Annotated in this window: 28 protein-coding genes and 1 pseudogene; 11 read left to right on the forward strand and 18 right to left on the reverse strand. The window is 33.8% G+C overall.

Annotation, left to right across the window (positions count from 1 at the left end; genetic code table 11):
- Positions 1–1,134 precede the first annotated feature (1,134 nt).
- Together ACP6PL_RS27305 and ACP6PL_RS27310 are read left to right on the forward strand one after the other, a co-directional pair.
- Positions 1,135–3,201 carry a sensor histidine kinase gene (locus ACP6PL_RS27305; RefSeq protein WP_426548487.1) on the forward strand — a complete coding sequence of 689 codons (2,067 nt, stop codon included), beginning with the start codon at positions 1,135–1,137 and terminating at the stop codon, positions 3,199–3,201.
- A 223-nt stretch (positions 3,202–3,424) separates the two neighbouring features.
- Positions 3,425–4,708: a tetratricopeptide repeat protein gene (locus tag ACP6PL_RS27310; RefSeq protein ID WP_426548488.1), complete on the forward strand. Its 1,284-nt coding sequence runs from the start codon at positions 3,425–3,427 to the stop codon at positions 4,706–4,708.
- Between the two features lie 184 nt (positions 4,709–4,892).
- On the opposite strand, the gene ACP6PL_RS27315 is transcribed toward ACP6PL_RS27310, so the two are convergent.
- From ACP6PL_RS27315 to ACP6PL_RS27340, 6 genes are all read right to left on the reverse strand, one after another.
- Positions 4,893–5,285, reverse strand: a complete 393-nt coding sequence (locus ACP6PL_RS27315; protein ID WP_426548512.1) for an NAD(P)H-binding protein — start codon at positions 5,283–5,285, stop codon at positions 4,893–4,895.
- A gap of 34 nt (positions 5,286–5,319) precedes the next feature.
- Positions 5,320–11,559 (reverse strand): tetratricopeptide repeat protein, encoded by a 6,240-nt coding sequence (locus ACP6PL_RS27320; RefSeq protein ID WP_426548489.1) that lies wholly within the window; start codon positions 11,557–11,559, stop codon positions 5,320–5,322.
- 43 nt (positions 11,560–11,602) lie between these two features.
- Positions 11,603–12,724, reverse strand: coding sequence for a calcium-binding protein (locus ACP6PL_RS27325; RefSeq protein ID WP_426548490.1), 1,122 nt, complete (start codon positions 12,722–12,724; stop codon positions 11,603–11,605).
- A gap of 451 nt (positions 12,725–13,175) precedes the next feature.
- Positions 13,176–13,382 (reverse strand): tetratricopeptide repeat protein, encoded by a 207-nt coding sequence (locus ACP6PL_RS27330; protein ID WP_426548513.1) that lies wholly within the window; start codon positions 13,380–13,382, stop codon positions 13,176–13,178.
- A gap of 120 nt (positions 13,383–13,502) precedes the next feature.
- On the reverse strand, positions 13,503–13,673 hold the full coding sequence (locus ACP6PL_RS27335; protein WP_426548491.1) for a hypothetical protein: 171 nt from the start codon (positions 13,671–13,673) through the stop codon (positions 13,503–13,505).
- 24 nt (positions 13,674–13,697) lie between these two features.
- Positions 13,698–14,726 carry a calcium-binding protein gene (locus ACP6PL_RS27340; RefSeq protein WP_426548492.1) on the reverse strand — a complete coding sequence of 343 codons (1,029 nt, stop codon included), beginning with the start codon at positions 14,724–14,726 and terminating at the stop codon, positions 13,698–13,700.
- Between the two features lie 1,538 nt (positions 14,727–16,264).
- Here ACP6PL_RS27340 and ACP6PL_RS27345 point away from each other — a divergent pair.
- Positions 16,265–16,831 carry a DUF1802 family protein gene (locus tag ACP6PL_RS27345; RefSeq protein ID WP_426548493.1) on the forward strand — a complete coding sequence of 189 codons (567 nt, stop codon included), beginning with the start codon at positions 16,265–16,267 and terminating at the stop codon, positions 16,829–16,831.
- A 436-nt stretch (positions 16,832–17,267) separates the two neighbouring features.
- On the opposite strand, the gene ACP6PL_RS27350 is transcribed toward ACP6PL_RS27345, so the two are convergent.
- Both ACP6PL_RS27350 and ACP6PL_RS27355 read right to left on the reverse strand, forming a co-directional pair.
- Positions 17,268–17,702 carry a hypothetical protein gene (locus ACP6PL_RS27350; RefSeq protein ID WP_426548494.1) on the reverse strand — a complete coding sequence of 145 codons (435 nt, stop codon included), beginning with the start codon at positions 17,700–17,702 and terminating at the stop codon, positions 17,268–17,270.
- 3 nt (positions 17,703–17,705) lie between these two features.
- Positions 17,706–19,133, reverse strand: coding sequence for an SLC13 family permease (locus ACP6PL_RS27355; protein ID WP_426548495.1), 1,428 nt, complete (start codon positions 19,131–19,133; stop codon positions 17,706–17,708).
- Between the two features lie 318 nt (positions 19,134–19,451).
- Here ACP6PL_RS27355 and cysC point away from each other — a divergent pair, with 318 nt between their 5' ends.
- Positions 19,452–20,033 carry an adenylyl-sulfate kinase gene (cysC, locus tag ACP6PL_RS27360; RefSeq protein WP_426548496.1) on the forward strand — a complete coding sequence of 194 codons (582 nt, stop codon included), beginning with the start codon at positions 19,452–19,454 and terminating at the stop codon, positions 20,031–20,033.
- 507 nt (positions 20,034–20,540) lie between these two features.
- Here cysC and ACP6PL_RS27365 read toward each other — a convergent pair.
- Together ACP6PL_RS27365 and ACP6PL_RS27370 are read right to left on the reverse strand one after the other, a co-directional pair.
- Positions 20,541–21,713, reverse strand: a complete 1,173-nt coding sequence (locus ACP6PL_RS27365; protein WP_426548497.1) for a phytanoyl-CoA dioxygenase family protein — start codon at positions 21,711–21,713, stop codon at positions 20,541–20,543.
- A gap of 417 nt (positions 21,714–22,130) precedes the next feature.
- Complete coding sequence (locus ACP6PL_RS27370; RefSeq protein ID WP_426548498.1) at positions 22,131–23,249, reverse strand: RuBisCO accumulation factor 1; 1,119 nt, start codon at positions 23,247–23,249, stop codon at positions 22,131–22,133.
- A 795-nt stretch (positions 23,250–24,044) separates the two neighbouring features.
- Here ACP6PL_RS27370 and ACP6PL_RS27375 point away from each other — a divergent pair.
- The 5 genes and pseudogenes from ACP6PL_RS27375 to ACP6PL_RS27395 all read left to right on the forward strand — a co-directional run bounded on the left by ACP6PL_RS27375 (position 24,045) and on the right by ACP6PL_RS27395 (position 29,913).
- A complete protein-coding gene (locus tag ACP6PL_RS27375) occupies positions 24,045–24,983 on the forward strand; it encodes a response regulator (RefSeq protein WP_426548499.1) in 939 nt (312 codons plus the stop codon).
- Between the two features lie 29 nt (positions 24,984–25,012).
- Entirely contained in the window at positions 25,013–25,714 is a 702-nt protein-coding gene (ubiE, locus tag ACP6PL_RS27380; protein ID WP_426548500.1) for a bifunctional demethylmenaquinone methyltransferase/2-methoxy-6-polyprenyl-1,4-benzoquinol methylase UbiE, read from the forward strand.
- A 621-nt stretch (positions 25,715–26,335) separates the two neighbouring features.
- Positions 26,336–27,562, forward strand: coding sequence for a DUF445 domain-containing protein (locus tag ACP6PL_RS27385; RefSeq protein ID WP_426548501.1), 1,227 nt, complete (start codon positions 26,336–26,338; stop codon positions 27,560–27,562).
- Between the two features lie 489 nt (positions 27,563–28,051).
- A pseudogene (locus ACP6PL_RS27390) lies at positions 28,052–29,113 on the forward strand (IS630 family transposase).
- 536 nt (positions 29,114–29,649) lie between these two features.
- A complete protein-coding gene (locus ACP6PL_RS27395; protein ID WP_426548502.1) occupies positions 29,650–29,913 on the forward strand; it encodes a DUF3493 domain-containing protein in 264 nt (87 codons plus the stop codon).
- 469 nt (positions 29,914–30,382) lie between these two features.
- Here the strand turns inward: ACP6PL_RS27395 and ACP6PL_RS27400 are convergent, their stop codons facing one another.
- From ACP6PL_RS27400 to ACP6PL_RS27430, 7 genes are all read right to left on the reverse strand, one after another.
- The gene (locus ACP6PL_RS27400) at positions 30,383–30,613 is read right to left on the reverse strand and encodes a hypothetical protein (RefSeq protein ID WP_426548503.1); all 231 of its coding nucleotides are present in this window, start codon (positions 30,611–30,613) and stop codon (positions 30,383–30,385) included.
- Between the two features lie 664 nt (positions 30,614–31,277).
- Positions 31,278–34,412, reverse strand: coding sequence for a translation initiation factor IF-2 (gene infB, locus ACP6PL_RS27405; RefSeq protein ID WP_426548504.1), 3,135 nt, complete (start codon positions 34,410–34,412; stop codon positions 31,278–31,280).
- A 1,207-nt stretch (positions 34,413–35,619) separates the two neighbouring features.
- On the reverse strand, positions 35,620–35,868 hold the full coding sequence (locus tag ACP6PL_RS27410; RefSeq protein ID WP_426548505.1) for a YlxR family protein: 249 nt from the start codon (positions 35,866–35,868) through the stop codon (positions 35,620–35,622).
- Positions 35,869–36,697: 829 nt separating this feature from the next.
- Complete coding sequence (gene nusA / locus ACP6PL_RS27415) at positions 36,698–38,020, reverse strand: transcription termination factor NusA (protein ID WP_426548506.1); 1,323 nt, start codon at positions 38,018–38,020, stop codon at positions 36,698–36,700.
- Between the two features lie 882 nt (positions 38,021–38,902).
- The gene (gene rimP / locus ACP6PL_RS27420; protein ID WP_426548507.1) at positions 38,903–39,364 is read right to left on the reverse strand and encodes a ribosome maturation factor RimP; all 462 of its coding nucleotides are present in this window, start codon (positions 39,362–39,364) and stop codon (positions 38,903–38,905) included.
- Positions 39,365–40,451: 1,087 nt separating this feature from the next.
- Entirely contained in the window at positions 40,452–41,879 is a 1,428-nt protein-coding gene (locus tag ACP6PL_RS27425) for a hypothetical protein (protein WP_426548508.1), read from the reverse strand.
- A 953-nt stretch (positions 41,880–42,832) separates the two neighbouring features.
- Positions 42,833–44,221: a malic enzyme-like NAD(P)-binding protein gene (locus tag ACP6PL_RS27430; protein WP_426548509.1), complete on the reverse strand. Its 1,389-nt coding sequence runs from the start codon at positions 44,219–44,221 to the stop codon at positions 42,833–42,835.
- A gap of 1,226 nt (positions 44,222–45,447) precedes the next feature.
- Between ACP6PL_RS27430 and ACP6PL_RS27435 the strand changes: the two genes are divergently transcribed.
- The gene (locus ACP6PL_RS27435) at positions 45,448–46,581 is read left to right on the forward strand and encodes a DUF2330 domain-containing protein (RefSeq protein ID WP_426548510.1); all 1,134 of its coding nucleotides are present in this window, start codon (positions 45,448–45,450) and stop codon (positions 46,579–46,581) included.
- Between the two features lie 32 nt (positions 46,582–46,613).
- Here the strand turns inward: ACP6PL_RS27435 and ACP6PL_RS27440 are convergent, their stop codons facing one another.
- Entirely contained in the window at positions 46,614–47,015 is a 402-nt protein-coding gene (locus ACP6PL_RS27440) for a hypothetical protein (RefSeq protein WP_426548511.1), read from the reverse strand.
- Between the two features lie 614 nt (positions 47,016–47,629).
- On the opposite strand from ACP6PL_RS27440, the gene argS reads away from it, so the two are divergent.
- On the forward strand, positions 47,630–49,387 hold the full coding sequence (gene argS, locus ACP6PL_RS27445; RefSeq protein WP_426548514.1) for an arginine--tRNA ligase: 1,758 nt from the start codon (positions 47,630–47,632) through the stop codon (positions 49,385–49,387).
- The last annotated feature ends 255 nt before the right edge of the window (positions 49,388–49,642 follow it).

Here is a 49,642-nt window from a genome sequence, read left to right on the forward strand (position 1 = left end):
TAGTTAATCTAGGAGTCAGGAGTCAGGAGTCAGGAGTCAGGAGTCAGGAGGAAAGGGAATTTAGAAACATTTGCTCTTGAATGAAGATGAAAATTTTTTTTATACCGAATTAAGCGGATTTGATATAAATAAGGATCTGCGATCGCCACTCAGTTTTCATCAGCGAAGAGCTTTATTCATCATTAGTTTTCACTTTTTCCAGTTTAACTAATATAATAGTAATATCATGTCCGGATAATTAGTTATAAAAAAACTTTCTCCTTTTTCTTCTGTTGTTCTTCTTTCTTCGCTTCTGACTCCTGAGTCCTGACTCCTGACTCCTCCGTAGTTATTTATTTATCACTGTTCAACCGGACATGATATAAGGTTTTGGCTAAATACAATAAATTTAGATTGAACCTTATGAAGGATAAGGTATTTCTCATAATTGGATTTTGATGCTAAAAATTAACGATCAATTTCACATTTTTGCAGAATAGTTATCAGATAATGATAATTCAGAAAAATTATATGAATTATTGATTAAATAATTCATATAACCACCTATAAGATTAGGTTTAAATGTTAAAATTGGTAATTTTCAGTAATAAAAATTACCTTACTTTTATGTCATCCTAGAGTGCAGAATCAAGAATTATAATTAGAGGTGAAAGATGAACCTAAAAATCCCTATCCCGATCTAACTCTTAGATGATAAAAAAATATTAAAAAAGTTGTCAAAACGGAATATTATTTCCCTGTTTATATCACTTTTTTTATCAGTTGTTGAAGTTGTTAGTTATGGATAATTATAAAAATAAAGAAGCTGCATTGCTAATGAAACTTAAATATCAAGATTGTGGTATTTTTGAATATTCGATTTTTTACCGATAAACTGATTAGTCTGAGAATTTAAGAGGAACAAGCTACACAGAAGTTGGTAGCTGATTTGGTATTATATCCTGGATCTAGGCCCATTAACTTAAAAGTTTCCGCAGTATTTGATAGAGAAAATTAAGTAGCGAATGCCCACGGAACAAGAGAAAGAACAAGGCAGTAAGGGAAAATTTTCTGGAAAATAGCAAACGGCTGTCATAGAATGGGATATGGAGTATCATTAATATCTATTTATCTCTTTGATCAGCTAATAAAAAAATGATAGGCATTAAAAACCAAGTAATTATAAATAAAAAGGTATTTAATAGACGTTTATTTCCTTTAATTGAATTAGTGAAAAGTATTCATTTAAACCCTTATTCAAATCTGCCTTTAAGAGAAAAAATTAGTTTGCCGTTTCTTTTAGTATTCCTTGTAATATGGATTCCAGGAACCTTGGGTATTGGTTATTTCTTTACTCGACATACTGAAAGAAAGGAGATACAACAAGTAAAAGATGTTGGATCATTGATTTTACGAGAATTCCAACAAGAAATCACGAAAATGGAGTTAGATGCTCAATTACTGGTGGAGGCAACAACAATTAAAAGAGCGTTACAATCAAAAAATAAAACAGAAATTTTACAACAATTATTACCTTTAAGAATAAATTTATCTCTAGATTTAATGCAGGTTGTAGACAAAAATGGTAATCAATTAGTAGATTTGCGAAGCTCAACACTGTACCAGAAAAAAATCCCTAACCAAACAGCAATTTCACAAGTAATTAATGGGGTAAATTTCTCTAACATCATTGCAGCAGAAAAACCAGCACCTTCTATATTAATAGGAACTGCGCCAATTAAATCTAATCGAGGAATTATTGGCGGTATTATTGTTGGCAAAGCTGTCAGCGATAAATTACTTCAAGAACTAGCTAGAGGAATAAGTGAAGATATTATCGCTTTGCAAAAGGGAGAAATAATTGCTTCTAGTTTCCCACAAGCTTACACTTTTTCTTATGAAAAAATTCAAGAATTATCTCAGAAAAATTTAAAAAAAATCAAAGTTGACAATCAATTCTACATTACTAAAACTATAACTATAACTATATTAGGATCAGATGCTACTGAATTAGAATTAGTTATCCTCTCTTCTATAACAGATTTAGAAGTAACAAAAAGAAATTTTTGGATTTTGATTAGTTCATTGTCTTTAGTAGGATCCGTAATAGCTATTCTAGTGGGTTACTTAGTGTCAAATTTAATTGCAAGTCGAGTTAGTATAATGACTAACGCTACAGAAAAGTTAGCAAGTGGTGACTTAAAAATTAGACTTCCTGTTATCTATAACGATGAAGTAGATAGGTTAGCTAAAGGATTTAATTCAATGGCAGAACAGCTCGAAGTACGGGAGCGAAAAATTCAACATCAAATGCAGCAGTTAGAAGAAACTTTAGAAAAGTTATTGACTACTGAAGGAATTTTAGCAAAACTTTCGAGCAATCAAGCTCAATTAGTTCAGACAGAAAAAATGTCAAGTTTAGGACGCATGGTAGCAGGAATTGCACACGAACTTAATAATCCTGTGAGTTTTATTTATGGAAATGTTGACCACGCTCTTCAATACTTTGATGACTTATTGGAACTGATTAATGTTTATCGCCAGGAATATCCTCAACCCACACCTTTAGTTAATGATATTCTCTCAGAAATAGAAATAGAATTTTTGGAAGAAGACATACATAATTTATTAAATTCAATGAAATCTGGTGCTGATAGAATTACTAATATAGTTAGGAGTTTGCGGACTTTTTCCAGATTAGATGAATCAGGGAAAAAGTCAGTGGATATTAATCAAAATATTGAGTCTAGTCTCTCAGTTTTACAGCATCGTTGTTATTATTCTAAGAAGATAGGAAATCAAAGTGAAAGGCAAATTCAGATTATCAAAGAATATGGAAATTTACCCCCAGTTGTTTGTAATGCTGGCAAGTTGAATCAGGTATTTTTCAACATTATTGAAAATGCTATAGATGCTTTAGAAACTTCAATAGCTAAGGGAGAAAAAATTAAGAATCCCCAAATTTTGATTAAGACTGAAGCGACAGATAGTAATTCAGTAAAAATTAAAATTGCTGATAATGGTTGTGGAATGACAGAGAAACTTAAAACAAGGATATTTGATCCTTTTATGACTACTAAATCCGTCGGTTCAGGGACTGGTTTAGGATTGTCTATTAGCTACTCAATTGTGGTGGATGAGCATCACGGACAGTTGAGTTGTATTTCTGCTCCAGGAGAGGGAGCGGAGTTTTTAATTGAGATTCCTATTCAGGGAATTTAAAATTCAAAATTAAGGGAATAGGGGATAGAAAAAAATATTGTATAGTAGTATGAAATGATTTGTGAAAAAGCTGTAGGGGTTTGCTCTCAAAATCCGATTTTGGCTTGGGTTTGGAGACTAAACCCCTAGGATTATACGAATTTTTTTTTATAACAGTTAATTTTAACTGAAAATATTTTATAGAATAAAAGTACTAGGATTTTCATAAAATAACTTTAGTGCAATGGAAAAGGAAATATATAGTCAAGCAGTCGCTAAATCTCGTGCTGGAAAATATCAAGAGGCAATTCAAGATTTTAGCCGAGTTATAGAAATTAATCCTAACTTTGCTGAAGCTTATTATGGCAGAGGTTTGGCAAAGTTTGATTTAGGAAATAGAGAAGAAGCAATTGCAGATTATACTCAAGCTTTGGCAATTAATCCTAATTATATAGATGCTTATTTAGGTCGTGGTATTGCTAGGTTAATAGTAGGGGATATTTCGGGAACTATTACAGATACTAATCAGATAATTGCGATTAATACTAACTATGCTCCAGCATATAAATTGTTAGGTAATGCTTACCAGAAACAAGATAATCAAGCAGATGCAATTGCTAGTTTTAAGCGTGGTGCAGAATTGTATTTAGAAGAGAAGGATGCTGTTAATTGTCGGAAATGTTTGGATAATATTAAACAGTTGCAAAATGTAGCCTCTACTTCTATCAAACCTGACAGTAATATTCAGTGGGAAAAAGGTGATAGTAAAACATTTTTAACTCGAATGCTGAGAAGGTTTGAAAAAGGCGATCGCCAGGGAGCAATAGCAGATTTAAACTGGGCATTAAAAGTAGATGCTTCAGATTCCCAAGCTTATTGTTGTCGAGGAATTCTTCGTTATAAACAAGGGGATAATTTAGGTGCAATATCAGATTTTAATCAAGCTTTGCAATTTAACGATCTAGATATTTTAGCTTATCGAAATCGGGGTATGATTCGCAGTCAAATGGGGGATTTTAAAGGAGCGATCGCTGATTTTGATGCAGCTTTAAAAATCGAACCGAATAATTCATTTATTTATGTCACTAGAGGGAATGCTTATCGGGATATGGGTGGATATCAAGAGGCATTAAAAGATTATGAACAAGCATTAAAAATTAATCCTAATGAAGCAAAAGCTTTTTATCACCGAGGCATCATTTATTCTCGTTTAGAAGAAATCACAAAAGCTATAGATGATTATCAGAATGCTGCTAAATTATTTGGGGATGCTGAAGACTGGAAGAATTATCAAAAAACTTTGGATAATTTGAAGAAAATTCAGACATCTGTCCCGAGTCAAAATCAGAATATTGATGAAGATGCTAAGTATAAGAAACTAGAACAACAACTGTTAAGAATGGTTGGCGGATATTGGGAAATGGCAGAAAGATTAATTGCAAAAGTCAAAGAAAAATATCCTGGTAGAGATAGAATTTGGTATTTAGAAAAAGTTATATCTGATTGGCAGCAACAACAGGATAGTTGATTTATTAATTAATAATGGATAATGGATAATTATTTTTGTTTTACTTTTTGGCTGTCATCGACATGAAATACTACATCAAAAGCGTTTTGCTGGCGCAAAGCTTTCCGGAACGCAATATTCATTATCAATTTCATGGGAGCATCTTGCTCCCACTGTTGCCTTGAGAAATATTAACCTTCAAAGCTTAAGTTCTGTTACCATAAGTCATATTGCGATCGATAGCTGAGAAAACTTGATTTCTAGCGGTTTCAGATGTCAAACATTCACAGACTAACTGAGCTACATCTGCTCGATGAATACTTCCCGCAATTTTATAGTCTGTAGTTAAAAAACCATTACCTGTAGCTGCTTCCGACTTTAAACCACCGGGACGAATAATAGTATAAGTTAGTCCACTGTTAATCAAATGTTGCTCGGCTTTTTCCTTCTCCAACAAAACCGGACCAAGAGTTTCTAATGCTTGAGGTGGTAAAGCGACTGCACTTTCACCACTACCGATAGAGGAAATAAGGATAAATTGTTGTACCTGAGCTTTGACAGCAATATCAATCAGATGAGAAATCTTAAAGTTGGAAATGTTTTTCCAACTCTTCCCTACTCCCTAAACCTAATTAATTTCCTGTTAATTCAATGGCGCGTTGATAAGCTGCTACAGACTCATCAAGTTGACCTATTTCCTGCAAAGCATTTCCTAATAAATGATAAACTTCTGCCATATCTATACGATCTAGATTTTCCTCAAGGTGAGGAAAAGTTGCTTGAGTTTTATTAGTATCTAATTCAATGACTTGCTGATAACAAGCGATCGCCTCTTGCCATTCTTCTTTTTCTGCTAAAGCTTTACCTAAACCATAGTAAGACTCTATAGATTCAGAATTTAATTCTACTACTTGTCGATAATATTTAACTGCTTCATCCCAGTTTTTTTGAGAGCTAAATATTTCCCCTAAACTATAGTGAGCTTCCCATAATTTAGGATCTAATTTAATAGCTTGCTCAAAACAAGTTATTCCTTGATGTGTTTTACCTTCTGCTATTAAACCCTGACCTAAAGTACAAAACTCTTGGGGAGTTGTCCAACTGGGATGTTGAATGAGAGCATTATAGGATAACTCTGCAGCTTCATCAACCTTTCCTTGAGCAAGCAATACTTCAACTAAACTACGATAACCATCTTTTAAGTCTGGCGCGAGTTTAATTGCTTTTTGGTAAGCAGTTATAGCTTCTGACTGTCGCTGCTGTTGAACATATAATTCTCCTAAACTGAGATAAACTTCGGCAACATCTGACTTTACTTCTATGGATTTTTCATAAGCAGCGATCGCTTTGTCTATTTCATTCATTCCTACCCAAGCTTTACCCATTATTTGATAAGCTACAGCATTATGTTTAATTGAAATTATCTCGTCACAAGTAGCGATCGCCTCATAAAATTTACTGTTGACTAAATTTGCCTCTGCTTGTTTAATTAAGTCTCCTTGATTAACTTGAGGCGACTTCTCTTTTTCTTTTTTGTCTAAAGATGACTGTAAAATATCTTCAGGATTAATATGTTGGGGTTTACTACCGTTAACTTTTACCTGTTTCTCTACTATATTATTACCAACTTCTTTAGCTTTTTGCTCGTAAATTATAGCTTCATCTAACTTACCCTGACGTTTCAAAGTCGTAGCCAAATTCTGATAAGCAGCAGCATAATTTGGGTTTAATTTGATTGCCCGTTGATAACAGGATATAGCCTTAGTTAATTGACCTTGACGACAAAGGGTATTACCTAGATTTAGATATTGCTCAGGAGCGATCTTTTCTGGTTCCAATATATAAGCTTGATACCAACAGTCTGCTGCTTCTGCTTGTTTATCTACCTGATACCATGCTTTGGCTAAGTTGCGATATGCTCCAGCAAAATCTGGTTTAAGAGCGATCGCTTTCTGATAACAAGGTATTGCCTGCTCCCATGATTCTTCTTGTGCATACAGACTCCCCAGGTTAGAATGAATTGAAGCATCCTGACTATCAAGAGATATGGCTTTTAAGTAATTTTGCTTGGCTTCCTCGTGTTGACTAGCACTACCCATTTTTTGCTGGATATTACCTAATATTTTGTAAGCTATTGCTAGCTCTGGTTTAACTGCTATTGCTTCTTGACATTCGGCGATCGCTTGTTCATATAATCCTTCTTGGTTATAAGCTATGGCCTTTTGAACATAAAAATCTGCTAGAGCTATTTCTGATGCTAGAGCGATCTCTGATGCTTTAGTATCAACAGGGTGACCATTTACCTGTATAGTTGTTTGCTCAGTGTCTTCTATATGGTCATTAGGGTATAAATTCTGTCTTTGACCAATTTGTTGTTGTGTTCTTTTTTCCTGGCTTTTTCCATTAGTATTGCTTACATTTTTTTCATCATAAAATAGTAAGTCTTCAATAGAACATTCTGTTGTATCTTTTATATTAAAACCTATTTCTGTTTTCAAAGGAAAAGAATTATTTTCACCCTCTAGTCTGGGCATCTTTCGAGATGATTGTAAATCTTTTCTTAATAATTGATCATTCGTATTAAAAACAGAGGTTACTTGGCCAATTATCTTATTTAAAAATCCATCAAAATGTTTTAATGTTTCTTGAAAAATACCAGATTTTGTTACTAATTTAGGAGTATTCTGGTTAACTTGATGATTATTTATTTCTGCATCATATTTATCTGCTATACTATCCTTCAGACTATAAATATGAGAATTTAAATAGTCATTATTTGTATAAGTTTTAGATTGTGAATTTGAGTTATGAACATGAGATTGAAGTTTTAAAGCTTCCCCTAAATTTTGATATGCTACTGTTAAATTGGGATTAATTTTTATGGCATTGCAGTAGCATGATATTGCTCGATCTACCATATTCATTTGCAGCATACTATTTCCCAGAATGAAGTGTTCTTCTGCTGTTGCTGTTTCTGGTTCTAGAGAATAAGCTCGCTGCCAAAATTCAGATGCTTCTGTATGTTTACCAACATTAGTTAATGCTGTTGCTAAATAACGGTGAACATCTGCCATATTTGGGTTTATTTCCAAGGCTTTTTGATAACATTTTATTGCTTCTTGCCACTGTTGCTGTTGTCCGTACAAACTACCTAAATCTCGATAAATTTCTGGGTCTTTTGGTGCAATAGATATAGCTTTTGTATACCACTGCCAAGCTTCTGCTGGTTTGTCTTGGTTTTGCAATATTTTGCCTAATTGTTTATAAGCTTCTACAGTATCTTTATTTACAAGTGGCTTGATTAATTTATTGTTGTTTCCCGGGGATATTTCTTGATTTTTATTTTCCTTTTTATGACGATTTATTCTAGCTGATTCAATTGGAATTACTGGATTTACAGGATATAAATTAGCTGATTTTTTTGCTGATTTATGATTAAGATTTGATGGGTTTATTATGCCTAATTGAATCGCTTTTCGATAACAAATATTTGACTCTTCAAAATCCCCGGTTTTAGATAATGCTTCTGCAAGATTTTGATATGCTACTGCGGAATTCAGATTTAACTTTAGGGCGCTACGATAACAAGATATAGCTTCTGTTAATTGCTTTTGCTGTAGAAGAGTATTTCCTAAATTTATATATTCTGGCTCTGTAATTTTTTGAGGTTCTAAACAGTAAACTTTATATTGATAATTTGCTGCTTCAGAAACCTTGCCTAATTTTTGATATGCTTTGACTATATTACGGTAAGCTGGAATTAAATCTGATTTTAGATAAATTGCTTTTTGATAATAGTCAATTGCTTCTTGCCATTGTTGCTTTTTGGCATAGAGAGTACCAATATTAACATGAGCCTCAGCAAAATCTGGTTGAATTTTAATAGCTCGGAAATACCAGTCAAAGGCTGCTTCTATCTGCCCTTGATTTTGGAGAATAATACCCATTGTTTTGTAAGCTGGGGCAAAATCTGGTTGATTTTTAATAGCTTGTTCGCAAGCTGCTTTAGCTTCGTCTAATTTCTTTTGGTCTAAATAGAATAAAGCTTTTTTGTGGAAGTGAGCAGACGCTTCTGCTAAGTTAATATTGGATAGCATTTTATCACTTACTGCAGTTCTAGTTGTATTCTCTCCTGCATATTTTTCGGAGAAGGCGGCGGGGTAATCAATTTCGGTATTCGAGGGTTTTTTCTCAAAAATAATCATATCTTGAGAAATTTCTTCATTATTGGGAAATCTTAATTTTTTCAGGGAATCTATTTTGATTATACTTGCCTGGGATAACATTTTTTCAAGTTTACTAAAGTTAATAATAATATCTTCGGTGAGAGGATTGGGATACATGATTTGGCGGATGGGATAATAGGAATATTCTTCTCCCATCAAGTAGTAATACTTTAATCCTAGTTGTTGGCTGATGACCCAGTAATAATGTCTGATATAATTAGGAGACATAAATTCAATCACGGTAGTTCCTGGTTTACAAAACATAATATTTGTTAACCCACTACCATGAGGAGAAACTATGACTTTAGCATTGGCAAATAATGTTACTTGTTCTAAAAAAGAAAGAGTTTCTAGTTCGATGGTGATAAAGCCGTATTGACTTAATAAATCAACTACTGTTTCTTCATTAATAACTTTTCTATATTTAGCTTTATTCCTAGTGATGTAAATTCTTTCAGGATAAGCATAATCTACTTGATTATTTAGAATTTTTCCTGATGCTAAACCATCTTTTAACCAACCACAATTTGACTTATTTAAGAATGTTTGACGGTGAAATTCTAGAGCAAATCTTTCTAGCCAACCTAAGTGACCAGAAAAAGATGGAACTATTAATTTTTTAGCTTGAATATAAGGATGGCGATCGCTTTCTATAATTTTCTCTTCTGGAATTCCTAAAATCCGGAGAGTTTCTTTTTGAAATGGTTGTTGAATACTATTAATTAAAAACCAATCTATTTGCTCCAAATTTATATCATTACGTCTTAATATCTCGATCCGGGGCAATATATCTACCATCCAATGAAAATAAACGTTTCCTGATAATCCTGAGAAAACTGCTACTGTACCGTTTATTTGCTCTAAAGGTGGTAATTTTTCTGTAGTAAAAAACTGATGGTTGTTGATATCGTATTTTTCACATCCTGGTAATTGACCAGGATATTCGCGCGATACTTCAGCTAATAATTGATTATTTTCATTAATAATGGCAATAGCATTACAAACCATCCAATAATTTTTTTGCGGAACTATCCATGCTCTACCATTTTCTACTTCTATAACAAATTTTGGTGTTTCTGGAAAATCAACAGATGAAATATTTGTAGATGTTGGTATTTCTGTTATTGAAAAAGTATGAATACCATTTCCTAAATGAATTGGTTGAAGTTGTTTAAATATCCGTTTGAGACAAGATTTACAGTTTAATCCCTGACATTCACTTTCAGAAATTTTCTCGTTTCTAGCTGCTAATTTCTTAGGCAGTGCAGGAGTTATATCTTGATGATTAGGTGTCAGGAAAGAAAGAATATTTTTTCCACCGAAATTGGCTGTATTATGCTGAAAAACTTCATTGTTTAAACGGTGTATAAATTTGCTTGGGATTAAATTTCCAAGCAAATTATCCCTATACTCTAGTTCAAAAGTTGTGGATAAATCTTTTTCCTCTAACTCTATATTTAATATTCTTTTGATACCGTCTGCATTTAAAATATGCGGCAAATTATTTCTTGCTTCTAAAACTTTTTCTAATGCTTGGTTAATCAAGTAGTTGTCAGGTAGAACAGTCAACCCCAGACGGTAAATTATAATAGCAGCATTAAAACGTTTTTGTTTGACTAAACTGTCGCCTAATTTTATATACAAATCAATATTAAACGGCTGAAATCCTAATCCTTTTTTGTAATAATTCTCAGCTTGTGAATATTCGCCATACTCAAAGAATACATTTCCTAAAGATAAGTAGATTAAAGTTAAATTTTTTCTGACTCCTGCTAAATCTGATTTTTGTAGTGTTATGAGAAATTGAGTACAAGCTATTTTTGCTTTTTCGAGCGCATCTGACTCTATTAATAAATCTGTTTGTTTACAGTAACTTTCCACAAAAGGATTATTATTAATCACCTTTTGTAAATAGGGTATTGCTGCTTCAATTTTCTCTAATTCTAAGAAAGAAAAGCCACAGTCACTGTAGGCAGAAATATTTTCTGGTTGTTGTTTAATTACTTCCTGAAAATAAACAAGAGCTTCTGAATGTAAACCTTGTTTTTGATAAGCTTTACCCAGATTATGAAGAGCTACTATTAATTGAGGTTGTATTGCCAAAGCTTGCTGATAATTCGCAATTGCTTTTTCTACTTTTCCCAGTTCTAAAAATGCTTTGCCCAGATTATTGTAGAGATTGGCATCATCTGGTTTTTTAGTAATTGCTTGCTGAAGAATTTCGATAGCTTCCTTATACCTACCTTCCTGAACTAAAATACTGCTCCAGTTACGATAAGCCTGAATTGAAATCAAAATATTTGCAGAGCTAGTTTGAGATAAGTTAATAACTTTTTGATAACTATAAATTGCTTTATCTAGTAAACCTTGTTGGTGTAAAACAATGGCAAAATTATAGTGAGTTTGAATATGATTAGAATTAATAATTATCTCTTGCTGATAATGAGTAAAGGCTGCTGGTAAATTTCCCTGATGGTGAAAAATTATGCCCAAATTATAGTGAACTAATGGGAGACGTGGTGCTAAAGTTAACGCTTCCTGGTATAAAGATATAGCAACTTCTAATTTTCCCTGTTTTTGATATAAAAATCCCCTTGAAGCTTTTTCTTTAGCTAACTTTAATATTTCTGGAGATTGGTTGTTCATAATTTTTGTAGTAGCGCATAGTAATAAGTTTTAAGCCTTGATTTTAGATAGTTTCAAAATCATCTAGATTAATATCTAAGTTACTATCTAATTGCATGAATCTTATAGCATTGCCCTCTGCATCCATATAATACATTAAACCTTGGTCTGAATCATAAACTACGTCAGCATTTCCAGCAATACTAGGATTGTTAGGATCGAAATTAGTAATAATAGCCAACCAAAATTCATCTTGGTTCAAATCACCAGGACTACTTAATTGATTAAAGCTATTAGCATCAAGTAGTATTTTGTCTTCTCCTGGAGTAAAATCAGTAAGAGTATCTACCCCTGAGTCTGTAGCAACGAAATTGTTGAGAGTATCAATACCTAATACTTGAGTTTCATTCTCGAAAAACTCAAACCGGAAGATATCTTCTCCCTCGCCACCTTCTAGGAAGTCGTTGCCTTGGCCTCCCACAATTAAATCGTTTCCGCTACCTCCTAAAACCGTGTCATTTCCACTACCTCCTGAAACCGTATCATTGCCTCTATCTCCAGAAACTAAGTCATTACCTTCTTCACCAGAAACTAAGTCATTGTCTTTACCACCGTAGAGTGTATCATCACCAATACCACCTATAACATTGTCGAATCCACGATCGCCTCGAACAAAGTCGTTTCCGTCTTCACCTCTAACTAAATCATTGTCTTTACCACCATAGATAGTGTCATCTTCAGTACCACCTCTAATAGTGTCAGAACCTCGGTTACCGAATAATAAGTCATTTCCCTGGCTCCCATAGATCCAATCTTCGTCTCTTCCCCCGAAGATAATATCACTACCTTCTCGACCATAGAGAGTATCAGAGTCTGTGTTACCATGAAGTTCATCATTATCCTCACCACCATCAACTAAATCATTACCTTTTCCTGCAAAGACAGTATCATTATTCAATCCAGCAATAATAGTATCCGCACGTTGCAATCCTAAAATATAGTCATTTCCTTCTCGTCCTTGTATATAGTCTGTGCTAGGCGTGCCTATAATTGTGTCGTCACCGGAAGTCCCATCTTGTACCACTGAGCCTAGAATTTGACTCGGATCAGTTGGTGGTTGAGGGATAAAAGGCTCTCCCTCAAAATCTGGAATAATTAAGTCGTTATCAGGTATAACCTGTGACATGGTAATTATTTATCTTGGTCTAGTTAATACTAAGTGTGAGTTTCAATGAAGAAGATAAATAACAATATTTTTCTCAAACATAACCTTACTAACATAAGCTTTACCAAGATTATAACACCCTAGTGGACCGACACAGCTAAAGTGGTGCATTAAAAAATGGTGGGATGGGATGATGGGGTGATTATGAAAAAAGCGCTTTGCACAGTTTTAGCTGAAACAGTCCACTAGTATGAATTAAGGCCATAATGCCCAGGCTTGCTGATAATTCCCAATCGCTTTTTCTACTTTTCCCAGTTATAAAAATGCTTTGCCCAGATTATTGTAGAGATTAGCATCATCTGGTTTCTTGCTCATGGCTTCCTTATATTTACCTTTCTGAACTAAAATACTGTTCCAGTGACGATAAACCTGAATTGAAATTAAAATATTTGCAGCGCTAATTTTGGATAAGTTAATAACTTTTTGATAAATATAAATTGCCTGCTCTAGTAGACCTTAGTTGTTGCAAAATAATGGCAAGATTATAGTGAGATAGAATATTATGAGGATCAAGAGTTATATCTTGCTGATAATGAGTAAAAGCTGCTGGTAAATTTCCCTGATGGTAAAAAATTATGCCTAAGTTATATCGTGTGCCCCCTCCGGGGGAGCTACGAATTGCGGATAATCACTTATAATAAAGTATATGGTTTGTAGTAGGGCTTCAGCCCAAACTGTAGATAGGGCTGAAGCCCTACTACGAACTGTAATTATAATAACTATTTAACCGAACATAATATTATAGCAAAGAAATGGTAAATTTAGTACTAAAGTTAATGCTTCCTGATATTAAAGATATAGCTGTTTCAGATTTTCCCTGTTTTTGATATAAAAATACTCTTGATGCTTTTTCTTCAGGTAAGTTCAAAATTTCTGGAGATTCGTTTTCATAATTTAAGTGGTAGTGCATAGTAATAAGTTTTGAACTTTGAGTTTATATTGTTTCAAAGTCATCAGGACCAATATTTAGGTTAGGATCTAATTGTATAAATTCTATCGCATTACCATTTTCATCAATATAGTACATTAAACCTTGGTCTGAGTCGTAGACTAGATTTGCATCTGGGTTCTGGGCAAACTCAGCAAGAGTACTAAATTCATCGGGATCGAAATTACCATCAATACCAATTAACTGATCGAAGCTATTAGCATCAAGTTGTATTTTGTCTTCTCCAGGAGTAAAGTCAGTGAGAGTATCAACTCCAGAATCTCCAGGAACAAAATTATTGAGGGTATCGAAGCCAAATTCCTGAGTGCCATCGGAAGTAAATGTCTCATCCTCAAAAAATTCAAAACGGAAGATATCCGCTCCCTCACCTCCGGTGAGGGTATCGTTACCTTTGCCACCTAACAAGATGTCGTTACCCAAACCACCTTCAATTAAATCATCCCCTTTTCCTCCAAAAACTGTATCATCACCGCTACCTCCTCTAACCGTATCATTACCACGGTTTCCATGAACTAGATCGTTACCTTCTTCTCCATCAACTAAGTCATTACCCTCCCCTTCTTCTCCATCACCATAGAGAGTATCATCTCCACTACCACCTCTAACATTATCCGACCCTCTTTCTCCAAGAACTAGGTCGTCTCCTTCCTCACCTCTAACCAAATCATTACCCTTTCCTCCATGTATAGTATCATTCCCCTCCCCACCTCTAAGCGTATCAGAGCCTTGGTTACCGAGTAGAGAATCATTTCCCTCTTCCCCACTAATCCAATCATTATCATCATTTCCATAGGCAGTATCGTTACCTTGGCCGCTAAAGATAGTGTCTACTCCATCTTCGGCTTCAATCCTATTATCTGTATTAGAACTTACGATAAAGTTGTTGTCATCAATGCTATTGTTAGTTAAATTTATAACTTCTGCATCACCAAATTCATTAGGATCAATTGGTGGCCGCAGGATAGGCTCCTGGTCGCCGAAGTCTTGTGGAATCTCTGGAATTGGAATTGACATATTATTTATATTGATAATTTCATCGGTTACTGTTAAGTTTTAAATCTAATTAAAAAGATCATTTGAATATCTTCCTAAAACCTAACTGCACCAATAAATATTTAGGTTGACATAGATCACAACTGGTAGATTTACACTAGATATTTTTGACATCTAAAATGGAGTATTTAAACAGATAAAAAAACTGGTAATAATTGCTTCATTTAGATATATTGATAATAGTTTTATGTTCTATTATTGATAATACTTACTCACACCAAACCCCGTTGCTAGAAGAAATCGTTGGTTTGAACAATAGACATCTACGAGGATAGCTAGATTTAGGAGGTTGGGTATGCGTAAGTCCTGACTTATTTATTAGCTTTTCTTGATATAGTAGACTTTTGATGTCATGATTTTGTTTCTGGATTTGGAATATTACTACCTAGCTTCAAAATTTATAAATTCAAGACTTACTTTCAGGTATAGGGTATTAGTTATATCTGCCTTTACTGTTTTCTTCCTCTTTCTTTTCCCTAAAAATCCTGTGAGGCATGACTTACAACCCAACCAATATGCTGCTTTAAGAAGAACTTTTAAACTTCCTCTTAATTTACTTTTAAAAGAGTAAATAAAAAGGGTCGGGGGGTTAAAGTATTACACTCTTACTATTGAACTTAGAGTGTTATTCAGTTTTAATAATCGCTAACATCAACAGATTCTAAGTTTGTTGAAAATATTAACTATCTTAGATTGTTTATAAGCATCATATTGAAGTTGCTTGTGTAATACTTAGAGAATGTTTGTAAAGCTGGTATATATAAACTTATATATATATTATTCATACCCTCGCACATTTCTCCTATTCCACATATCAAAAAGTCATAAGATACTTTCTACCTCCTATATCAACTAGATACTTTACCAATATCTTCTCCTATTTTTCCCAACTTCCGCAAACTTTGCCAAAAAATTGCTAATGTTACAGCCGATTTTTTGAAATTACAGCACTTTTTAGGATTGTGAAGCACAGTGTAGTCTTAATCTTAATATATGTTTCCTGTATCCTATTCCTTTTCCCTATTCCCTTAAAACTTCATAGCGGATCAAATAGTAAATATACTGATTAAAATTAATCTATTAACCATCAGCTTTTTTATTCTTCTGTTATTATTTGATAGCGAGAATTAAAAGTATTGTGAAAAGCAGATCGATTGATATTATCGACCCTAGAATACTAATAAATCAATAATGGCGAAGGGAGTCAACAGCTAACAGAGCGATAAAGGATAACAGCAGAGAGCTACTATAATACTATGAGGTAAGATTAGTGGTAAATAGTAAAGCATATTCGCCTAAGTAAATGTTTAAATCTCAAGTTTCTCCAAAAATCTCATCCTTTCTTCTATAGGACTACAAAATTAAGAAAAAAGAGGATAGAGTTATTTTTTGAACCATAATTGGCAGGATATGATATAATTATTAGTCTTATAATCAATAATTAACTAGATTTTTAGATAACTATCAATTGTTTCATTTGTAGCTAGAGGCGCATAATTATGGAAACTACTACTGCTGCTCTTAAAGAATGGAATGTTGCTGTGAATGCTTTAGAAAATGGCAACACAATTATGTTACTAAGAAAGGGTGGAATCAGGGAACAGGGAGGTGATTTTACTGTCGCACATCAACAGGTTTTACTCTACCCCACTTTTGAACATCAACAGCCAAATTTACTCAAACCAGAATATGCTAACCAGGTACCAATTGTAGATTCTGGTTGGCATCCTGAAAAAATTAAAATTAGTAGTTTTGCTGAGATTACTAATGTTTTACCAGTAACTGATAAGTCTATTTTAAATAAGTTGTTTGTCTACCATATTTGGAATGAAAAGTTTGTCAGCGATCGCCTTAAATGGAAACCCCAACAAAGCCTTTATATTTTACTTTTGAGAACTTATAAGCTTGAAAAAGTTTATGAGATTTTTTATCGCCCTGAATATGGTGGCTGTCGTTCTTGGATTGATTTAGCTACATCAATCAATATTACCAACTTATTTCCTGTTTTAAATGATGATAATTATCGAAGCTTATCCTCAAAAATTTGTCAATTTTTTACAGGTTAAATAATCAATAATCGAACAATTAGCTAACAAACTACAAAAATCAACTAGATTATTTATCAAAGTAATTGAGTATAAAACCCAGTTTTTTAATTAGTTAGCCTCTTACAGACAAACTGTCTTAACAGTTAAATTTTTTTTCTACTTTGATCAAAATAATAAAATAAGAATTTCACTTCTGACTTCTGTACGGGTAATTCGTGTTTGCGAACCATGATAAACCGAAATCACACTTACTAATACCGTTTAACTAAATTGAGAATGCCAGATTTGATAGGCTAAAAACTCTCACATAAGAACAGTTTTAGGCAATTATTTGACATTTACAATTTGAAATTATTTGTGACATCATTAAAGTGAATTGGTATAACTTATGAGTTCAAAAACCTCCGTTACAAAAACAACTTCTGACTTCTCATTTCCGACCAAGTTAAAATTTCTAATCTTCCTCAATATACTCTGCTATATTTGGTAATTCTCCTATTTTAGCAGTAAGTAACTGGGGACCAGCAATCACAATTTTTGTTGCACCTTCTTCTACAAGCTCAAATACATATTCCTCTATAGTAGGTCTTTCTATTACTTCCTCAGTTTCTACTTCAACTTTCTTTTCTTTCGCTTTACGTTTCACCCTTTTCAAAACATCTCCAGCTAAAGCACGATAACCTTCCAACATAGAGTTTTGTAGTTTATGCAAAGGATTAGACCCTAACCAACCACTCTGCCCCAATTCACCAATAACATCATGAATTGAGTTATTATTAATAAAAAATACAACTCTCAATTTAGTTTGATTTTGCTCCGCTTCTGAGACTGCCTTCCACATTGCTTTATCGTAAGCGTAGGGATTTGCAACCACCAACCAGATACTCATGTCTTACACTCCCAACCCAAATAAAGGCCAATAAAATTTTGCCATTGCCAAGAATATCAAAGTCCCCACTAATTTTAACAACAAGCCACGCTTAAAAGCTTCAGAAGGCGACACATAACCACTACCCATAATAATGGCCATTACCGGGGTACTGACTGGTAACAGAAAAGCTAAACCCGATGGCAAAGTAATACCCAACGTCATTGCCCTTGGATCTATTCCATATTTAGCAGCCAAAGCAAGTCCAACTGGCATCAAAACTGCCACTGCAGCAGCATTACTCATTCCCTCGGTCAAAAAAGTAATAATCAAAACCATTGCCACAAAACAAACAATACCAGAATTAATCCACGATCCCAATAAGGTTTCTGCCAATGCTTGTGCTGCTCCTGTATCTCTTAAAACTGCACTTAGAGCAATAGCACTACCATACATCAAAAAAATACCCCAGTTCACATCTTCTTCTACTTCTTGCCAACTTGCCAAACCACAAATGAAGCTACACATAACCCCAAAGAAAGCTATTGTATCTAGTCCCCAAGCTTTTCCTCTAAAAATCCATAACAAAACTATTCCCGTTACTAATACCAATGTACCAACTTCTCTGGATGAAATTGCACCAAGGCTTTTTGCTCTAATTCCGAGAAATTTTCGGGCATTAGATAAAGAAACTACTTGACCTTTTCCTATTTGTAATAGTAGAAAATAACAAACTATTAACATAAGGACAACTAAGGGAATAGACCAAATAAACCACTCGGCAAAAGTAATATCATATTCTCCTTTTGTAGTGCTCCGAAGCACTCCTAATGCTAAAGGCGCTCTGGCTCCCCCCAGTAAAGTTGCTATACCACCAATACCGCAACCCCACCCCAAAGCTAAGAATGCTGCTAGGCCAAAACGTCCACCTGGCCTTGCACCCGCTGCTTGAACAACTTCTATAACCACCGGGAATAACATGGCTGTGACTGCATAAGAACTAATCACAAAGGACATTAAGGCTGAAAGAATTAAGATAGAGGCAATTAAGGTATTTTGGCTATTGCCAAAACGGGAAACTACTGTTAGAGCGAGGCGAGTGCTAAGTCCAGAACGTTGAATAGGACTGGCTAGAATAAATGCTCCTAATACAAAGAATACTGCTTTATTACCGAAATAGGCGTATGTTTCTGTAGCGGTAAGACTGCCACTCAGGGGGATTAAAAATAGTACCATTAAGCCTGTAACTGCTACTGGTAGGGCATTAGTTGACCACAAGAAAGCTGTAACTCCAAATACTGCCAAGGCTCCTTTTGCTTCTTTTTCTACTCCTGTCATCGGAAACAGAAGAATACCTACATAGATAAGTGCGGCAGCTACAAACCAAAGCCAACGGTACTGAGGTTGACGAAGTATTCGTAACCAACTACCAAGATTTTTGATGTTTTCCATCTATTATGAATAATAAGTTTTAACGTAGAGATTTGATTATACTTGTTACAGAAGTTGGTAACAGGGAACAGGAAGGATTAAAAATTAAATTTTTATTGAAAAGATTTACTGGTAGATTCTTTTTGAGGGAGATTCAGATAATCTTTTGAGTTGACAATTACTTTTATCACTGATTTAGTATTTACATCTCAGAAAATTTTATTTTAAAGGTAACTATTAATTTTATCATAGTGAACATCTTAAGTCAATAGATTAATAGAACTTTAAATCCCCTCTTTTAGTCAGAATTTAAACTTTGTTTTTAAGAGGATTTTGTCAATGGAAAATAACAATCAAACTGGTGTAACAATATGGTTTACTGGTTTAAGCGGTGCTGGTAAAACCACTCTAAGTTTCGCTGTTGCAGAAGAGTTGCGATCGCTTGGTTACACAGTAGAAATTCTTGATAGTACCGTTGTACGTCAAGACATTGGTAAAAGTTTAGGTTTTAGTAAAGTTGACCGAGATGAAAATATTCGGAGAATTGGCTTTTTGGCTCATCTTTTAACTCGTAATCGTGTGATTGTTTTAGTATCTGCTATTTCTCCTTATAATGAAGTTCGTTCTGAGGTAAAAAAACGCATTGGTAACTTTATTGAAGTATATGTTAATGCACCTCTAGAAGTTTGTGAAGCACGGGATAAAAAAGGACTTTATCAACTTGCTAGAGCAAGAGAAATTCAAGAATTTACTGGTATTGATTTACCTTATGAAGCACCACCTAACCCTGATGTTGAATGTCGCACTGATTTAGAGACAGTGGCAGAAAGTAAAGAAAAAATTATACTAAAAATGGTGAATTTAGGTTATTTAAAACCTCGTGATTTTCCCGATAATAATGCTTATTTTTTTGAGATTTAACGCAAGAAGGAATAAGGAAGAAGGGTTCAATAATTGATAATTGATAATGGATAATTGATAATTACCTCTCCCTAAAAAGAAGAGGATTGAATCAAAGAAAGATTTTTTCTTGTTTCTCCTTTAAAGGAAAGGCTTTAAACCTTAATTATTCGGTAAATTTTGTATTTTGAAATAAAAGGGTAAAACGATAGAGATAGAGATAGCTATAGAAATCCCGGCTAGGTTACAATATTTTATCGTAGGGGTTTGGTCTCAAAACCAAAGCAGAAATGGGATTTGGAAACCAGACCCCTAGAGTTTTTTTCACAAATTATTTCTACTTACCAATAGATAATTTATAATTAAGCAGGTACACAAAATTAATTACACATTTTGTCAGACTGAATCCCTTATACTATATGCTTCATATCAAATTAGGGTAGGTCAACTATTTTGTAATGGTGCTTATGATCAAAAATAATTATCCATTATTAATTATCCATTATCAATTAATGAACTTCTTCCTTCTTAGCTAGTTTGATACAACTTTGCTCTCAATCTTTTTAATTCTGTCTCAAGTAGCTGATTTTCAGATTTTAATAACTCCAAATCTGTCTGAGAATTATATAGCTGACTTCGTATTTTTTTTAATTCTGACTCAACAGTTTGAAGTTGAGGTTTTAATACATTCAGTTCATCCTGAGATTGCATTGCTATAGGTCGAAATTTTGCTAATTCCTCCTGAAATTGTAATAATTCAGATTTTAATCTTTCTATTTCATATTGTTCTGGATGAATTTCCAGCTTTTCACCATTATAAATATGATTAAGTACTTCTCCTGTGATAATATTCTTAACTTCTTTAAAATGAATTCTATGTAGAAATGGATCGGAAATTAAGGGTATATAGTACATACAGTCAGAAAAATAATAATGTGTCACCTGACTATATCTAGTTCTATTTTTATCTAAAACTGGACTGCCTCCGTGTAGTAAATTTGCAGCCCAAATTAAAGCTTGCCCTTTCTTAACATAAAGTTCTACTTTTTTCAAACCATTGTGTTCAATTAATGACTGTAAAAACTCTTCATATATAGGATAAGTATCATAGGGTTTATTCTGATAACTGCCTGTAATTCCCAAATCGTTTAAATCAAAAATTGGTAATTTATGACTACTAGGATAATAATGTAAAGGACCGTTATTGGCATCTATATCTTCCAGAGCTACCCAAACTCCACACATAAATCTAGCTGGAACAGAACTAAAATGTATACTGTCACTATGAGTAGTTTGTTCAGTACCAAACCTGAAATTTAGGGTTTGAAAAGGGATTGGTTCTCGCTGATAAAGTATTTTTAATAGGTTAATAATTTTGGGAGCGGTGGCAATTTTTTTCACATCTTGATTAAATGTCCAACCATCTTGAATTCTATCGTGATAAATCCAAGCTGATTCTATTTTGCCTTTATTACCGTAGATAGGAGTTAAATCTTTAACTATTCTGTCTATAATTTCTGTAATATTTTCTATGCCTAAGTTATCTATAATTACATACCCTTGTTCTGCAAATTGTTTGACAAGTTCTCTGGTTTCATTGTCTAAATTTAATTGACTGAAAATTTCTGCAAAAAAAGGTGAGTCTACCCAAGGCAAATTCATCAGAGGAATTGTCATTTTTTTATCTTTTGTTTGGCTCATAATTTGTTAATAATAGAAGGTAATATTATGTCCGGTTAAATAGTTATAATTAAAGCTTGTAGTATTGCTCTAGCCCTAAGTATAAATATTGCTAGAGGAATACTACAAACAAAAACTTTTTGGTCGCTTTATTTTGGAGTGTTATACAGCGCTTTTCATTTGAGTAGAGCACTAAACTCATTGTTAGGAGTCAGGAGTCAGGAGTCAGGATTCAGGAGTTAGAAGTTAAGAGTTAGGAGTTAGTATCATTGTGGTTTATTGATCTGAAAACCGCTGTAAGAAACCTGGTTTATCGGAGATTGATGTCAGTATGGTACAGCATTTCATACAAAACAGGTTTCTATTTCAGTATTTTCAGGATGTACTTTCAGCGGTCGGTACTGATAACTGATAACTGATAACTAATAATTGAAATGATTATTCTTCAACTTGCCACAAGTCTTTAATAAGTTCTTGATCGAGAATCTTTTTAGGTCTTAATACTAACAAAGCTCTTCCAAGTAAGGGTATATTAGGCTCCTCATCAAACCACTGCATTACTATTTTACCGTCTTGGTCTATAATAAAATAGCCATCTTCATGCCATTGACGTTGACTTCTATCTATAATTAATAAAACTTCTTCAGTAGCACCGGGTATAGGAGTAGGCAAGCGATCGCTATTTTCAATTAGCACTACTGGATCTTCTGCTTGCATGACAACTCGCCATCCGGGTATCGCTACCCAAGCACCCGCTCCACCAGAAAATTTGACTATTTTAAATGGTTCTACTTCCTCGACAATAGGTACTGCTTTGAAATCTTCTGTGTTCAGAGGTAATTTTCCGACTACCGGTAAAATACGAGGTAACTCTTCTTCTTGCTCCAGTCGATAAACTGGTAAACGAGGAGCTGGTCTTTGAGAAACAACAGTAAAATCAGTTAATAGCTGTTCTAGCTGTTTTCTAGCTGTTTGAGAATCCGCTAATTTGAGACCTTTTGCAATCAGACGAGACCTATTTTGTAGGTCGTTTTGTTGCCTTGCTTGTTTCCAACATTGATATGCTACTATATCTCCAGGAGAATCAGAAAATCCTTCTGGTATTGTTTTCATCCGAGCAAAATCTTTGATGGCTTTTGCTACATCTTTTGCATCATCTACATCAAGATTGTGAGCAACTATAAACTCCGTTGCGATGATTCTTTGTTCCTGAGTTAAAATCCTCAATTCGTAGAGGATATCACTACCCGTTCTCTCGAAGCGTGATAGAACATCTGTTTTGCTTGCCGATACAGCATTTTCCTTAATGTTGGCATTGACAAGACTTGTATATACTTGAGACCCGACTATCACCTGATTTTGCTGTACTGGTTCAAATCCTGTGGCCTCAAATATTTGCTGAGAAGTATATCCAGCTTTTTGTAGAGCAGCACAAGCATTTCCCCACTCTACCCAATTACCTTCTTTGCGACGCAGCAAACCAATTAAGTTTTCTACATCTACTGAATTTGTTGATTTTTGTTGCGGGTTAGGGGAGTTTTGTGGTGTTTCAGTCATAATTTAAAGCGCACCTTTTGTGTTTGCAAATAAATAGAGTATACTTTTGACCAAAAAATTAGGTCTCAAGCCTCCCCTTGGAGAGGGGATGAAAAAAATTAACTTCAGTATTTAGCGTTGCTGATTTGAGGTATGAAATTCAACTGGTGGTAAATTTTAACCCAAAACAAGAGTGGAAATTATACCTATTTCTTTCTCTAAAGTCACTGATAAACTCCTTTCTAATTACTGACTTCTGACTCCTGTGAAATCATATATTTATTCAGCAACACCCAGTATTTTGAAGTCTCCTACTGGGAGTTGAACAAAACAAAACTACAAAACAGTCTCAAATATATACAGGTATATGGTTTCACCTTAAAAAGGTATAAATATTAAACATCAAGGGTTTCAGCCATTTTTAAGTCGTAAAAATGTCTAAGTACCACTACTTCAGTAGGAGGTGCTGTTAACTGTTAACTGATAAGTAAAATGACCATGCTACTAAAGTTAAAGTAGCAGATTAGAGCCAGACGCTTTTAACCCTGCTGATTTTAAATGACTCGCGGGGTTCATCTGGATTTATTTAGTAGTCTCACTATGCTATAATATATTGCTATCATTACTGCTATGGCCTATAGATATTTCAGGCTTAATCGAACATGCAACTGACGCTTAATCAACAATTAGCCTCATAAAGTAGTAAAGTAACAGTTGATAGCTATATAATTATTCAAAAATAGATATTTCTTTATATTTGATAAATACAATTATTATTATGCTACTTTAGAAATACAATTGAAGGGGTTTGTTTGAATGGAAGCAATTCCTCAACAGTTAGATAGCATTAGAATTCAACTGATGAGCCTAACCAGAAAAAAGAAACCTAAAATGCTGGTAGTAGATGATGAACCAGATAATTTGGACTTACTCTACCGCACCTTTCGACGAGATTTTAGTGTTCTCAAAGCTGAAAGTGGGATTCAGGCTTTGGAAATTTTGGCCTTAGAGGGAGAAGTGGCAGTAATTATCTCTGATCAAAGGATGCCAGAAATGAAGGGTACAGAGTTTTTAAGTAAAACTTTGCCCCAGTTCCCTAATACAGTCAGAATTATTCTCACTGGATTTACTGATATAGAAGATTTGGTTGAGGCGATAAATTCTGGACAAGTATATAAGTATATTACTAAACCTTGGGACCCCAATGAACTCAAGGGAGTTGTAGAAAAGGCTGCACAGACTTATGAAGTTTTGAATCAACGTACTGAATATCTGGAAAAGTCTCAAACTCAATTGGATTTGTTAAGCACGGTTGTTGATGTATCTCAAAAGTCTGGGAGTATAGAACAAGCTTTGTCAGAAATTGCATCTATTTATAGTGAAACTTTTTATACAGATGTATGTATTTTACAATTGGTTGAGGATAATAGTTTAAGCTCAATTCAAGGATTGAGTAGTAAGCTTGGTAATGTGGATAACTGGTTGGCTAATGACCCTCTGGCAATGGAAGCGATCGCTTCTGGGAATGTACAATCTGTAATGAATGTTTTAGAAGATACCAAGCTTTCTGATGTTTCACATTATCAAACTTCAGGGATCAAGGCTCATATTGTCATCCCAATTTCCCATCGGCAAAAACTTCTAGCTTTGATGTCCCTCCAATGGCAACAACCTAGTAAACTGCACCCAGAAGAACTAAGTACAATTAATGTCTCAGCTCAATTACTGGCATTGACTTTGTATAGCTTTGAATAGCTTGAAACTGAAAATTTTGACTTAATTCTATGATTGATGATTCTACAGAAGTTCAGGCCATATTTAACAAAATTGCCCCAGTTTATGACCAACTGAATGATTTATTAAGTCTGGGAATACATAAAACCTGGAAACAAATGGCTGTAATGTGGAGTGAGGCTAGTTATGGCTCTACTTGTCTAGATTTATGTTGTGGTAGTGGCGATTTGGCTTGGATGCTGGCCAAGTTTGTAGGAGGTAAGGGTCAGGTCTTTGGGGTTGATTTTTCTGTGGAGCAGTTGGCGATCGCTCGTAACCGCCAATCTCCTTTATTAGATAAGATTAGCCCTATTCATTGGGTTGAGGCTGATGCTTTGAGTCTGCCTTTTGTTGATAATTATTTCGATTGTGCTACGATGGGATATGGCCTCCGCAATGTCTCGGATATTCCCCTTTGTTTGCAAGAGTTATATAGAGTCCTCAAGCCTAATGCTAAAGCAGCAATTCTAGATATGCACCGTCCGAATAGTTCGGTTGTGCGAGGGTTTCAAAAGTGGTATCTGGATACAGTTGTAGTTCCGGTGGCTCGTAATTTAGGGTTAACTCAGGAATATGCTTATATTAGTCCTAGTTTAACCAAATTTCCTATGGGGTCAGAGCAAGTCAACCTAGCACATAAAGCTGGATTTGTCAATTGTAAACATTACCCTATTTTTGGCGGAATGATGGGAATATTAGTAATTACGAAATAATTTTTTAGTAATTTTACTGAATAGAACAAAGATTATAACATCAAAAATAGGTAGTCTGAATACGAACAATATTTTTGTCTTGGTTGAAATTCTGATAGATAAATTATTACTATAGTCGTTGACCTATTAGTTATCTAAATTTAGATAATCTGAATTGAATATTCATTTGACTAAAGTCATAGGTATTATGAATATTTGGACTAGCAATTACTTAAAACTATCTCATCCTAAATCTACTAGCTTTGAGTGGATATATCACTCTAGTGTTGATAGCCTAATTAATTCTAAAAGCTTTAATATCTTTATGATTAACACCAATACATTATGCTTATTTTTCGATGTATATTTGCCTTCAAAGTAATTTGAGCTAACTCAAGATTATTATTAGCCTGGTTAACCTGAAGTTACTTACAATTATTATCTATTTAAACCATTCTTTATTACTTACAAAATATTTATTCGTCACAGTTACAAGATAATTATACTAAGCCCTTTATCATAGCTTGTTTTAGGCTAAATTACAACAGTCTAGTTAAAACTGTAAAACTTAAATGTCTCCCTTATTTTCATTTCCGCTTACCCATAAACTGGGCTTTCAACTTTGCTTTTAGGTAATCAAAATTGTCTAATATCTGGCTTTATTTTGTACCACCAATTGCAGGTGGAATTATTGGCTATTTCACTAATGATATAGCGATAAAAATGCTATTTCGTCCTTATCGTCCTTATTATATTTTTAGGCGAAAGCTACCCTTTACTCCTGGCTTAATTCCTGCTAACCAAGAACGTTTAGCAAAACGAGTTGCTGATACTATAATGGGTTCTTTGTTGACTCCTTCAGAGTTGCAAAATTTAGCACGTCGTTTATTACAAACGGAACGGATGGAAGCAGCTATTCTTTGGCTGCTGCGAATGTCTTTAGAACAATTGAAGCTTGATACAAATACGAGAAGTACCAAAATTCTGGCAAATATTCTGCGTGATTTATTAGGTCAATCTTTGCCACGACTTCTTAAAGTTTGGGCAAAGAGAGAAGATTTTTTAGAAGCTCAACTCAACCAAATTTTTGACCAGATTTTAGTAGAGTTTCAACTAACAGAAATGCAGGCAGATCAACTATCAGATTGGTTGCTTAAAGTTGTTCTGCCACCAGATGTATTAAGACAGACTTTAATTGATTTTCTCACAGATCAAAATATTTCCATTATTGATGAAGGTTTTCGTGAAAAAACTAGTGGTACTTATTGGGTAGTAGCTAATTTGTTCGGGTTGCGTAATACTCTAACTAGGTTGAGGACTTTTTGTTTGGATGAGAGAGAGCTAACTAATCAACGCTTAAAGGAATTAATTACTGCATTGGGTGTCAAAGAAAGAATTCAGGAATGGTTGCACAATCTTTCGATGCAAAATTTACCTGTTTCTACAGTACGCCAGTTAAGAAATACAATGCGGGATAGTGTTCGTTTATATCTACAAGAACGTGGTGCTGATTTAATTCAAGCTTTAAGTTTATCTGTTGATTGGGAGCATATTGCGGATTTAATTATTAATCGTCTACAAGCTTCATCAATAATAAATAGTTCTCTGGAGTTAGTTAGTCAAGAATTAGCTTTGATTTTAGAGCGTTATTTGGAGCGAGATTTAGAAAATATTGTCGCTATGGCAATTCCTATTTTAAATATCGATCAAGTGATTATTGATAGGATTAAAGGTACTTCTGCTGAAGAATTAGAAGTTGCTGTTAATGTAATTGTTAAAAATGAGTTGCAAGCTATTGTTAATTTAGGTGGAGTTTTAGGTGTTTTTGTTGGTTCCTTGCAGACAATTTTGTTGTTGCTACAAAAGTGAGTTTAATAATTAATAATTACCTTTTCTTAGAAAGAAGAAAATTGGCTAACGGGACTTACACAAAAAAATAGCAAAAAATAGGATAAAATATAGACAGCTAGAGGCTTTTATGTCTAAAAGGTATAATTACTTTATTACCAAGGGTTATAGCCATTTTTAGGGCTTTGAGGTAATTCCCTTCTCTTTACTGACTTTTCCTCTTTACTGACTTTTCCTACGGAATGCTGCGCAAACAAGCATTTTTCTGCCCAGAAATTGTGTAAGTTCCACTAATAAGAAATTTTTTCTTTTTTCTCCATGAAAGGAGATGCTTTATATTTAAATTTTTCAGTAAAGTAAGGCTGAAGCTTAAGGCTAAATGCTATTATCTTTCTAGTTTTATCTTCAAATATATCCGATTATCTTGGCATAATATTTATATATAGCAATCCTAAATAGGTCGCAACAGATATAATAGTAAGAATAACATATCTAGGAAAAAGACAAAAAATGGATATTATAGATGAACTAGATGATTTTATTAATCAAACAAAAGACTCCAAATAAATTATGTATACCCTTGGCGGTAAAAATGATTTTGTCAGGAAAATCCTACCATGAAGTCAAAGAATTATTAAATGTTTCTCACAGTTTTATTAGCGAATGGAAAAACCAAACACTATTTCATGGTGTAGAAAGTTTAAGACTTCAGTATCAAGGCAGACAAGGTTACTTAAAGGCAGAAGAAAAATAGAAAACAATTGAGTGGCTGAGAGAAAAAGATTACTTAAGATTATCAGATTTACAAAACTATTTACAGAAGGAATATAAAGAATATGATGTGTTTTTTGAGTCTAATCAAAGTTATTATAACTTACTTAAAGAAGCGGGAATAAGTTGGACAAAAACTCAAAATAAAGAATCCTGCTAGAAATGATGAATTAGTGAAAGAAAAAAAAAAGAAATAGAGGAATTGTTAGGCAAATGGCAACCGGAAATACAAGCTATAAATCTGACAGTGTTTATGATTGACGAATGTCATCTTCTCTGGGGAGATATATTAGGATATGCTTGGAGAACAACAGATGAAAGAATAGAAATTCCCATTAAAAATGAAAAGGAAAGACAGACTTATTCTGGAGCAGATTACTATCAAACCAAAGAATTGCTTGTGCAAGAATATAAGAGTAGAAATATTTAAAATACCATTGAATTTATTAAATATTTACAAAAAAAAAGACCGGCAAAAAGATTGGTATGGGTTTTGGGATGGAGCAAGTTATCATAATTATCAAGCCGATCGATAATATTTGACGACAGTTAACCAAGATTTACCGCATATAGGAATGGTTGATAAATTGTACAAAATTTGCTCCGAACGTCGCGAACCAAAACCCAGTTGAAGATATTTCGTTACAAGTCAAAAATTTTATCAGACAATTTTATCATCTTTGTAGTTCTTTTAAAGTAGTTAAGTAGCTATTTAAGTTTTTTACAGATAGTCAAATATTCGACTTTCCCAAACTTTTTCAGTGTGGAATTTTGCTACAACCAATGTGCGGATTGCTATAGACATTAAATTCATAAGCAAAATTAATTACACATTCTATTGACTCCCTATTTCCTATTCCCTTTCTCAACTAGAAAATTTATTTTCACAACTACTTAAGTGATTTTGAATCTTTGAATTTTACTCTTATATTTAGGTTAATTCTTTAGCATTTGTAATTTGCTTGGCTTAAATACAGTTTTGTTTTTTTCAGTTTATATATATCGGATTTGCCCCTAGAGTATTTTGTAGTTTCTGATTTTAAAATTGTACTTTTTTTTAGAAAAAAAGTATAACTATTATCATAATTATTTGAATTGACTATAAGCCGAGTCTAGAAATTTCATGGAACATATTGGAGCATAGTCGAGTAGAATTGAAGCTGCTATTAATCAATTATGTATAGTATAATCCATTCAAAAATAGGATCTTATGAGATAATTTTAATTTGAAAATTATTACTTCTAAGTATTAAACTTTTTTATAAATTATCTTATAAAAGATTCCACTATGTGATTAATGCTATTAACAATATTGATTAAATCTTTTTCTTAATACTATGCCAACTCCAAATTCAAATAATTCTCATTCTCAAACTAAACTCGATCCAGAAAAATATGCTCGCCTTAAAGCTGAACTAGATGCTCCTTATCGAGGATTACGAAAATTTATCTATGTGGCTTTTGGAGCTTCTGGTTTTATTGGAGCTTTCATTTCTTTTGCAAAAATTATAGCTGGCCAAAATATCGGCTCTGCTTTTCCTAATTTTGCTTTACAAGTTGGAGTTATGGTCTTGATGATTTGGCTATTTCGTTTGGAGTAACATACTAGATTTTTTAGTGTAGCACTGCAAATAGGTTAAGACATTTATAAACGCTCAAATAAGCGTCAGGAATTACTTCTGACTCCTAACTTGTGACTTGTGCAGGCTATAAGTCCCATTCTCAGTTTTCTATCCCCAGGTAAAAAAAGTTTACATTTGGCAACAATGATATATATTTGGCCATAAAAATATAAGAAAATAAAGAAAATATTACGAAATTACCGATCCCTGTAAAGTTATTGTCAAATAGTATATATAAATCAATTGAGGTCAGCTTATATAAAGACCTTAAACTTTAATTGGGGTTAACTAATATAAAAACCCTAAATATAGAAAACCTGTTTTTAAAAGCAAAATGCCTAGTTCTACAAATTATAGAACTAGGCATTTTGTGATTTACTACTGTTTTAATAATTATGGCAAAATTAAAAAACTAGCCAGGATGACAGTAATATAGCTTACTTTCTTTTTAGTAAGCTAGTGTTTCCAGAGTTTCTCGTAAATATAAACTAACTTGTCTATCTAAGGGGATATTTTGCTGCTGATTATTATTAACTTTACGTTCTAATTGCCATCTCTGAAATCCTGAAGTTAAAGCGATCGCTTGCTTCAAACTATCCCAAATTGGAGGTTCTGCCTCATTTTTTGTAATTGCCTTGACTGAGTTATTTTTCCAAGAAGTTGCATTAAAATTAGTCATAACATTTACCTAATTAACAAAGGACACACTTTTATTGATAAAATTGCTGATATTTCAGCTTCTTCTTTAAAGATAACTCACTAGTCATAAACTAGGCATTACTATCATATTCTATATGTCATCAAATCTTGACTTTTAGATATGATATTTACTCAAAAAAAATCAATTTGAAAAAACAATATTAGAAATAATTTGGAATGCTTGAAAGATTTTAGGCATTATTTTTAGTAGAATAAATATCATATCAGATCTGCTTATTTTTGGTAAAAACTCTAAGTTTCCTAGGGTTTGGTGACCAAACACTTGGGAGTGGGAGGAATTAATTGTAACGATACTACCAGATTTAATATTAACCCTATACTTTAAGAAATGCTATTTTAAGATATTCCTCTACCCCTAGTAACTCAATGCCTGGTAAATCTTAACTTCTAGCAATAATAACTATTTGTAACCAATATTTATCACGGCTGACATTATTCTACTCTGCTCAATCCAAATAAACCATAATTGTAAGGAACTTCCAACAATTATCTCCTATTCACCACTATTTAGAGGTAATTTTAGTCTGGCCTACTTGGAATATAATGATGAATACTAATTTAACATTATCTAAATTATGTGTATTTATTTAGATAATGTTAAATCTGAGTTGATGCTAACTACTTTAAGTAGATAGTTTCCGACGCTTAGTTACCATTTGGTAGGCTTCAATTATATCACCTTCACTCCAATCATTAAAGCGGTCGAAACTAATACCACATTCATAACCCGCATTTACTTCTTTAACATCATCCTTTATACGTCTGAGAGAGTCTAATATACCTTCATGTATAACTTCTCCGTTGCGACGTACTCGCACTTTACAATTACGGACAACTTTACCAGACAGCACATAGCAACCTGCAACAGCACCACGATTAATTGTAAACACCGCACGGACTTCTACTTCACCTAATGGCTCTTCTACCAGCTCAGGATCTAACAGACCTTCCATTGCCCCTTGGATATCATCCAAGAGTTTATAGATAACATCGTATTCTCTGACATCTACTCCAGCTGCATCTGCAGCCTGACGTGCTCCTGATGCCATAGTAGTATTGAAGCCAATAATCACAGCTTCACTAGCTGCTGCTAAGTCAATATCTGTTTCTGTAACTTCTCCAGCTCCAGATAGTAGTAACCTTAGTTGGACTTCTTTTTGAGGTAGTTGTCGTAGAGCTCCAACAATAGCCTCTATGGAACCTTGAACATCTGCTTTTAGTATTAAATTCAGTTCTTTGAGTTCTCCCTCCTGGGCACGAGCTGAAACAGCACCCAAACTGGTTCGGCGCATAATCCGCGACTCTCTTTTCGCATCAGCTCTTTCTCCTGTAAGAGCTGATGCTTCTTTTTCATTCTCAAACACTTCAAACTCATCACCAGCTTGAGGGACATCTCTAAGACCAAGAACTTCCACCGCAAAGGATGGACTGGCTTTATCTACTCGATCACCTCGGTCATCGATCATTGCCCGTACTTTTCCATAAACTGAACCGGCAACTACAATGTCTCCTACTTTTAAAGTTCCATTTTGTACTAATAAAGTAGCTACTGGGCCTCTAGCTTTATCCAAATTAGCTTCAATCACCGTGCCCTTGGCCAAACGTTCTGGATTTGCTTGTAAGTCTTCTACCTCAGACACCAGCAAAATCATTTCCAGTAAGCTATCTAAATTTTGTTTCTGGATAGCACTAACTGGAACCATAATCGCATCTCCGCCCCACTCTTCAGGCACGAGACCATGTTCCATCAATTCTTGTTTAACGCGGTCTGGGTTAGCCTCTTCCTTATCAATTTTGTTAATAGCTACTATCAGTGGTACTTCTGCAGCTTTAGCATGACTAATAGCTTCTATCGTTTGTGGTTGTACCCCATCATCTGCAGCCACAACCAAAATAGCAACATCCGTAACTCTTGCCCCCCTAGCTCGCATTGCAGTAAAAGCTTCGTGGCCAGGAGTATCTAAGAACACTACTTGCTGCATTTTGCCTTCATGTTCCACGTCAACATGGTAAGCTCCAATATGTTGAGTAATACCACCTGCTTCTCCTGCTGCTACTTTAGTTGCACGAATCGAGTCTAGGAGACTTGTTTTTCCATGATCGACGTGTCCCATAATTGTTACAACTGGAGGACGGCGTTCAAGACTTTCCAGGTCTGCATCTTCTAACATTTCAGTAGTTTTCTTGGCTGCTGATTGCTCTTCTGGAATTTCTATCGGTATTCCTTCCTCTTGTACAACCATTTCTATGGTAGGAATATCTAAGCTTTCAGTAATATTGACTGCTATGCCTTTCATAAACAGTCTTCTGATAATCTCTGTTTCTGGCACTGCTAAAGCTAATGCTAATTCCTGAACTGTCATGGAAGCACTAATGACTAACTTTTCTACAGGTTTTATTTCAGCAGGTTGAGTTTGTTCGCTACTTTCAGACTTGACAGATTCACGGGATTGACTAGATTTCTTTTTAAGATTATTGAAATTATTGCTACCAGACTGGGGCTTATTTTTTTCAGTAAAACTTTTTGGTTTTGCTGGACGAGCTAAAGATAAACTCATTGTTACTGGTGCAGGCTTATTCAAAAGTTCTGCTAATTCTTCATCTTCATCTTCCAGCATAGGTTTTGGACGAAGACGTTTGGCCTTAGCAGTAGATTTAGCATTTTTCTGCGCAATTTCGTTGGGATCTTCTTCTTCTTCTTCCCACTTTGAACCTTTCTTTGCTTTCGTTAAAGTCGGCTTATTTGGAGCTATTGCTTTTCGTCTTGGTTTTTCTAAATCATAATTTACAGTTTCTATAATATTTTCTTCTTGCTCTTTTGCTTCCACATCTACAACAATATCTGTTGATTCTTCTGTCACAGATGTTGTTAGTTTCGGCTTGGGTGCAAGTTGAGGTTTCTTTTCTGGAACTGGCTTTAGTTTAACTGTAGGCTTCTCTCGATGTTTTGGCTTTTCTTGAGGGGAAGTTTCAGGGACTGGAGGAGATATTTTGACACTTTCTCTCTCTCTATTAGTAGTATCTTTATTGTCTCTTTTAGATACAAAGGGTTGTTTCTCAGTAGGTTTTTCTTCTTTATCTTTTCTTCTTTTACCTTCTTGTTGCTTTGGTTTTTTGTTTTTTTGATTTGGTTTACTAATGTTAGTATTTCGTTGATTCCGATTTAAGCTAGGAGGTGCTGGCCTTGTCGGTGGAGCTACCAGTCTAGGCACTTCTGCTGTTGGCTTTTCAGCAGTATCTTTTTGATCTTCAGCATGGTCTTTATTGAATGGTTTATTCGGATGTTGTACCAGAGAATTATTGTCTGTTTCTGATCCAGATTTATCTTTTACTACCTCTGACTTGACGGGAGAATTTGGCCTTGGTCTACTGGGTGATTCAAGTTGGTTATCTAATACCGAAGGATTTGGAGGAGTTGCCACTAAATTATTATCTATTTTATTGTAATTTTTTTGTTGAGATTTTTCTAATAATGGTTTAGGTTTACGTATTTCTAGTATCTGTTGTTTTTTCTGTTCGTTATAATTTGAACCTGAATCTGATGAGTGAGAGTTACTTTTTTCTGGAGCAGCAGACTTACTGGGAGAGTGGGGTAAGTTTTCTGCTGTGGTGCGAATTAGTTCTGCTTCTGATTCTGTAATAGTGCTACTATGACTCTTCACTGATATGTTGAGCCTTTGACAAACTGCTAATATTTCTTTGTTATCCAAATTCAATTCCTTTGATAGTTCGTAAATTCTTACTTTTCCGTTGTTCATCCACTCTACCCTCTCTTTAAAAATATCTATTTTTACATTTCCATAATCTTGATTTAAGGACTACACTACAATCATACTAGATTTATGTTCAGTTTTGTTGCTGAAAAGGTTTTTTTCAGTTTTTACCTTAGCAGTTTCCGAATTTGGGAGTAACTGCTTGGTAAGTCGATCTATGATATTTTTTATAATCAAAACTAATCATAATTTTCAGATGTCGAGGTTAGTATTTCAGATAATTCTTCTAGAAGTTTGCTAATCATATATCTTTAACTTGATAGTTTAAGTTTGAAGATATATAATTAGCTATACTTCAGGCCAGTTTATTTTTTTTAGGTTGTTAATTTTTATACCTAAAATATCTCTGATACTTAAGTCAAGAGTTTAATTTTATTTTATAAATATCACTGATATACTAGATTATATCTAAATCTATAGATTTAGATATAAAATTCATTTATTTACTGGACTAAAGCTAAAGGTATTATGCTTTACTAGACAATATAAAACAGATCAGTGTTACTCAGCTAAAGTTGTTTAAACGTGGGATCAATCTACTTGTTTAAACTTCTCATAAATTGAGGGAAAGGATATTTTCATCTCTCATCATTTACAGATATAGCTTTCTGTAGGCTCTACCCCATCTAAACCATATACTTAAAGGACATAAAAATCCTAACCATTAACCAATATTGTAACTCTTCGCTCCAATCTAAAGTTGCGTTTATAATGGTCATAACTGGTTAAAGATAAGTTTAACCATCTTGATTGATCACACCATTACGGTAGTTAAACTTATCTTTAATATAGGGCTAGTACAAATTAACAGTTATAGCTGCTTTGATAATTTTATACCTAGTAATATAGTCCTAAGCGATTAAACCTTAATATGCTCAATTCATATTTCCATAATAGCATTAATTCTGGAAATATGATTTAACTTTAATGTGACTGACTATCGATTTTGGTTTTGAGAGTAATTGCTTTTTTTAAAGTATTTTACTGCTGCAACTTTTATGCTAAATATCTTTGTCATTTCTGGTTAGTTCTCAATACTATCCTAGTTATCTATGGGTCTATATTAGATTAGAATAAATTAGATCCTAAATGTTTAACTGCTAGAAAATATACAGATTAATAATTGTTTTTAATTTGTTTGGTGAAATTATTTTGAGTATTATTAGTAGTGAGTTTCGGTCGCTTTAAATTATTAGTTTTCCAACCTTTGCCATAGTGATTGGTATATTTCTGTTGGTACATAAGCTTTAAGTGAACGGCCTAACTTATTTTTTTTATCAGCAATTTTTAAACATTCCACTTGTGGACAAATGTAAGCTGAACGACCTTCTCCCTCATATAATCTAATAGTATCAAATTGTTTGATCCGAACAACTCGCCAAAATTCTTCTTTGGGAGCCAGTTTTTTGCAGCTAACACACCGACGGTAATTTTGTTTCATTTAGGCTATGTTTTTAGTGATTTTTTTCATCAATTATCTAGCTTTTTTTCAGAAAAATTAGTCAAGATAAATCAAGACTTTTATAAGTCTCTATATATTTATTTTAACCATTTTCTGTGTAATGCTTCGCATTCACAACAAATTCATCTGGTAGCAAAGTTGCTATTAGCCGTCAGTAGTCAACCTATCCTGCAGAATACGCTCGTATTTCCTACGGAATGCTACGCAAACAGCTTTTTAATAAATGAAATAATATTAGTTTAAGTTATACTACATTTTTCACGAGAGAATTGAAGAACAATAACAACGGGTTTGAATTGTTAAACCATACAATTCTGTAGCAGAAAATAATATATCTGTCTAAAAAACTGATAATGCAGTTCCTCTGTTATACCAATTTGATAAATATTTACTACAAATAGCTAGGGAACTTTTTAGGAGTCAGGAGTCAGGAGTAAGGAATGGTATGGGAATAGCTTCTATATCATTTTTTAACTGGCAAATCATATTTTTTGTCAAAGGTAAATCTCCTGTAAAATCTTTTTATTGCCCTTACTATTCGTAACATTCTTTTTTAAAATTGGTATGAGAGGGTAACTGACTACTAAATGTTTACAACCTAATAAATCTTAATTATTTCATCAACTATCATGAAATTAAATTAATTTGATTAATTATGATTTTAACTAATAGACATTTCCCAAAATAAACAATTAAATCAATCCCATATGCAGAAGTCGTCAATTATTTCCTCCTTCTCCTACTCCCTACTCCCTCCTAATCTGCAGATGTCTAATGAGCTTGAACCTTACAATTATTACCATTATATCTAAGTTAATTCCACAGGATATTCAGTTTCACCTTCATCAACTTCTAAAGAATCATCTGGTTCATCAAAATTTTCTTCAAAAGTATTTTCTATTACCTCTAACTCTGGTTCCTCAGTTGCATTTTCTTCTTGTTGAGCTAATGCTTGACGATGAGAGACTTCAGTCGCAACTTTGCTATCTTCTTCAGCATGGTCATATTTACCTGTGTCCTTAATATCAATTTTCCAACCAGTAAGACGAGCTGCCAGACGCACATTTTGTCCCTCCTTACCGATCGCCAAACTCAGTTGGTCTTCAGACACTAAAATATGAGACCTCCTTTCCTCTGGATCAATCAAACGAACTTCATCTACTCTAGCTGGACTAAGAGAATTAGCAATATATGTAGAAGGATCTGGAGACCAGCGAATTACATCTATTTTTTCACCCCTCAATTCATTAACCACTACCTGAATTCTCGATCCTCTTGCACCAATGCAAGCTCCCACAGGATCTACATCCCTTTCTAGAGTATCAACTGCAATTTTAGTTCGGGGACCAACGTGCCTGGATGGGGGGTTGGCCTCTCTGGCAACGGCAACAATTCTCACTATTTCGTCTTCAATTTCTGGGACTTCATTTTCAAATAAATAAACCACTAAACCAGCATCAGCTCTAGACACAAGTAACTGCGGTCCACGAGTTGAGCCTTCACATACCCGCTTCAAATAAACTTTGAAAGTAGCATTAGCACGGTAATTGTCGTTAGGTAGTTGTTCTCGTTTAGGCAGTTCAGCCTCTACTTCTGGTCTGCCAAAGCCACTGCTTACAGCTAAGATAACTGACTGTCTTTCAAATCTCAAAACTCTGGCTTGGAGAACTTCTCCTTCTAAATCTTGAAATTCTTCTTGAATCATTTTTCGTTGCTGATCTCTTAGCTTTTGAGCTAATACTTGTTTGGTTTGTATAGCAGCCATGCGACCAAATTCATTTTTATCAGGTGTCACATCCAAGAATACTGTGTCATTTAATTGTGCTTCTGAAGCTACTTCTAAAACTTCTTGGAGAGCTATATGGTGATCTGGATTAGTTACTTCTTCAACAATGGTTTTAGTAGCTAATACTCGATAACCTTCTTCTTCTATATCCAACTCTATTTCAAAGTTGTCAAAGTAATCATCTGTGAAATGGATTCCATCTAGACGTTGAGTCCGTCTGTAGCGTTCATATCCTTTTAATAAAGCTTCTCGTAAAGCAGTCTGAACTGCTTGTTTTGGTAAATTGCGTTCTTTACTAATATTTTCGATCAAGTCTTTCAGTCCAGGCAAACTAACCATTGACATAATTTTTTATCCTCTAAATTTTTATGAATTATAGTTATTGAGGCTAATTGGTTTAAATCTTGTTGAGATTAGGGTATTAATAATTTAGGTATTCAAGTGCAGTCTTTCTTTGTTTTTGTGAGAGCTTAGATGTTGGAGATAGAAAAAACTAGGAAAAAGGACAAATATGAAGTATGAGTCTTGGAATTGTATCTACTTTAAGAGCACTCCATTTTCATGAGAAGAGAGTAAAGACAACAGGCAATAGGAACTAGTTGTAGATGATTTTACATACCCACAGTATTCAGCAGAAAAGCTTTGCGAACCGCAAAACGCCAACCACTAATTGCCAATGTGGGTTAGATCCATTGCATTGGAAGAGAAAGCGAAGAACAAATAAGGCCAGTATATTTGATCAAAAAAACACTGTTGCTAGATCAACTGTTTTTTGTTAACTCTCCCAAAGGAATTTGATATTCCTTATACAGAATCTAAAAACCTAATTTTTGATTCTGGATCTGTAAGTCTTAAAAATTATCAAACAGAAAACATAGACCATAATTATTGATTCCTATAAAATTTTCTATTTTCCTTTAACTTTAGATATCAGATATTAATCTTTTCTTGGTCATGCTACTCAAACAGCCTTTAGCAATATTACTTGCCTAGCTCCTTAAAAACCCTTGGGTAAAAATCGTTGGAGTTCTAGAAGTTGGGTATTTATTCTGGGATAAAACATCCTATTTCCAACTCTTAAAAATCTAATTACTGAGTATTAAGCATTGACCAAAAAATTAGGTCTCAACCATCCCTTTTTAAAGAGATGAAAAAAATATTCGATTCAGTATTTCAAGCCTCTGGTTAAAACCAGAGGTACTGGTAACTGGAACCCCTTTTTAATTTTTACCTTCCTTCTTGTAATTCAACGGTACTAATTAGAGAACGTGGAATGCTTACTTGTCTACCTTTTTGGTTAATGTAAAGGGCTGTTTGATCCCGACGAACAAGTTGTCCTGTCCAATTATTTTTACCTTTATAGGGTTCGGAAGTATTGATAGTTACACTAAAACCTTTAAAGGCAATGAAATCTCGATCATTATCTAAAAACTTAGAAATACCAGGACTAGATATTTCTAGTAGATATGGTTCAGGAATTATATTTACTGCATCTAGTTGTTCTTCTATGGCATGACTCATTCGTTCACAGTCATCTAAACCTGTGTCTTGATATGGGTGTCGAATGTCCAATCGTAGAACTGGAGGATGCTGATTGGTATGAAATACTGCTCCTACTAATTCCAATCCTAGGGATTCAGCAATAGGGGTAGCAAATTTTATGATTTGTGGTATTAATGGGTGACTCATGGGACAAATGCAACAAAAAAAGTGGGCTTTACCCACTCCCCGTTGACAATTTTGACATTCTCTCCGCTGTATAACGGAAGGAGATTCCTACCGGGCCGTATATCCTCGGCGGGTTGACGCTTTATTGGTTGCTGCTAACTTGATGCCAGTCTTACGCTTGCTTCTACGTCCGTTTAATGTCTCGAACTACCTGCCCGCGACTTAATATATTGACTGCCACATTATTATGGCGGTCGTGTCTACTACCTCAGAAATTTTATCTCTTTTTGGTCTTATGGTCACTCTTCAGACTATTATCCTAGCCTAGTAACCAAAACATCTTTATAATTGTACCATTTATTTCAGGGCAAACGCATCTTATTTTGAAGTTCTGACAGGGTAACGATCTTAGGGATCTGAGTATTTATGCTTATCACCCATCTAAAGCTTAACAGCAGAAGGTTCCAGAATTTAGATGCGTTTGCCCTACCATTTATTTGCGTTATTTGCATTCTTAGGCAACATCGCTTCTAATCCCCATAGAATATTCTTTGACAAAAGAACAGAATTTGGATTTTATTTCGAGATATTAATAACAAATTATACAAATTTTATTTAGAGAATTTTCTCTTGTTTGCTTCATAGAATTGAAAAAAATTTAATAGTTGAGTTGAAATTATATTTATGGCAAGAGTTTTACTTATTTTGCTAAATAATTAATTATTTATCATTAAGATTGAAAGCCTATCATTTTCAGGAGAAAAAATAATTAACTATTTAGTTCCAGCCAAAACTTAATGAAAAAATTAGAGGGGGTGAGTGCAGGGAATGATTAATAGGCAATCTGGCAATATTTTCTAATTGTTATGAATTTTTTATTCACTTGACCAGGTAAAATATCAATTATTTAATATGTATTAAATAATTTTATTGCACTTTGAAAAGTAAATAATTATAGCAGCATTTAAACTTTTGGTATATATGGGTTATAGATTTATTTACACTATATTTGACCACAAAAACATTGATAGTATAAATACTTTTGTCAACAAGCAAGGTTATTTTTTTATCTACTCAAGTTTAATTATTTTTATAAATTTATAGTATCTTAAGATTTATTAGCTTTAAGTTGTAATTGTCTAGTTTCTTCTAAAATTTTCTCCACATCTTCCTCACTCATTCCCATAACATAATTAATCTTTACTTCTTCAAGAAATGCTGATACCAAAGATTGGAGTTCTTCTAAAGTGTGTTCCTGTTGTAATTCTCGACCTAGAGCTTTGCTGAAGTTTTGAACTAATTGTTCGGATAATTTTGTTCCTTCTGGATCTGCCATTGCAGCTTTTACTGTTTCGTAAGCATTTTGGGGCACTTCAGTAGCAAGATTGGATAATTCTTTTACTAATCTTTCTGATAGTTGATTGGCTACGTTTTCTACTCCTGGTATTTGCTGAAATCTATGAAAAGTGGGTGATTCGGCAACTACTTTTTCTACGTTATAACGGATTAGAGCTTCTATATCTGATTGAATTTCAGGTATTACTTCACAAACAGTGATTTGTACTAATTTAGTGGCGATCGCTTCGATTTCATTTGTGTTATTTAAGTCTATATAAGTTCGATCTTGAGAGGAAAATATTCGCTTGGCTAATTCACCGTTCGTTACATCTCTTTGTACCTGATTAATTACTTGAGTTATTACTACTTCTGTTAGTTCTTGAGCAATAGCAGCAAGAAAACCTCGGCTAGCTTGTGCCCTAATTGTTTCAAGGTTAATAATTTGAGCATCATTCAGACGAATTGTTATAGGAATTATTCGTAAAAATTGTATAAATGGTAATAATAGAAAAATATCGTACCAACGCCATAACATTGCTTCTAGCCAATTAACGCTAGGATAACGGCGACTAATTAAAAATGTTCTGCCTAAAAATTCTAAACCAAATATAATGATGAATGGTAGGTCAATTATGCCAAAATAATCAGTTAATCTTCCACTTTCATCAATACCTCGATAATAATTTTTAGCAATTAATGGTTTTATTTCTGCTTCAAACCAGTCAAGTTCTTCACTCCAGTTATTTTTTGTTAGGTGTTCTTCACTCCAGAAGGTTCTAAATGATTCTTTGGCAGAATCTTGCTTCATTTTATCTCTCATGCGATTTTTGATTTTTTCTAAAGAGCCACTTTTATTAGCAACTTCAAAAGGATTTTGATTAATCATGTCTACAGAGAGTTCTTCTAGCTCTTCTAATTGTTTTTTTACTACTACAGAATCATAATTTTCATAAATTTTTGTTTTCAGTTCTTCAAAACTATTTAGGTATTTGTCTGTGTCTCGATTAGCTTCAATTCCTTTTATAGGGTCGTATACTTTAACGATCATTGGAATATGGTCAAAATAGAAATCTCTGAAACTAACATAGGTGATATTAAATAGCACTAGGGTGAAATTTAATAGGGCTAAAAATGCCATTATTCTTTCAAATATTGGTACTTTGCGAGTCTTTCGGCGGATATACTTTGTTGTTGTCATTTATGATTTACTGGTTGATATATTTGCGATATTTGATATTTATTATTCAGCTTAAATTTTTCACCATAAATAAAAAGGAGGAAGGAAATAATAAATCCAGTTTCTGTGACTTTCTAACTTTACTAAATCCAGGATTTTTCCATTGATTATGGATGATTTCCTGGGAAGAATAATTTTTGACTAAATATCAATGAAAAATTGAAAACTTATATCAGCCGTTAGAAAGTATAGAATACAAAGTAATAACTACAATCCTAGATGTTCCATGGAACATCCCTAATTTGTTCTACCTAAATGAAAATTGCTATAATCAGACTTAATGTCAGTTTCCGCTACTCACCTTATATATATGTAGTGCTACAGTTTTGAAAACTATATTTCATCAAGATTTTGGCTTCAGTCTTCATACAATAGTTGTATTTTCAACCCAGTTTCTGTGATTTTCTCACCTTAGCAAACCCAGGAATTTATCCTTAGATAATTTTCTCGGAAGAATAATTTTTAACTAAATATAAATAAAAAATTGAAAACTTAATCATAGTTGGGATGCTTTCTCCCATTCACCTTATACCTTATAATATATAGTAGTGCTATAGTTTCAACCAATTATATTTAATCAAGATTTTGCTGCCAGTCTCCACACAAAAGAATTTTCCATCGTCAATGGGAAATTTTCTGGGAAGAATAATTTTCTACTCCAAATGAAACAAATACAAAATTTAAAACTTAATTAGACTTACGCCTGTTTCTGCAATCCACCATCAATCTACAGTAGTGCTATAGTTCTGATTGACTATATTTGATGATTTCGGCGTAAGTCTTCAAAAGTAGAGTAGTTAACGAAGTCAGAAGTCAGGATTTGTTTTTGTAACGGAGAATTTTGAGTAACCCTCCAAAAATATTTCGCCAATTAAGACGGAGTTGGGCAACCCAATTTTTTTGATAAATCCTGCTTAAATAGTGACACCTTCTTGACGAGCTGCATGGGCTACTGCACCAGCAACAGCTGTAGCTACCCTTGTATCAAATACTGAAGGAATAATATGCTCCTTATCAAGGTCTGAAGCTTTCACTAATGAGGCGATCGCTCTAGCAGCTTCTAAGTACATTGTAGACGTGAGAGTAGTGGCTCGACAATCCAGAGCGCCCCGAAATATACCGGGAAATGCCAAAACGTTATTAATCTGATTCGGGTAATCACTCCTACCAGTGGCCATAACTGCCACATCTCCTGTAACTAATTCTGGCTGTATTTCTGGAATAGGATTAGCCATTGCAAATACTATGGGGTCTTTGGCCATAGAACGTACCATTTCTGGAGTTACAACTCCCGGTACACTAACACCTAAGAATACATCAGCCCCCACTAAAGCATCTGCGAGAGTACCTGAAGACTCAACGGCAAATTCTTGTTTTTCTGGATTTAAACCTGTACGACCTTTTGATACGATACCTTTAGAGTCACATAACCAAATTTTATTAGTCCCTGCTTTGCGCAACAAACGAGCGATCGCTATTCCAGCAGCACCAGCACCATTAATAACTATACGAATATCTTCTATAGATTTTTTGACCAATTTTAAAGAATTAATCAAGGCAGCTAAACTAACTATTGCTGTACCATGTTGGTCATCGTGAAATACTGGAATATCTAATATTTCTCTAAGTTTGGCTTCTATCTCAAAACAACGGGGGGCAGCAATATCTTCTAAGTTAACTCCTCCAAAAACAGGAGCAATATTTTTCACTGTCTCGACAATAGCATCAGTATCCTGAGTAGCCAGACAAACAGGAAAAGCATCGACTCCAGCGAATTCTTTAAATAACATAGCTTTACCTTCCATTACTGGTAGAGCGCCCCCAGGGCCAAGATTTCCTAGTCCTAAAACTGCACTACCGTCTGTGACAATGGCAACTGTATTTTGTTTGATTGTAAGGTTGTAGATTTGTTCGGGGTCTTCGGCAACTGCTTTGGAAATTCTGCCTACTCCTGGAGTATAAGCCATTGATAGATCGGCTTGAGATTTGAGGGGTATTTTACCTTGGACTGTTATTTTACCACCACGATGTAAATTGAAGGTTCGGTCATACAGATCGACTACTTTTATTTCTGGTAAAGCTTTGACGGCTTCGACAATTTTTTCACTATGTTCTGTACTGTAGGCATCAACTGTAATTTCTCTAACTGTGATTTGACGATTTTGTTCGAGTAGGTCAATATTGCCGATATTGCCTCCTTCTGATCCAATAGCTTGGGTAATGCTCGCCAACATTCCGGCACGGTTAGGAGTTTCGAGGCGAATTGTTAAACTAAATGAGGGATTTGGTGTTAGTTGTACCATGTTAGGTTTGTTTTAGGTTTTAAGTCCTAAATTTTAGTGTCATCGTAGTTCATCTTAAGTTGTGAGTGAGCATTTCTTGGGTTTAGTCAGGAATTTCTTCATTTGTGTTTTTTTATCCCTAAAATCTACAGTCTTTAGGTGGCGACAAGTTGTAAATTTTATTAAGAATTTTAGGATCTAGCATTATGGAATTTGAAAAGGTTTTAGTGGGTTTTATTTGATCAAAAATACTGTTGAAATTTGCCAATTTTTGCGGAGAGGAAAAATTTGAGATTGAAACCATGACTGTTAAGTTGAAAAATGCTTGGGAATCTAATACCAATTTCATAAAATATTGCTACAGTCTGCTTGTTTTGAGGAGTCAGGAGTCAGGAGTCAGAATTCAGGAGGTAATAATTTTAGTATTTATTTTTACTCTAAGTAAAAATATTCTACTTTTAATTTAAAACAGTCTCATAACCATAATAAATAGTTTTTGAATAAGGTCTTATTTGATTTATATTACCGAAGTTGGAAGCAACTTTACTAACAGTTTTGGTTAGATATTTAGTGCAACTATTTTATTTAAATTCAGTATGATTAATATTTTTTGACTAATATTTTCTGCCCACTCAACTCAGACTGAAAAAAAATCACCAAATCATCTAGAATTGGAAGCTGAATATTAGTTTCTATCTCAAAAAAGATAGAAATTATGAATAATCGGTTGAAAAGTATGTGGAGTCTGATTAATATTTCTTGATTTATATGTTCTCCCAACTCGACTCAGAGTGAAAAAAAAAATCACCAAATCATCTAGAATTGGAAGCTGAATATTAGTTTCTATCTTTGTTGAGGTAAAAAATATTTGGGGAATTTGTCGATTTGTGGGAGAGGAAAAATTTGAGATGTAAATTATGAATAGTTGTTTGAAAAATGCTTGGGAGTCTGATTAATATTTCTTGATTTATATGTTTTGCCAAATCATACTTAAAAAAATCACCAAATTGTCTAGAATTGGAAGTTTAATATTAGCTTATTTATATGCTTTGTGGAGGTAAAAAATAGTTAGGAAATTTACCAATTTTTGGGAGAGGAAAAATTTTAGATCGAAACGATGACTGTTCGATATAAAAAGTATAAAGTATGTGGAATTAGATGAATATTGATAAAGTGATATGTTCTACCAACTCAGACTGAAAAAAATTATCAAATTATCTATAGCTGGAAGCTTAATATTAGTTTTTATGTCTATAGATGTCAAAAAAGTTAGAAGTTTTTGTGGCTTTTTTGTAGCAAAAGTTGATGCTGAAATGTTTAATAACCGCTCACAAGTGGCGATCGCTCATCAAGACAATCAAACAACTTACAGTTTAGCTTTTGATTATAAGGGGGAACCTGAAGAGTTTGCCCTAATTTTACCTGTACCAGTTGTACTAAAAAAGCAAGATGTAAAAGTTATTTCACCCAAACTTTTTCAACGCTTAGATGATTTTACTGCTCCTAGGTTAGTTGACTATGATTATTTTAATAGTAATCCAGATCTATTAAGTGGAGGAGCTAGAGGTGGATTTCCCCGCGAAAATGTAAGAGTTATAGAAAGCTTCACAGTGGGAGAATATGATATTGTTATTTTGAGTGCAACAGAGTCTAATTCTTTGGAAAGTTGGTTAAGAGAAAATCAGTATAAAATTCCTCGAGGTGCTGCTAAATATCTGCAACCCTATATCGATAAGAAACTTTTCTTTTTTGTAGTTAGAGTTAACTTAGAAGCACAAGAAAAACTAGGTTTTCAAAATTTAAGACCTATTCAGTTTACTGTCAAGAATTATCCTCAGATTATGTTACCTTTTCAATTAGGAAAAATTAATTCAGAGGATACTCAGAATATCATAGTTTATTTTTTGAGTGAAACTGGTCGTGCTGAAGTTAGTAATTATGAAAATGTAATGATTCCTAGTAACTTTGATGTACCACAAACAGTAGAGCAAAAATTTGGCGAATTTTATCGAGAATTGTTGATTTCAACTATTAAAGCTACAAACAAAGAAATTGTAGTTATAGAATATGCTTGGGATACAGGTTTTTGTGACCCTTGTAATACAATACCGTTAAATTCTCAAGAGTTGAATGAATTGGGTATGAACGACGAACAAGCATTTATCACCAGATTACATTTACAGTATACAAATAACACTTATAATCAGGATTTAGAATTTACTATTACCTCCGATAAAACTCTTTATCAAGGAAGATATATATTGTTACCAATTGACTACAATGAAGGTAGAAATTATTTCGACGACAAAGTTGAAATTAAAAATCCTTCTGGTAAAGTTATTTCGGAGGTTGAATTAAAAAAAATATTTGAAAAATTTTAGATATCAAAAGTATCTAATACTGGATGGAAAAATTAATCTAGATTTTGATTCGATAAATCTATAGGGAAAATTTTACACATCATATACCGTGGCAAAAATTCTTGTTTTTCATCAACACAATCTCCAGATGTTTCTAATTCCTTTCCCTCTTTGAGTGGATTTACACATATAGCAAGTTTCCCTACTCCTGGCATTAGCGAAATTACTCGATTTTTGAGACTGTCAATATTTTGACCTAATTTATCTGCATCTGATATGGAAGGGGAGATAATGAAAAAAGTTTTGACTCCAAGTGAATCCGGGGCAAAACCAAAACTACATTCATTTAATAGGGATTGAGTGGAAAAACTCAAAGCTTCATAAAAGCGATTAATTAGTGCTTGATAGAAAGATTCACTCAGGGAATGATCGTCGAAAGTCCGTCTAGATAACATAATAAATTTCCTCAAGTAGTATTTTTTTCTGAGAGATGTTAGTTTATCTTAACATTTCTTAAAATTATATATCTATAATTATCCGATCTTCATTATCTAAATCACAAAACTATAAGATAATAATTACTAATCTAAGTGTCCTAAATCACACATCAGACTATTTTCAATTTTTCTATTTCCACCTTTTTGTAATCCAGATAGCTTGAAACTGACTATAGTAATTCTCAGGCATTAGTCAAAGACAAAAATTTAGATTTTAGGAAACAGGGATTACTAAGAACAGGAAATAAGAAATACAACTTTACTTAACTATCCTAAGAAACATCATATATAGAAACAAAGATTGTGGTAATTAAGTTTTAGTTCCTACAGAATCAAGCAGCAGTAAACAGGAGAAAAATCTCAGCAATTTACAACCGTAACTTTTGTTTCATGTCCTATATTTTGTTGACGTAAGCTACAATAAAATACATTTATGTGACAATGGCCACAATGACCACTAAGAATTATAAGTTTAGTTGCTAAAGATTTAAATGGGAGTGTATCAGATATTAATGTTTTTTCTCATAGCAAAAGGCTATTATCTGTAAAAGTTACAAATATTAAACATGACAATGGAACCTACTCTTGAAAAACTCAAAAGTAAATTTGATAAAGCTTTAGTTACTGCTTTTGGTCAAGATTTAGCAGGCACAGATACAATGGTCGTTCCTGCTAGTAATCCCAAATTTGGAGATTATCAATGTAATGTAGCGATGTCTTTAGCTAAGAAATTAAAGGATAAACCAAGGGCGATCGCTACTCAAATTATCGACAATCTTGAGATTACCGATTTTTGTCTTTCACCAGAAATTGCTGGACCTGGCTTTATCAATCTTAGTCTTAAACCAGAATATATCCAAACCTGCCTAGAGGCAATAATTAGGGATGAACGACTAAATATTTCTCCTGCTAAAAATCCTCAGCGAGTTGTGATAGATTTTTCTAGTCCTAATATTGCTAAAGAAATGCACGTTGGACATTTAAGGTCAACAATTATCGGAGATTCTTTGGCAAGGGTACTAGAATTTCAGGGACATGATGTACTAAGGCTAAATCATGTGGGAGACTGGGGTACTCAGTTTGGAATGTTAATTACTTATTTACGGGAAGCTTTTCCGGAAGCTCTAACAACTGCTGATGTTTTAGATATAGGAGATTTAGTTGCTTTTTATAAGCAGTCAAAAAAACGGTTTGATGAGGATGAAGATTTTCAGGAAAAGTCTAGAAAAGAAGTAGTAAGCTTACAAGGGGGTGCGGAGGATAGTCGTTATGCTTGGCAACTTTTATGTAATCAATCTCGGCGAGAATTTCAAGTTATTTATGACTTACTTGATATTAGGTTAAATGAGCGGGGAGAGTCTTTTTATAATTCGATGTTGCCTGGGGTTGTAGAAGAGTTAAATAAGTTAGGTTTATTGGAAAAAAGTGATGGCGCTCAATGTGTATTTTTGGCAGGATTTACTAATAAGGAAGGTGAGCGTTTACCTTTAATTGTACAGAAGTCTGATGGTGGTTATAATTATGCAACAACTGATTTAGCTGCCTTAGTTCATCGGATTGAAAAAGAGGAGGCAACGCGATTAATTTACGTTACTGATGCTGGTCAAGCTAATCATTTTTCTCAAGTTTGGCAGGTGGCAGAAAAGGCTGGTTGGATACCAGAAAATCTAGAGGTTATTCATGTTTCTTTTGGTTTAGTTTTGGGAGAAGATGGGAAAAAATTAAAGACTCGTTCTGGAGAAACTGTGAGGTTGAGAGAGTTATTGGATGAGGCTATAAATAAGGCGCGAAATGATTTGGAAAAAAGACTAAAAGAGGAAAATCGTTCGGAGAGTGAAGAGTTTATTAAAAATGCTGCTCGGGTTGTTGGTTTAAGTGCGGTTAAATATGCAGACTTGAGTCAAAATCGGAATAGTAATTATGTGTTTAGTTTCGATAAAATGTTGGCTTTGCAAGGTAATACTGCTCCTTATTTGTTATATGCTTATGTTCGGGTGCAAGGAATTGCTCGGAAGGGAGAAATTAATTTTGAAAAGTTGAGAAAAGATGCCAAAATTATTTTGCAGGATGAGCAAGAGTTGGTTTTAGGAAAACATTTATTACAGTTGAATGAAGTATTGAATATTGTAGCTGTTGAATTGTTACCTAATCGTCTTTGTGAATATTTATATGAGTTGAGTGAAAAGTTTAATAAGTTCTTTGAAAATTGTCCGGTATTAAAGTCGGAGGAACCTTTGCGTACTTCTCGATTATTGTTGTGTGATGTAACTGCAAGAACTTTAAAATTGGGGTTATCTTTATTGGGAATTTCTGTTTTAGAAAGAATGTGATTTGAACCTGAATTTATTTTTTTGTCTTTCTCACTAAAGAAAACCTTTTCAGTTGAGATTTTAAAGGAATAGTATTTACAAATTATGTAAAATTTTCGAGAAAAAATCACTACTCTTACAGCACTAATAATTTCCCGTTTTATCAAATATTATATTATGACCGAAAAATTTGGGTTTCAAGCCTCCTCTTTTAAAGGGATAAAAAGCGGTCGAGGGATGGCGAGGTTTCCCGCTCTTACAGAGCCGCTCCGCTAA

This window comes from Dapis purpurea BLCC-M126, assembly GCF_050015975.1.
GTDB lineage: Bacteria > Cyanobacteriota > Cyanobacteriia > Cyanobacteriales > Microcoleaceae > Trichodesmium.

What these genes read in the sequence shown, in the direction of transcription:
- ACP6PL_RS27305 (WP_426548487.1), top strand. Translation starts at nt 1,135, where the DNA reads ATGATAGGCATTAAAAACCAAGTAATTATAAATAAAAAGGTATTTAAT.
- ACP6PL_RS27310 (WP_426548488.1), top strand. Translation starts at nt 3,425, where the DNA reads ATGGAAAAGGAAATATATAGTCAAGCAGTCGCTAAATCTCGTGCTGGA.
- ACP6PL_RS27320 (WP_426548489.1), bottom strand. Translation starts at nt 11,559, where the DNA reads ATGAACAACCAATCTCCAGAAATATTAAAGTTAGCTAAAGAAAAAGCT.
- ACP6PL_RS27325 (WP_426548490.1), bottom strand. Translation starts at nt 12,724, where the DNA reads ATGTCACAGGTTATACCTGATAACGACTTAATTATTCCAGATTTTGAG.
- ACP6PL_RS27335 (WP_426548491.1), bottom strand. Translation starts at nt 13,673, where the DNA reads ATGCACTACCACTTAAATTATGAAAACGAATCTCCAGAAATTTTGAAC.
- ACP6PL_RS27340 (WP_426548492.1), bottom strand. Translation starts at nt 14,726, where the DNA reads ATGTCAATTCCAATTCCAGAGATTCCACAAGACTTCGGCGACCAGGAG.
- ACP6PL_RS27345 (WP_426548493.1), top strand. Translation starts at nt 16,265, where the DNA reads ATGGAAACTACTACTGCTGCTCTTAAAGAATGGAATGTTGCTGTGAAT.
- ACP6PL_RS27350 (WP_426548494.1), bottom strand. Translation starts at nt 17,702, where the DNA reads ATGAGTATCTGGTTGGTGGTTGCAAATCCCTACGCTTACGATAAAGCA.
- ACP6PL_RS27355 (WP_426548495.1), bottom strand. Translation starts at nt 19,133, where the DNA reads ATGGAAAACATCAAAAATCTTGGTAGTTGGTTACGAATACTTCGTCAA.
- cysC (WP_426548496.1), top strand. Translation starts at nt 19,452, where the DNA reads ATGGAAAATAACAATCAAACTGGTGTAACAATATGGTTTACTGGTTTA.
- ACP6PL_RS27365 (WP_426548497.1), bottom strand. Translation starts at nt 21,713, where the DNA reads ATGAGCCAAACAAAAGATAAAAAAATGACAATTCCTCTGATGAATTTG.
- ACP6PL_RS27370 (WP_426548498.1), bottom strand. Translation starts at nt 23,249, where the DNA reads ATGACTGAAACACCACAAAACTCCCCTAACCCGCAACAAAAATCAACA.
- ACP6PL_RS27375 (WP_426548499.1), top strand. Translation starts at nt 24,045, where the DNA reads ATGGAAGCAATTCCTCAACAGTTAGATAGCATTAGAATTCAACTGATG.
- ubiE (WP_426548500.1), top strand. Translation starts at nt 25,013, where the DNA reads ATGATTGATGATTCTACAGAAGTTCAGGCCATATTTAACAAAATTGCC.
- ACP6PL_RS27395 (WP_426548502.1), top strand. Translation starts at nt 29,650, where the DNA reads ATGCCAACTCCAAATTCAAATAATTCTCATTCTCAAACTAAACTCGAT.
- ACP6PL_RS27400 (WP_426548503.1), bottom strand. Translation starts at nt 30,613, where the DNA reads ATGACTAATTTTAATGCAACTTCTTGGAAAAATAACTCAGTCAAGGCA.
- infB (WP_426548504.1), bottom strand. Translation starts at nt 34,412, where the DNA reads ATGAACAACGGAAAAGTAAGAATTTACGAACTATCAAAGGAATTGAAT.
- ACP6PL_RS27410 (WP_426548505.1), bottom strand. Translation starts at nt 35,868, where the DNA reads ATGAAACAAAATTACCGTCGGTGTGTTAGCTGCAAAAAACTGGCTCCC.
- nusA (WP_426548506.1), bottom strand. Translation starts at nt 38,020, where the DNA reads ATGTCAATGGTTAGTTTGCCTGGACTGAAAGACTTGATCGAAAATATT.
- rimP (WP_426548507.1), bottom strand. Translation starts at nt 39,364, where the DNA reads ATGAGTCACCCATTAATACCACAAATCATAAAATTTGCTACCCCTATT.
- ACP6PL_RS27425 (WP_426548508.1), bottom strand. Translation starts at nt 41,879, where the DNA reads ATGACAACAACAAAGTATATCCGCCGAAAGACTCGCAAAGTACCAATA.
- ACP6PL_RS27430 (WP_426548509.1), bottom strand. Translation starts at nt 44,221, where the DNA reads ATGGTACAACTAACACCAAATCCCTCATTTAGTTTAACAATTCGCCTC.
- ACP6PL_RS27435 (WP_426548510.1), top strand. Translation starts at nt 45,448, where the DNA reads ATGTCTATAGATGTCAAAAAAGTTAGAAGTTTTTGTGGCTTTTTTGTA.
- ACP6PL_RS27440 (WP_426548511.1), bottom strand. Translation starts at nt 47,015, where the DNA reads ATGTTATCTAGACGGACTTTCGACGATCATTCCCTGAGTGAATCTTTC.
- argS (WP_426548514.1), top strand. Translation starts at nt 47,630, where the DNA reads ATGGAACCTACTCTTGAAAAACTCAAAAGTAAATTTGATAAAGCTTTA.